The 52,998-nt window shown below is 71.8% G+C and carries 40 protein-coding genes, 9 tRNA genes, 1 pseudogene and 1 riboswitch (1 of these 51 running past the window's edge); of the genes and pseudogenes, 26 read left to right on the forward strand and 24 right to left on the reverse strand.

Annotated elements, in window-relative coordinates:
* From purD to IF28_RS0107495, 4 genes are all read left to right on the forward strand, one after another.
* Positions 1-1,177 carry the 3' portion of a phosphoribosylamine--glycine ligase gene (purD, locus tag IF28_RS0107480; RefSeq protein WP_030215747.1) on the forward strand. The gene continues 110 nt to the left of window position 1, outside the view, so the window shows 1,177 of its 1,287 coding nt (coding positions 111-1,287); its start codon lies beyond the left edge, outside the window; the stop codon is at positions 1,175-1,177.
* Between the two features lie 281 nt (positions 1,178-1,458).
* On the forward strand, positions 1,459-3,252 hold the full coding sequence (locus IF28_RS0107485; RefSeq protein WP_030215750.1) for a membrane protein: 1,794 nt from the start codon (positions 1,459-1,461) through the stop codon (positions 3,250-3,252).
* A 223-nt stretch (positions 3,253-3,475) separates the two neighbouring features.
* Entirely contained in the window at positions 3,476-4,987 is a 1,512-nt protein-coding gene (locus IF28_RS0107490) for a N,N-dimethylformamidase beta subunit family domain-containing protein (protein ID WP_030215753.1), read from the forward strand.
* An 83-nt stretch (positions 4,988-5,070) separates the two neighbouring features.
* Positions 5,071-5,970 (forward strand): phosphoribosylaminoimidazolesuccinocarboxamide synthase, encoded by a 900-nt coding sequence (locus IF28_RS0107495; RefSeq protein ID WP_030215756.1) that lies wholly within the window; start codon positions 5,071-5,073, stop codon positions 5,968-5,970.
* Positions 5,971-6,013: 43 nt separating this feature from the next.
* On the opposite strand, the gene IF28_RS0107500 is transcribed toward IF28_RS0107495, so the two are convergent.
* The 8 genes from IF28_RS0107500 to IF28_RS0107535 all read right to left on the reverse strand — a co-directional run bounded on the left by IF28_RS0107500 (position 6,014) and on the right by IF28_RS0107535 (position 10,571).
* Positions 6,014-6,089, reverse strand: a tRNA-Gly gene (locus tag IF28_RS0107500).
* Between the two features lie 22 nt (positions 6,090-6,111).
* The gene (locus IF28_RS0107505; RefSeq protein ID WP_030215759.1) at positions 6,112-6,726 is read right to left on the reverse strand and encodes a response regulator transcription factor; all 615 of its coding nucleotides are present in this window, start codon (positions 6,724-6,726) and stop codon (positions 6,112-6,114) included.
* Complete coding sequence (locus IF28_RS0107510; protein WP_030215765.1) at positions 6,723-7,946, reverse strand: sensor histidine kinase; 1,224 nt, start codon at positions 7,944-7,946, stop codon at positions 6,723-6,725. Before IF28_RS0107510 ends, IF28_RS0107505 begins: the two co-directional genes overlap by 4 nt.
* 32 nt (positions 7,947-7,978) lie before the next feature.
* Positions 7,979-8,755 (reverse strand): ABC transporter permease, encoded by a 777-nt coding sequence (locus IF28_RS0107515; RefSeq protein ID WP_030215768.1) that lies wholly within the window; start codon positions 8,753-8,755, stop codon positions 7,979-7,981.
* Positions 8,752-9,714 carry an ABC transporter ATP-binding protein gene (locus tag IF28_RS0107520; protein WP_030215771.1) on the reverse strand — a complete coding sequence of 321 codons (963 nt, stop codon included), beginning with the start codon at positions 9,712-9,714 and terminating at the stop codon, positions 8,752-8,754. Before IF28_RS0107520 ends, IF28_RS0107515 begins: the two co-directional genes overlap by 4 nt.
* A 129-nt stretch (positions 9,715-9,843) precedes the next feature.
* Positions 9,844-9,919: transfer RNA gene (locus IF28_RS0107525), tRNA-Gly, on the reverse strand.
* A gap of 97 nt (positions 9,920-10,016) precedes the next feature.
* Positions 10,017-10,088 (reverse strand) — tRNA-Gly (locus IF28_RS0107530).
* Positions 10,089-10,253: 165 nt separating this feature from the next.
* Positions 10,254-10,571 carry a histone-like nucleoid-structuring protein Lsr2 gene (locus IF28_RS0107535; RefSeq protein ID WP_030215774.1) on the reverse strand — a complete coding sequence of 106 codons (318 nt, stop codon included), beginning with the start codon at positions 10,569-10,571 and terminating at the stop codon, positions 10,254-10,256.
* 353 nt (positions 10,572-10,924) lie between these two features.
* Here IF28_RS0107535 and purS point away from each other — a divergent pair, with 353 nt between their 5' ends.
* The 7 genes from purS to purM all read left to right on the forward strand — a co-directional run bounded on the left by purS (position 10,925) and on the right by purM (position 18,521).
* The gene (gene purS / locus IF28_RS0107540) at positions 10,925-11,188 is read left to right on the forward strand and encodes a phosphoribosylformylglycinamidine synthase subunit PurS (RefSeq protein ID WP_030215777.1); all 264 of its coding nucleotides are present in this window, start codon (positions 10,925-10,927) and stop codon (positions 11,186-11,188) included.
* Positions 11,185-11,865 carry a phosphoribosylformylglycinamidine synthase subunit PurQ gene (gene purQ / locus IF28_RS0107545; protein WP_030215780.1) on the forward strand — a complete coding sequence of 227 codons (681 nt, stop codon included), beginning with the start codon at positions 11,185-11,187 and terminating at the stop codon, positions 11,863-11,865. The genes purS and purQ overlap by 4 nt, the downstream gene beginning before the upstream one ends.
* Entirely contained in the window at positions 11,862-14,120 is a 2,259-nt protein-coding gene (purL, locus tag IF28_RS36220; RefSeq protein ID WP_037892741.1) for a phosphoribosylformylglycinamidine synthase subunit PurL, read from the forward strand. The genes purQ and purL overlap by 4 nt, the downstream gene beginning before the upstream one ends.
* An 80-nt stretch (positions 14,121-14,200) precedes the next feature.
* Positions 14,201-14,998: a maleylpyruvate isomerase family mycothiol-dependent enzyme gene (locus IF28_RS0107555; protein ID WP_030215784.1), complete on the forward strand. Its 798-nt coding sequence runs from the start codon at positions 14,201-14,203 to the stop codon at positions 14,996-14,998.
* Between the two features lie 48 nt (positions 14,999-15,046).
* Complete coding sequence (locus IF28_RS0107560; RefSeq protein ID WP_030215787.1) at positions 15,047-15,832, forward strand: META domain-containing protein; 786 nt, start codon at positions 15,047-15,049, stop codon at positions 15,830-15,832.
* A 62-nt stretch (positions 15,833-15,894) separates the two neighbouring features.
* A complete protein-coding gene (purF, locus tag IF28_RS0107565; RefSeq protein ID WP_030215793.1) occupies positions 15,895-17,421 on the forward strand; it encodes an amidophosphoribosyltransferase in 1,527 nt (508 codons plus the stop codon).
* Between the two features lie 32 nt (positions 17,422-17,453).
* Positions 17,454-18,521, forward strand: a complete 1,068-nt coding sequence (purM, locus tag IF28_RS0107570; RefSeq protein WP_030215796.1) for a phosphoribosylformylglycinamidine cyclo-ligase — start codon at positions 17,454-17,456, stop codon at positions 18,519-18,521.
* A gap of 122 nt (positions 18,522-18,643) precedes the next feature.
* Here purM and IF28_RS0107575 read toward each other — a convergent pair whose 3' ends face one another.
* Together IF28_RS0107575 and IF28_RS0107580 are read right to left on the reverse strand one after the other, a co-directional pair.
* On the reverse strand, positions 18,644-18,892 hold the full coding sequence (locus tag IF28_RS0107575; protein WP_030215800.1) for a DUF3073 domain-containing protein: 249 nt from the start codon (positions 18,890-18,892) through the stop codon (positions 18,644-18,646).
* A 318-nt stretch (positions 18,893-19,210) separates the two neighbouring features.
* Positions 19,211-20,299: a Leu/Phe/Val dehydrogenase gene (locus tag IF28_RS0107580; protein ID WP_030215803.1), complete on the reverse strand. Its 1,089-nt coding sequence runs from the start codon at positions 20,297-20,299 to the stop codon at positions 19,211-19,213.
* 220 nt (positions 20,300-20,519) lie between these two features.
* Here IF28_RS0107580 and IF28_RS0107585 point away from each other — a divergent pair, with 220 nt between their 5' ends.
* Positions 20,520-21,362 (forward strand): hypothetical protein, encoded by an 843-nt coding sequence (locus tag IF28_RS0107585; RefSeq protein WP_030215805.1) that lies wholly within the window; start codon positions 20,520-20,522, stop codon positions 21,360-21,362.
* Positions 21,363-21,904: 542 nt separating this feature from the next.
* Complete coding sequence (gene bldC / locus IF28_RS0107590) at positions 21,905-22,111, forward strand: developmental transcriptional regulator BldC (protein ID WP_003949541.1); 207 nt, start codon at positions 21,905-21,907, stop codon at positions 22,109-22,111.
* A 434-nt stretch (positions 22,112-22,545) separates the two neighbouring features.
* On the opposite strand, the gene IF28_RS39400 is transcribed toward bldC, so the two are convergent.
* The 7 genes from IF28_RS39400 to IF28_RS0107625 form a co-directional block, all read right to left on the reverse strand.
* Complete coding sequence (locus IF28_RS39400; RefSeq protein ID WP_199808962.1) at positions 22,546-22,722, reverse strand: DUF6274 family protein; 177 nt, start codon at positions 22,720-22,722, stop codon at positions 22,546-22,548.
* A 270-nt stretch (positions 22,723-22,992) separates the two neighbouring features.
* Positions 22,993-23,067: transfer RNA gene (locus IF28_RS0107600), tRNA-Asp, on the reverse strand.
* Positions 23,068-23,160: 93 nt separating this feature from the next.
* Positions 23,161-27,138: an ATP-dependent RNA helicase HrpA gene (gene hrpA / locus IF28_RS0107605; protein ID WP_030215807.1), complete on the reverse strand. Its 3,978-nt coding sequence runs from the start codon at positions 27,136-27,138 to the stop codon at positions 23,161-23,163.
* Positions 27,139-27,254: 116 nt separating this feature from the next.
* Positions 27,255-27,328: transfer RNA gene (locus IF28_RS0107610), tRNA-Phe, on the reverse strand.
* A 24-nt stretch (positions 27,329-27,352) separates the two neighbouring features.
* Positions 27,353-27,427 (reverse strand) — tRNA-Asp (locus IF28_RS0107615).
* Positions 27,428-27,464: 37 nt separating this feature from the next.
* Positions 27,465-27,537 (reverse strand) — tRNA-Glu (locus IF28_RS0107620).
* 195 nt (positions 27,538-27,732) lie between these two features.
* Complete coding sequence (locus IF28_RS0107625) at positions 27,733-29,304, reverse strand: metallophosphoesterase family protein (protein WP_030215813.1); 1,572 nt, start codon at positions 29,302-29,304, stop codon at positions 27,733-27,735.
* A gap of 84 nt (positions 29,305-29,388) precedes the next feature.
* Here IF28_RS0107625 and IF28_RS0107630 point away from each other — a divergent pair, with 84 nt between their 5' ends.
* The 4 genes and pseudogenes from IF28_RS0107630 (at position 29,389) to IF28_RS0107645 (ending at position 32,702) form a co-directional block, all read left to right on the forward strand.
* The gene (locus tag IF28_RS0107630; RefSeq protein ID WP_199808966.1) at positions 29,389-29,739 is read left to right on the forward strand and encodes a metallopeptidase family protein; all 351 of its coding nucleotides are present in this window, start codon (positions 29,389-29,391) and stop codon (positions 29,737-29,739) included.
* A gap of 72 nt (positions 29,740-29,811) precedes the next feature.
* A complete protein-coding gene (locus IF28_RS0107635) occupies positions 29,812-30,354 on the forward strand; it encodes a hypothetical protein (protein WP_030215819.1) in 543 nt (180 codons plus the stop codon).
* Between the two features lie 236 nt (positions 30,355-30,590).
* Positions 30,591-32,476, forward strand: a pseudogene (locus IF28_RS36225) (DEAD/DEAH box helicase).
* Between the two features lie 153 nt (positions 32,477-32,629).
* A tRNA-Lys gene (locus IF28_RS0107645) sits at positions 32,630-32,702 on the forward strand.
* 77 nt (positions 32,703-32,779) lie between these two features.
* On the opposite strand, the gene IF28_RS0107650 is transcribed toward IF28_RS0107645, so the two are convergent.
* Positions 32,780-33,052: a DUF3040 domain-containing protein gene (locus IF28_RS0107650; RefSeq protein ID WP_030215822.1), complete on the reverse strand. Its 273-nt coding sequence runs from the start codon at positions 33,050-33,052 to the stop codon at positions 32,780-32,782.
* Positions 33,053-33,469: 417 nt separating this feature from the next.
* On the opposite strand from IF28_RS0107650, the gene IF28_RS0107655 reads away from it, so the two are divergent.
* The 5 genes from IF28_RS0107655 (at position 33,470) to IF28_RS0107675 (ending at position 38,002) form a co-directional block, all read left to right on the forward strand.
* The gene (locus IF28_RS0107655) at positions 33,470-34,516 is read left to right on the forward strand and encodes a histidine kinase (RefSeq protein ID WP_030215826.1); all 1,047 of its coding nucleotides are present in this window, start codon (positions 33,470-33,472) and stop codon (positions 34,514-34,516) included.
* 31 nt (positions 34,517-34,547) lie between these two features.
* Complete coding sequence (locus IF28_RS0107660; protein WP_030215828.1) at positions 34,548-35,207, forward strand: response regulator transcription factor; 660 nt, start codon at positions 34,548-34,550, stop codon at positions 35,205-35,207.
* A gap of 47 nt (positions 35,208-35,254) precedes the next feature.
* Positions 35,255-36,388, forward strand: a complete 1,134-nt coding sequence (locus IF28_RS0107665; protein ID WP_030215830.1) for a dihydrofolate reductase family protein — start codon at positions 35,255-35,257, stop codon at positions 36,386-36,388.
* Between the two features lie 63 nt (positions 36,389-36,451).
* Positions 36,452-36,525, forward strand: a tRNA-Met gene (locus IF28_RS0107670).
* Positions 36,526-36,813: 288 nt separating this feature from the next.
* A riboswitch (cyclic di-AMP (ydaO/yuaA leader) is annotated at positions 36,814-36,971 on the forward strand.
* An 11-nt stretch (positions 36,972-36,982) separates the two neighbouring features.
* Positions 36,983-38,002: a M23 family metallopeptidase gene (locus tag IF28_RS0107675; protein WP_030215832.1), complete on the forward strand. Its 1,020-nt coding sequence runs from the start codon at positions 36,983-36,985 to the stop codon at positions 38,000-38,002.
* An 89-nt stretch (positions 38,003-38,091) separates the two neighbouring features.
* Here the strand turns inward: IF28_RS0107675 and IF28_RS0107680 are convergent, their stop codons facing one another.
* The 4 genes from IF28_RS0107680 to IF28_RS0107695 all read right to left on the reverse strand — a co-directional run bounded on the left by IF28_RS0107680 (position 38,092) and on the right by IF28_RS0107695 (position 43,214).
* Entirely contained in the window at positions 38,092-39,465 is a 1,374-nt protein-coding gene (locus tag IF28_RS0107680; protein ID WP_030215833.1) for a PrsW family intramembrane metalloprotease, read from the reverse strand.
* A gap of 35 nt (positions 39,466-39,500) precedes the next feature.
* Positions 39,501-40,355 carry a tRNA (guanosine(46)-N7)-methyltransferase TrmB gene (gene trmB, locus IF28_RS0107685; protein ID WP_030215834.1) on the reverse strand — a complete coding sequence of 285 codons (855 nt, stop codon included), beginning with the start codon at positions 40,353-40,355 and terminating at the stop codon, positions 39,501-39,503.
* A 119-nt stretch (positions 40,356-40,474) separates the two neighbouring features.
* Positions 40,475-41,731 carry an L-2-hydroxyglutarate oxidase gene (gene lhgO, locus IF28_RS0107690; protein ID WP_030215835.1) on the reverse strand — a complete coding sequence of 419 codons (1,257 nt, stop codon included), beginning with the start codon at positions 41,729-41,731 and terminating at the stop codon, positions 40,475-40,477.
* A gap of 58 nt (positions 41,732-41,789) precedes the next feature.
* The gene (locus IF28_RS0107695) at positions 41,790-43,214 is read right to left on the reverse strand and encodes a hypothetical protein (protein ID WP_030215837.1); all 1,425 of its coding nucleotides are present in this window, start codon (positions 43,212-43,214) and stop codon (positions 41,790-41,792) included.
* A 718-nt stretch (positions 43,215-43,932) separates the two neighbouring features.
* Here IF28_RS0107695 and IF28_RS0107700 point away from each other — a divergent pair.
* Positions 43,933-46,062 carry an asparagine synthase-related protein gene (locus IF28_RS0107700; protein ID WP_030215839.1) on the forward strand — a complete coding sequence of 710 codons (2,130 nt, stop codon included), beginning with the start codon at positions 43,933-43,935 and terminating at the stop codon, positions 46,060-46,062.
* Between the two features lie 299 nt (positions 46,063-46,361).
* Here the strand turns inward: IF28_RS0107700 and IF28_RS0107705 are convergent, their stop codons facing one another.
* A complete protein-coding gene (locus IF28_RS0107705) occupies positions 46,362-47,069 on the reverse strand; it encodes a TetR/AcrR family transcriptional regulator (protein ID WP_030215841.1) in 708 nt (235 codons plus the stop codon).
* A gap of 380 nt (positions 47,070-47,449) precedes the next feature.
* Between IF28_RS0107705 and IF28_RS0107710 the strand changes: the two genes are divergently transcribed.
* Together IF28_RS0107710 and IF28_RS0107715 are read left to right on the forward strand one after the other, a co-directional pair.
* Positions 47,450-48,826, forward strand: a complete 1,377-nt coding sequence (locus tag IF28_RS0107710; protein WP_030215843.1) for an NAD(P)/FAD-dependent oxidoreductase — start codon at positions 47,450-47,452, stop codon at positions 48,824-48,826.
* A gap of 173 nt (positions 48,827-48,999) precedes the next feature.
* On the forward strand, positions 49,000-50,646 hold the full coding sequence (locus IF28_RS0107715; protein WP_030215845.1) for an ATP-binding SpoIIE family protein phosphatase: 1,647 nt from the start codon (positions 49,000-49,002) through the stop codon (positions 50,644-50,646).
* 24 nt (positions 50,647-50,670) lie between these two features.
* Here the strand turns inward: IF28_RS0107715 and IF28_RS0107720 are convergent, their stop codons facing one another.
* Positions 50,671-51,945: an MDR family MFS transporter gene (locus tag IF28_RS0107720; RefSeq protein WP_030215848.1), complete on the reverse strand. Its 1,275-nt coding sequence runs from the start codon at positions 51,943-51,945 to the stop codon at positions 50,671-50,673.
* Positions 51,946-52,069: 124 nt separating this feature from the next.
* On the opposite strand from IF28_RS0107720, the gene IF28_RS0107725 reads away from it, so the two are divergent.
* The gene (locus tag IF28_RS0107725) at positions 52,070-52,621 is read left to right on the forward strand and encodes a MarR family winged helix-turn-helix transcriptional regulator (RefSeq protein WP_030215851.1); all 552 of its coding nucleotides are present in this window, start codon (positions 52,070-52,072) and stop codon (positions 52,619-52,621) included.
* The last annotated feature ends 377 nt before the right edge of the window (positions 52,622-52,998 follow it).

Here is a 52,998-nt window from a genome sequence, read left to right on the forward strand (position 1 = left end):
CGCCGAGGTCGCCGAGCTGCACCAGGTCGACGCCCTCGACGGTGCCGCCGTGACCGCGCTGGCCGCGCGGCTCGGCGCGGACCTCGTCGTGGTCGGCCCGGAGGCGCCCCTCGTCGCCGGTGTCGCCGACGCCGTGCGCGACGCGGGCATCCCGGTCTTCGGCCCCTCCAAGGAGGCCGCGCGCCTGGAGGGCTCCAAGGCGTTCGCCAAGGACGTCATGGCGGGTGCCGGCGTGCCCACCGCCCGCAGCTACGTCTGTACGACGCCGGAGGAGGCCGACGCGGCCCTCAGCGCGTTCGGCGCCCCGTACGTCGTCAAGGACGACGGTCTCGCGGCCGGCAAGGGCGTCGTCGTCACCGACGACGTCGAGGCGGCCCGCGCGCACGCCGCCGGCTGCATGGGGGTACCTCCCGGGCCTTCGGGGCAGCGGGGGAGCGTGGTCATCGAGGAGTTCCTCGACGGCCCCGAGGTCTCCCTCTTCGCGATCACCGACGGCGAGACGGTCGTCCCGCTCCAGCCCGCCCAGGACTTCAAGCGCGCGCTGGACGGCGACGCGGGCCCGAACACCGGCGGCATGGGCGCGTACTCCCCGCTGCCCTGGGCCGACCCCAAGCTGGTCGACGAGGTCATGGAGACGGTTCTCCAGCCGACCGTGGACGAGCTGCGGCGCCGGGGCACCCCGTTCTCCGGACTGCTCTACGCCGGTCTGGCGATCACCTCGCGCGGTGTCCGCGTGATCGAGTTCAACGCCCGCTTCGGCGACCCCGAGACCCAGGTGGTCCTGGCCCGGCTGAAGACCCCGCTGGGCGGCGTGCTGATGGCCGCCGCCACCGGCAACCTCGCCCATCTGGAGCCGACGCGCTGGAGCGACGAGGCCGCGGTCACCGTGGTCGTCGCCTCCCACAACTACCCCGGCACGCCGCGCACCGGCGACCCGATCACCGGCCTGGACGAGGTCGCCGCCGAGGACGCCCCGCACGCGTACGTCCTGCACGCGGGGACGAAGCGGGACGGCGACGCGGTCGTCAGCGCGGGCGGGCGCGTGCTGTCCGTCACGGCGACGGGCAAGGACCTCACCGAGGCCCGCGACCGCGCCTACCGGGCGGTCGCCCGCATTCGCCTCGACGGTTCCCAGCACCGTACGGACATCGCCGCGAAGGCGGCGCGCGAGGCGTGAGCCCGGACGCACGGCGTCGATGAACGCCTCGGGCCCCGGATCCGTCTCAGGATCCGGGGCCCGACCCTTGCCGTCCGTCGCCCACCTTTCCCCAAAGCCATTCCATCGGGTGAGCGATGCGCCAACCGGCTGACGGGGACCGGGGCCCCAACTATGGTGCCGCGCAAGTGTTCCGGCACTTGGCCCACCGGCATTTGCGGTGTCAGTGGCGGGTGCCACAGTGGGGGAATGGACAACGCCGGGACAGCGTCGGGTTTCCCGTGAGGGGGTGAGGTCGGGCCATGAGCGGAAGCGGAACGGGAGCGGAGACGGGCGCGCGGTCCGCGCGGGCGCACGCGCTGGCGGTACTGCGGATCCGCAGCCGGGCACTGGCCGTCGCGCTGCTGCCGGCCGCCGGCGCCGTGGTCCTCCTCGTCGGCGGCTCCACCGGCCATCTGCCGGGCGGCGGCTGGGACCTCGCCCGGCGGGTGCTCGCCCCGGTCGCGGTGCTCGTGCTGCTCGCCGCCGCGGGGGTCGCCCTGGTCATCGCGCGGGCCCGGCCCGCCATGAGTCCCACGGTCCCGGTCGCCGAGGACGCGGCCCCGGACCTGTACCGGATGGTGCGCGACCTCGCCGACCGGCTCGGCGTTCCCGCCCCTTCCGCGATAGCGCTCACCCCGGACTGCGACAGCTGGCTGGAGGACCGCACCCACCCGGCGCACGGGCGCCCGCCGCCCGCCGAGGAGCGCGGCGACATAGCCGGTGCGGGCCGCCCCGCCCGGGCCAGGACCGCGGCGCCCGTGCTGGTGATCGGCTCGCCGTTCCTGTGGTGGATGCGGGTGGGCGAGCTGCGCGCGGTCCTCGCCCCGGTCGTGGCCGGTACGGGACCTTCGGCGCATCCGGACATAGCCGCCGCCCGGCGCTTCGTGCGGGGGCTGGACGCGGCGGTGGCCGTGACGTCGGCGCCGGGCCGGCCTGCCGTCGTCCGCGGGATGCTCGCGGGCGCCGGCTGGGTGACCCGGCTGCTGCTGCGGGGCTGCCGGGGGCACGCGGCCGAGATGGAGCGCGGTGTCGCCGCCGCGGCGGCCGAGCGTGCACAGGCTGTGGACTACGGGCAGCGCATCGTCGCCCAGGAGCAGGTGGGCCTCGCCTACGCGGGCTGGGACCGGCTGCTCACCCGGGTCGCGCTGCCCGCCTGGCGGATGGGCCGCTGGCCCTCGCGGCTCAGCGCGGGAGTGGTGGCGGCGCTGACCGAGCTGTCCCGCCGGGACCGGCTGGCGGAGGGCTTCGCCTCCCGTCTCGGTGAGCGTCCCGCGTGCGACCTGCTGGAGGAGCCCGGCACGATGGACGAGGCCACCTCGCTCCTCGCCGCCCGCCTCTTCCACGGCGGGCCCGCGGAGACGGGGCCGGACTGGCTCCCGGTCCACTGGGGCGACTATCCGGAGGAGGTCGTCGACCGCAAGTGGCGCACCGACGCGGCCCGCCTCCACCGCGTCCTGGACGTCCTCCACGTCCCCCCGGCCCCCGGCGACGCTCCGTCCCTTTCCCGGGTCCTGACCCACCTGACCACTCCGGCGCCCTCCCCGGCGGACGCGGGGGAGGAACCGACGGACCCCATCCGGTCCAGCGCCGCGGTCGCCGCCTCGGCGGTCGCCGCCTCGGCGCTCGCGCCGGGAGACGCGGGCGCGGACGACGAGGACCCCACCCCCACCACCCCCCAGAGCGCCGACCTCGCCGCCCGGCTCAGTGCCGAGGTGGGCCGGGAGGAGGCCGCCGCGGCCTCCGGTCCGCGGGGCACCGCCCCGCGGAGGGACGAGCACGCGCTGCCCCTCTTCCCGCTCCAGCCCCCGCGCACCGCCCGTGAGCTGCTCGCCGACCACATCACGGCGATGGTCTGCTGTACGGCGATGGACACCGCGGGTGCCACCCCCGGGCTCGACTGGCTCGACGGCCCCACACTCCTCCTCGGCGGCGGACGGGCCGGCGACCTGTCCTCCCAGGTCCTCACCCTCATCGAGGACGGCGACCCCTCCCCCCTCCGTCAGTGGCTGGCCCGACAGGGCATACGCCCCGAGAAGCCGGTACGCCTCGTCTGAGCCGCTCGGCCTCGGATTCCCAGGCCCCGGGGCCCTGCCCCTCGGAACCCCCGGGTGTCCCAGAACCCCGGGCCCCGCTCCGGAACACCCCCTTCCACTTTCGGTCAATCGAAGACGAACGGTGACGGAGTGCGTGCGTAATGTGATGTGCTGGGACCGTTCGTGCCCACGGGCATGAGCGCGCGACATACGACAAGCACATAGCTCGAGGGAGGGGGCGCCCATGAGCGCGGAGCAGATCCGCCGCTGGGAGTCGGGGGCACTCGCCCACGCCGTGAACGATCCCTTCGGGCAGGGACCCCTCCCCTGGCTGCGCGGCGGTGAGACGTACTTCGGCGACACCGGCCAGGTCGTCCCCTGGTACGTGGAACCGGACCCGGAGCAGCCCGCCCTCCGCCCCCTCCCCAGGCAGGGGACCGGGATCCCCGCCCCCCGCCGCTCCGGTTCCGTCGGACCCCGTGCCGCCGACGACGTACACCGCCAGATCAAGGGATTCAGCTCCGCCGGCGCGGTCGCCCCGGGGGAGTCCATCGACTTCCACATCACCGTCGACCCGCCCCAGCCGTTCGACGTGGACGTCTACCGCATCGGTCACTACGACGGCCAGGGCGCCACGAAGATCACCTCCAGTCCGCGCCTGTCCGGCCTGGTGCAGCCCGCCCCGCTCACCGCCGACCGCACCGTCTCCTGCCACCACTGGTGGCTGTCCTGGCGGTTACCGGTCCCGTCGTACTGGAACGCCGGCGCGTACGTCGCCGTCCTCACCACCGCCGACGGCTACCGCTCGCACATCCCGTTCACCGTCCGCGACACCCGCCCCGCGGACCTCCTCCTCGTGCTGCCCGACATCACCTGGCAGGCGTACAACCTGTACCCGGAGGACGGCCGCACCGGCGCGAGCCTGTACCACGCCTGGGACGAGCAGGGCCGGCTGCTCGGCGAGTCCGACGCCGCCACCACCGTCTCCTTCGACCGCCCGTACGCGGGCGCCGGCCTCCCGCTGCACGTCGGCCACGCCTACGACGTCATCCGTTGGGCCGAGCGCTACGGCTACGACCTCGCCTACGCGAACGCCCGCGACCTGCACGCCGGCCGGATCGATCCCGCCTGCTACCGGGGCGTGATCTTCCCCGGCCACGACGAGTACTGGTCGGCGCCCATGCGCACCGCCGTGGAGCGGGCCCGGGAGCACGGCACGTCCCTCGTCTTCCTCTCCGCCAACACCCTGTACTGGCAGGTCGAGCTCGCCCCCTCCCCGTCCGGCCCCGCCCGCCTGCTGACCTGCCGCAAACGCCGGGGCCCGGGCAGGCCGACCCTGTGGCGCGAACAGGACCGCGCCGAGCAGCAGCTCCTCGGCATCCAGTACGCCGGCCCCGTGCCGCGGCCGTATCCGCTGATCGTCCGCAACGCCGGGCACTGGATGTGGGAGTCGACCGGCGCCCACGAGGGCGACGGCATCGAGGGCCTGGTCGCCGCCGAGGCGGACCGCTACTACCCGCGCACCCCGCTGCCCGCGCACGAGGAGCGGGTGCTGCTCGCGCACTCCCCGTACACCGACCGCCAGGGCGCCCGCCGCCACCAGGAGACCTCCCTCTACCGGGCCCCCTCCGGCGCCTGGGTCTTCGCCTCCGGCACGTTCGCCTGGTCCCCCGCCCTGGACCGCCCCGGCCACACCGACGCCCGCGTCCAGCGCGCCACCGCCAACCTCCTCGACCGCATCTGCAAACGCGACTGACCTGGCCCGCGGCCCCCCATAGGGAGAACCGTCCGCGCATACGGGAGAATCGACGTACCTGTACAGAACCACGCGGAGGAACCGTGTCCGGATTCGTAGAAAAGCCCGAGCCGATCCAGGTTCCGGGCCTGGTGCATCTGCACACCGGCAAGGTGCGCGAGCTGTACCGGAGCGAGGCGGGCGACCTCGTGATGGTCGCGAGCGACAGAGTCTCCGCCTACGACTGGGTGCTGCCGACCGAGATCCCCGACAAGGGCCGGGTCCTCACCCAGCTCTCCCTGTGGTGGTTCGACCAGCTCGCCGACCTGCTCCCCCACCACGTCCTGAGCACCGGCCTCCCGGCCGGCGCCCCCGACGACTGGGCGGGCCGCACCCTGATCTGCAAGTCGCTGAACATGGTCCCGGTGGAGTGCGTGGCCCGCGGCTACCTCACCGGCTCGGGCCTCGCCGAGTACGAGGAGACCCGTACGGTGTGCGGCCTCGCCCTCCCGGAAGGGCTGGTCGACGGCTCCGAACTGCCCGCCCCGATCTTCACCCCGGCCACCAAGGCCGCCGTCGGCGAGCACGACGAGAACGTCTCCTACGAGGAGGTGGCCCGCCAGGTCGGCGCGGAGACCGCCACCCAGCTGCGCCAGGCCACCCTCGCCGCCTACACCCGCGCCCGGGACATCGCCCGCGACCGGGGCATCGTCCTCGCCGACACCAAGTTCGAGTTCGGCTTCGACGGCGACACCCTGGTCCTCGCGGACGAGGTGCTCACCCCCGACTCGTCCCGCTTCTGGCCGGCTGAGGAGTGGGAGCCGGGCCGCGCACAGCCGTCGTACGACAAGCAGTTCGTACGCGACTGGCTGACCTCCGCCGAGTCGGGCTGGGACCGCAGGAGCGAGCAGCCCCCGCCGCCGCTGCCGCAGCAGATCGTGGACGCGACCCGTACCAAGTACGTGGAGGCCTACGAGCGCCTCACCGGCACCACCTGGAGCTGAGCGCACGACGAAGGCCCCGGTCGAACCGACCGGGGCCTTCCTGTGGAGCGAACGACGAGGTTCGAACTCGCGACCTCAACCTTGGCAAGGTTGCGCTCTACCAACTGAGCTACGTTCGCATGCGCCGTGGCGCGGGACCTACTATACCCAACCCCGCTCCCGCGCGAGACGAACCGCTGTATGACGGTTCTCCGCGCCGAGCTTGGAGACGGCGGAGGAGAGGTAGTTCCGCACGGTCCCCTGGGACAGCGCGGCCCGCTCCGCGATCTCCGCCACGGGCGCGCCGTCCGCGGCGAGCTCCAGCACCTCGGCCTCGCGCGCGGTCAGCGGTGAGTCACCGGCGGCGATCGCGTCGGCGGCCAACTCGGGGTCGACGTACCGGTTTCCCGCGTGCAGGGTGCGGATGATCTCGGCGAGCTGCCGGGCGCTGACGGTCTTGGGCACGAAACCGCGCACCCCCGCCGCGAGCGCCCGCTTCAGATGTCCGGGCCGCCCGTGACCGGTGACGATCAGCACCTGGCAGCCGGGCAGCTCCGTCCGCAGGGATGTGGCGACCTTCACACCGTCGGCGCCGGGCATCTGCAGATCCAGTACGGCGACATCGGGGACGTGTGCCCGCGCCATCGCCAGCGCCTCCGGCCCGGAGGCCGCCTCGGCGACCACGAGGAGGTCGTCCTCCAGGGACAGCAGGGCGGCCAGCGCGCCCCGGATCAGATGCTCGTCGTCGGCGAGCAGCACACGGACGACGTCCGTCACGACGCCACCTCCAGCACCGTCTCCGCCGTCAGCGGGACCTCCGCGACCAGCAGGAACTCGCCCTGTCCGGTGAGCGCGGCGTCCAGCGTGCCGCCCACCGCCGACAGCCGCTCCCGCAGCCCCGCGAGTCCCGAACCGCCCTTGCCGGACGGAGCCGCGGCCCCGTCGTTGCGCACCGTCAGCACCACACGCCCCTCAGGCCTCCGCACCGACACGGTGCACTTCTTCGCGTCCCCGTGCCGCAGCACGTTGGTGGTCGCCTCCCGCACGACCCAGCCGAGGACGGACTGCACCTCACCCGGCAGTCCGGCCGTGTCGCCGGTCACCTCGCAGTCGATCCCGGCCGCCCTCAGCACTCCCCGCGCACCGCTGAGTTCGGCCTCCAGGTCGACCTCCCGGTAGCCGCGCACCACATCGCGCACCTCCCGCTGGGAGTCCTGGGCGATGCGCTGCACCTCGATCATCTGCTCCACCGCTTCGGGCCGTTCACGCCGCGCCAGCTGCACGGCGAGTTCGCTCTTGAGCGAGATCACGGCGAGGTTCCGTCCCAGTACGTCGTGCAGGTCCCGCCCGAACCGCAGCCGCTCCTCGGCGACGGCGAGCCGGGCGCGGGTCTCGCGCGCCTCGTCGAGGGCGAAGACGGCGTTGAGCAGCCAGACGGAGAAGACCGCGGTGAAGGCGATGAAACCGGCGCCGGCCAGCACGATCGCGGCCGTCGCCAGCGCGACGGGACCGGACACGCCCAGTGCCCAGGACATGAGGCCCGCTCCGGCCCCGAACCCGCCGACGAGGGCGAGGACGCGCCGCCGGTCGCGCATCCCGAGCGTGATCATGCCCGCTCCGTAGCTGAGCGCGGCCCCGAAGACCGAGCCCGCGGCGCTGTCGACGCCGTCGCCCGAGGGCCCGTGCTCCGCGATGCCGAGGGCGGCGACCGCGAGCGACGCGCTCAGCACGCCGAACGTCCACAGCAGCCGTACGGGCTGCGGGCGCCGGCCGCGGGTCCAGTCCAGGGCCCGGGAGACGACCGCCATGCCCACCGCCGCGTGCACCGCGACCAGCAGCAGCAGGACGACGGCGAGCCGCCCTCCCACCTGGGCGAAGGACGAGAGCCCGATCGCGGCCACCTCGCTGAGGCAGACGAAGTGGAACGACCACCTCGTGTACGTCTCGACCTTCGCCGGTGTGCTCTTGCGCCGCCACCAGCCGCCCGGCCTGCTCATCCGCTCGTGCTCCGTCCCTGCCGTCGCCTACGTCAGCGCCTGGGTTCCCAGCGGAACCACCGCCGTACAGCAAACACCGCCAGCAGGGTCCAGGCCACCGCCGTCGCGAGGGCGCCCAGGGTCTCGGCCGCCGACAGGTCGCCGGTCCAGCCGCCGCGCACCAGGGTGACCACCGGGGTCAGCGGCAGCAGCTCGCAGACGGAGGCCAGCCGGTCGGGGAGGAACTCCAGCGGGACGAACATGCCGGAGCCCATCATCGAGATGATCAGCAGCGGCATGGGTGTGACCTGGGCGCTCTCGGCGGTGCGGGTGAGGCCGGCGGTGGCGGCCGCGAGCCCGGCGCAGATCGCGAGCCCCAGCAGCAGGCCCAGGACGGCCAGATGCGGTGCGGACGGCGCGGACATGTCCAGCAGCACCGCACAGGCCGCGATCAGCACCAGGCACTGCGTCAGCCCGGTGAGGACGGACGGCAGCGCGGACCCGCCGAGGATCTCGGCGTCCCGCAGCTCGCCGGTGCGCAGCCGCTTGAGCACCAGTTCCTCGCGGCGGACGACGTAGACGCCGACGAGGGCGGAGTACACGGCGAACAGCAGGGAGAAGCCGACGGCGGCGGGCAGGACGACGGTGCCGGGGGTCAGTCCCACCTCGGCGAGGTCCATCTCCTGGGCGGCCGACCGCACGCTGAGCGGCAGGACGAGCGGTACGAACAGCGCGGCGACGAGGGTGCCCTTGCTGCGGCCCAGCAGCGTCAGTTCGGCGCGGGCGAGGGCGGTCATCCGGCTCACCGGCGTGGTCATGGCGGTACTCATGCCGCGTACTCCTTCTTCGTCGCCGTGGCCGCCGACGCGTCCTTGGCGATCCCGAGGAACGCCTCCTCCAGGGATGCCGAGCGCACGTCCAGCCTGCGCAGTTCCACTCCGGTCTCCTGCGCCCACAGCAGCAGTCGGGTGGCGGCGCGCTGCAGTTCGCGGGTGCGCAGCCGGACGGTCCGGCCGTCGACGGTGTGGTCGCTCACGCCCAGCGCGGCCAGGGGCGGCAGGTCGCCCACGAAGTAGCCGTCGGGGAGTTCGAAGGTGATCCGGGACGGTTCGGAGGCGGTCACCTCGGCCGGGGTGCCGGTGACGGCGATGCGGCCCTCGTGCATGATCGCGAGCCGGTCGGCGAGGTTCTCGGCCTCCTCCAGGTAGTGCGTGGTGAGCAGGACGGTCGTACCGCGGTCGCGCAGGGCGCTCACCAGGTCCCAGGTGTCGTGGCGGCCTTCGGCGTCGAGTCCGGTGGTGGGTTCGTCGAGGAAGAGCACCTCGGGGTCGCCGAGCAGGGCGAGCGCCAGGTCCAGCCTGCGCCGCTGGCCGCCGGAGAGCTGCTTCACCCGGACACCGGCCTTCGCCTCCAGGCCCACCAGCGCCAGTACCTCCCCCTCGGGGCGGGCCCCGCTGACACAGCCGGCCCACATGCGGGCGGTCTCGGCGACGGTCAACTCGGAGGGGAAGCCCCCTTCCTGGAGCATCACCCCGGTGCGGGGCCGTACGGCGGCACGCTCGGTGTACGGGTCGTGGCCGAGCACCCGGACCTGTCCGCCGGCGGGGGCGGCGAGGCCTTCGAGGAGTTCGACGGTGGAGGTCTTGCCCGCGCCGTTCGTGCCGAGCAGGGCGAAGATCTCGCCGCGCCGTACCGAGAAGTCGATCCCGCGGACCGCTTCGAACCCGCCCCCGTAGACACGTCGCAGGCCGGTGACCTCGATCACGTGTTCGTGTTCGTTCGCTTCCATGCTTCGAGCATTCCGGCGGCGGGGGCGGTCCGGCAGTGCGGGCTGTCATCACAGGACATGACAAATGTCAGACGGGTCCGGAGGGGGTACATACGACAAAGACCCCGGTCGATGACCGGGGTCTTGATCTGGAGCGGACGACGAGGCTCGAACTCGCGACCTCAACCTTGGCAAGGTTGCGCTCTACCAACTGAGCTACGTCCGCAATGCCTCCGACCGGCTCTCACCGATCGGCGCGGGCACCAGCCTACCTGATCCTCCCCCGGAGGGGGGACCCCCAAGAGACCGGTACGGCGATGCAGAGCGGGTGACAGGAATTGCACACTGCGCCTTCCCCCTGGAAGGGGGATGTTCTACTACTGAACTACACCCGCATGCACTTCGGGGCTTCGGCTTTTCAGCCTCGCCCCTCGGCGTGCTCCAGACTCTAGCTGATCAGCGGGGGTGCTGCGCAAGTCGGTTGCCGCGAGGGGCGGGTGACCGGCCGTCGGCACGGTCCACCCGAACGGCGTACCCCGGGTGGCCGGCGCACGGCCGGCTCACCGCGCTGCGGCGAACGCCTCGTAGACCTTCTTGGGGATCCGCCCGCGCGCGGGGACGTCCATCCTGTTGGCCTGGGCCCAGGCGCGGACCGCGGCCGGGTCCGGGGCGACCTCCGTCTGCCGGTACGTCTTGCCGGAGCGCGACCGCTTGCGGCCGGCGTCCACGTAGGGCTCGAGCGCCGTACGCAGTTTCCTGGCATTGGTTTCATTGAGGTCGATCTCGTACGACTTGCCGTCCAGTCCGAAGGCGATCGTTTCCGCCGCTTCCGAGCCGTCGATGTCGTCAAAGAGAGTGACCACGACCTTCTGCGCCACGAATATCGGTCCCTTCGTGCGACACCTCTCGTCCGGACGTCCGTGATGACGTGCCGGGACATCGTCGAGATGTCGGCTGTCCGCCTGTAATCGGGCAAAGTATCTGCTAATGACAATTCATTTGTACAGTGCCCGGCATTGCAATGTGAAGCCCGACTAAATCTGTCCGCGTGTCCGGGGCGCAATAGCGATGTGCGGGTGAACGGAGATCTTTCCCGGATCTTTTCCCGGATGTCTCCCCGCGATGCCGGATCGTGATCGTGCTCACGTAGATTCCTACAACTCTACCCGCGTAGAAATTTTGTGCGGGTAGTCTGAAGGAACCTGCTCAGCACCACACACCGGGAGTGCCAGTGGCACGCGTCGTAGTCGACGTCATGCTCAAGCCGGAGATCCTCGACCCCCAGGGCCAGGCGGTGCAGCGCGCACTGCCGCGTCTGGGTTTCGAAGGGATCTCGGACGTCCGCCAGGGAAAGCGATTCGAACTGGAAGTTGACGGGCCGGTCGACGAGGCCGTGCTCGCCCGTATCCACGATCTTGCTGAATCCTTCCTCGCCAACACCGTGATCGAGGACTTCACCGTACGGGTCGAGGAAGTCGCGGGGGCCGCGAAGTGACCGCTCGTATTGGCGTCGTCACTTTCCCGGGCAGTCTCGACGACCGGGACACGCAGCGCGCGATCCGCGTCGCCGGCGCCGAACCCGTCGCCCTCTGGCACAAGGACAAGGACCTCAAGCAGGTCGACGCCGTGGTGCTCTGCGGCGGTTTCTCGTACGGCGACTATCTGCGCGCGGGCGCCATCGCGCGCTTCTCACCGGTGATGGACACGGTCATCGACCAGGCCAGGGCGGGCCTGCCGGTACTCGGCATCTGCAACGGCTTCCAGATCCTCACCGAGGCGCACCTGCTCCCCGGCGGCATGCTGGGCAACGACCACCTGCACTTCATCTGCCGCGACCAGAAGCTGCGGGTGGAGAACGCGGACACCGCCTGGACCACCGACTACACGGCCGGCCAGGAGATCCACATCCCGCTGAAGAACATGGACGGCCGCTACGTCGCCGATCAGCGGACCCTGGACGAGCTGGAGGGCGAGGGCCGCATCGCCTTCCGCTACCTGGACGTCAACCCCAACGGCTCGCTCAACGACATCGCCGGCATCACCAACGCCGCCGGGAACGTCGTCGGCCTCATGCCGCACCCCGAGCACGCCGTCGAGTCGCTGATCGGTACGGGCCGTACCGACGGCCTGCCGTTCTTCACGTCGATCCTCAAGAAGCTGGTCAACGCATGAGCCGGACGCCTCTGGACACGGTCGAGCACGCGGCCGCGACCCCCGACGTCGAGCTGCCCTGGGCCGAGCTGGGCCTGAAGAAGGACGAGTACGAGCGGGTGGTGGAGATCCTCGGCCGCCGCCCGACCGGCGCCGAGCTCGCCATGTACTCCGTCATGTGGTCCGAGCACTGCTCGTACAAGTCCTCCAAGGTCCACCTCCGCCAGTTCGGCGAGAAGGCCCCCGAGTCCGACGCCATGCTCGTCGGCATCGGCGAGAACGCCGGCGTCGTCGACGTCGGCCAGGGCTACGCGGTCACCTTCAAGGTCGAGTCGCACAACCACCCCTCCTACGTCGAGCCCTACCAGGGCGCGGCCACGGGCGTCGGCGGCATCGTCCGCGACATCATCGCGATGGGCGCCCGCCCGGTCGCGGTCGTGGACCCCCTGCGCTTCGGCGCCGCGGACCACCCCGACACCAAGCGCGTCCTGCCGGGCGTCGTCGCCGGCATCGGCGGCTACGGCAACTGCCTGGGCCTGCCCAACATCGGCGGCGAGGTCGTCTTCGACGCCTGCTACCAGGGCAACCCGCTGGTCAACGCCGGTGCCATCGGCGTCATGCGGCACGAGGACATCCACCTCGCCAAGGCCTCCGGCGCCGGCAACAAGGTCATCCTGTACGGGGCCCGCACCGGCGGCGACGGCATCGGCGGCGCCTCGATCCTGGCCTCCGAGACCTTCGACGACGCCAAGCCGTCCAAGCGCCCCGCCGTCCAGGTCGGCGACCCCTTCCAGGAGAAGCTCCTCATCGAGTGCACCCTGGAGGCCTTCGCCGAGAAGCTGGTCGTCGGCATCCAGGACCTCGGCGCGGCGGGCCTGTCCTGCGCCACGTCGGAGCTGGCGTCGAACGGCTCGGGCGGTATGCGGGTCACCCTGGACGACGTACCGCTGCGCGACTCCACGCTCTCGCCCGAGGAGATCCTCATGAGCGAGTCGCAGGAGCGCATGTGCGCGGTCGTCGAGCCGGAGAAGGTCGACCGCTTCCTCGAGATCTGCGACAAGTGGGACGTCATCGCCACCGTCATCGGTGAGGTCACCGACGGCGACCGGCTGGAGATCTTCTGGCACGGCGGCAAGATCGTCGACGTCGACCCGCGCACCGTCGCCCACGACGGCCCGGTCTACGAGCGCCCGTACGCCCGCCCGTCCTGGCAGGACGAGCTCCAGGCGGACGACGCGAACAAGCTGCCCCGGCCGCGGACGTCCGACGAGCTGAAGGACCAGGTCCTCAAGCTGGTCGGCTCGCCCAACCAGGCCTCCAAGCAGTGGATCACCCAGCAGTACGACCACTTCGTGCAGGGCAACACCGTCCTCGCCCAGCCCGAGGACTCGGGCATGATCCGCGTGGACGAGGAGACCGGCCTCGGCGTCGCCATCGCCACCGACGGCAACGGCCGCTACGCCAAGCTCGACCCGTACACGGGCGCGCAGCTGGCGCTGGCGGAGGCGTACCGCAACGTGGCGACGACCGGTGCGAAGCCGCTCGCCGTCTCCGACTGCCTGAACTTCGGCTCGCCGGAGGACCCGGCGGTCATGTGGCAGTTCGCGGAGGCCGTGCGCGGTCTGGCGGACGGCTGTCAGCAGCTCGGCACCCCGGTCACCGGCGGCAACGTCTCCCTGTACAACCAGACGGGCGAGGCGGCCATCCACCCGACCCCGGTGGTCGCGGTCCTCGGCGTCATCGACGACGTGGCCCGCCGCACGCCGGTCGCCTTCCAGGAGGACGGCCAGCTGCTGTACCTGCTGGGCGACACGCGTGAGGAGTTCGGCGGCTCGGCCTGGTCCCAGGTGATCCACGACCACCTCGGCGGCCTGCCCCCGAAGGTCGACCTGGAGCGTGAGCGGCTGCTCGGCGAGATCCTGATCTCCGCCTCCCGCGACGGCATGATCGACTCCGCGCACGACCTCTCCGACGGCGGTCTGATCCAGGCGGTCGTCGAGTCGGCGCTGCTGGGGCGGAAGGGCGCGCGTCTGATCGTCCCGGACGGCCTGGACGCGTTCACCTTCCTCTTCTCCGAGTCGGCGGGCCGCGCGATCGTCGCCGTACCGCGCTCCGAGGAGGTCCGCTTCAACGACATGTGCGGCGCGCGAGGCCTCCCGGCCACCCGCATCGGCGTGATCGACGGAGACACGGTCGAGGTCCAGGGCGAGTTCGCCCTCCCCCTGGCCGACCTGCGCGAGACCCACGAGGCGACGATCCCGGCCCTGCTGGCCTGACCCTCGGCTCCGTACGCGGCCCCCGCCCGGTCCACCGGGCGGGGGCCGCCTACGTGAGGCGTACGCATAGGCTTCCGCCCATGCCCCCGGCCAAGAAGCGTGCCCGTTCCTACGACCCGGCCAGGACCCGTGCCGCCGTGCTCGCGCAGTTCGGGCATGTCCGGGATGCCGTACACGGCCTCACCCCCGGGCAGCTCGCGCTGCCGACGCGGCTCGGGGACTGGACCGTGCGGGAGCTGGTGGCGCACACCGGGATGGCGTTGGCCGCCGTGGACCGGCTGCTCGGCGAGCCCGAGCCCGCGCGGCAGGACGGGCGGCTGGTCGACTGGCCGTCCGCCATCGGCGCCGACGCGGACTCCATCGCCGTGACCGCCCGACGGCTCGCGGCCGAGCACCCCGACCTCGGCGCCCACCTCGACGAGGTCGAGCGGCGCTTCACCGACCGCCTCGACGCCCACCCCGGCGGCCGGCTGCTCCCCACCAGCGCGGGCGCCCTGCCCCTGGCCGACTACGTCGTCACCCGTACCGTCGAGCTCGTCGTCCACACCGACGACCTGAACGCCGCCGTCCCCGGCCTCGCCATCCCGTACGACCGTCAGGCCCTCGCCGCCTGCACCCGGCTGCTCGCCGACGCGCTCGCCGCGAAGGCGCCCGGCGGCTCGACGGAGGTGCGGATCCCGCCGTACGCGGTCGTGCAGTGCGTGGAGGGGCCGAGACACACCCGGGGCACCCCGCCGAACGTCGTCGAGACCGACCCGCTGACCTGGGCGAGGCTGGCCTCGGGCCGCACGGTGTGGCAGGAGGCGGTGGCCGGCGCGAAGGTGAGCGCGAGCGGGGAGCGGGCGGACCTGGGACCGTATCTGCCGCTGCTGGGCTGAGTCCCGGCGGAAGGGGAACCACCTGCTCCCCGCCCTCGTCGAATCGGCATGTACAGGCAGAAGCACAAGCAGCGCATGACCCTGACGGCCGTCGCCGTGCTCGTCGTCCCGCTCGCGGCTGCCTGCGGCAGCGAGCGGGCGGGAGCCGGCAGCGGCACCGCGCGGGCGGAGGAACCGGTCACCGGTGTCCGCTGGTCCATCGACAGCGTCACCGTCGATGGCACCACCCACCGCGCCCCCGACGGGGCGAACCTCACCCTGGACGACGAGGGCGGCGCCGAGGGCAGCTACGGATGCAACCTGTTCAAGGGCCGGGCCGTCGTCGAAGGCGACCGCGTCCGGCTCGGCGACCGGGAAACCACCCTGCGGGCCTGCGACGGGCCGACCATGGACCTCGAACGCACCCTCGCCGAGACCCTCGGCGACGGCACTCTCAGGACCGACGCGCACGACGGCCGCCTCACCCTCACCACCGCGGCAGGCGACACCGTCCGCCTGACCAGGGCCGAGGACTCCCCGCTGTACGGCACCAAGTGGACCGTCACCACCCCCGCCCTCGACCACCGCGCCCACCTCACCTTCGACAAGAAGGACGGAGCCGTCGCCGGCCGCCTCGGCTGCAACCAGGTCAACGCCGACGCCACCGTGCGCGACGGCCATATCACCCTCGGCGTGCCGTCCCTGACCCGAATGGTGTGCGAAGACTCACTCATGGACGGCGAGAAGGCGCTGACGAAACTTTTCGGCGGCACCGTGAATTACCGGATCGAAGGCCGGACCCTCACGCTGACCAGCGAAAACGGCAAGAGCGTCCGAGCCGTCGCGCAGCGCTGATCCGCGGCCGGGGCCGTATCCCGCATTCGGACCAGCGCCCGGCCTCGCCTACACTCGGAGGCGTGCCACGTGGTGACGGACGACTCAACCACGACCTGCTCCCCGGTGAGAAGGGCCCCCAGGACGCTTGCGGCGTCTTCGGTGTCTGGGCTCCGGGCGAAGAGGTCGCCAAGCTCACGTACTTCGGGCTCTACGCCCTCCAGCATCGGGGCCAGGAATCCGCGGGAATCGCGGTCAGCAACGGCTCCCAGATCCTCGTCTTCAAGGACATGGGCCTTGTGTCCCAGGTCTTCGACGAGACCTCTCTCGGTTCACTCCAGGGTCATATCGCGGTCGGACACGCCCGCTACTCGACCACCGGTGCCTCCGTGTGGGAGAACGCCCAGCCGACGTTCCGTGCCACCGCGCACGGATCCATCGCGCTCGGCCACAACGGCAACCTGGTCAACACGGCGCAGCTCGCCGAGATGGTCTCCGAACTCCCCAAGGAGAACGGCCGCGCCCCGAAGGTGGCGGCCACCAACGACACCGACCTGATCACCGCCCTGCTGGCCGGCCAGCGCGCCGCCGACGGCGAACCGGTGACCGTGGAGCAGGCCGCGCATGTGGTCCTCCCCAAGGTCAGGGGCGCCTTCAGCCTCGTCTTCATGGACGAGAACACCCTCTACGCGGCCCGTGACCCGCAGGGCATCCGCCCGCTGGTGCTCGGCCGCCTGGAGCGTGGCTGGGTCGTCGCCTCCGAGTCCGCCGCCCTCGACATCTGCGGCGCGAGCTATGTGCGCGAGATCGAGCCGGGCGAGTTCGTCGCCATCGACGAGAACGGACTGCGTACCTCCCGATTCGCGGATGCGAAGCCCAAGGGCTGTGTCTTCGAGTACGTGTACCTGGCCCGCCCGGACACCGACATCGCCGGCCGGAACGTGTACCTCTCGCGCGTCGAGATGGGCCGCAAACTGGCCAAGGAGGCCCCGGCCGAAGCCGACCTGGTCATACCGACCCCGGAATCCGGCACCCCGGCCGCCATCGGCTACGCGGAGGCGTCCGGCATCCCCTTCGGCGCCGGCCTGGTCAAGAACGCCTACGTCGGACGTACGTTCATCCAGCCGTCCCAGACCATCCGCCAGCTCGGTATCCGGCTGAAGCTGAACCCGCTCAAGGAAGTCATCAAGGGCAAGCGCCTGGTCGTCGTCGACGACTCGATCGTGCGCGGCAACACCCAGCGCGCCCTGGTCCGGATGCTCCGCGAGGCGGGCGCCGCCGAGGTCCACATCCGGATCTCCTCGCCGCCCGTGAAGTGGCCCTGCTTCTTCGGCATCGACTTCGCCACCCGCGCGGAGCTCATCGCCAACGGCATGACGATCGACGAGATCGGCACCTCGCTGGGCGCCGACTCGCTGGCGTACATCTCCATCGACGGCATGATCGAGGCGACCACCATCGCCAAGCCGAACCTGTGCCGCGCCTGCTTCGACGGCGAGTACCCGATGGAGCTGCCCGACCCCGAGCTCCTCGGCAAGCAGCTCCTGGAGACAGAGCTGGCCGCCGGTACCGCCGCCCCGGCCGCGGTCGACGCGATCCGCCGCCCGTAAGCCCTGACGGACGACAGAAAGCTCTCACAGTCATGTCCCAGAACACTGGTGCCAGCTACGCAGCGGCGGGCGTCGACATCGAGGCGGGCGACCGCGCGGTCGAGCTGATGAAGGAATGGGTGAAGAAGACGCGGCGCCCCGAGGTCCTCGGCGGCCTCGGCGGATTCGCCGGACTCTTCGACGCCTCCGCCCTGAAGAGGTACGAGCGCCCCCTGCTGGCCTCCGCCACCGACGGCGTCGGCACCAAGGTCGACATCGCGCGCCGGATGGGCGTCTACGACACCATCGGCCACGACCTGGTCGCCATGGTGATGGACGACATCGTGGTGTGCGGCGCCGAGCCGCTCTTCATGACCGACTACATCTGTGTCGGCAAGGTCCACCCCGAGCGCGTCGCCGCGATCGTCAAGGGCATCGCCGAAGGCTGTGTGCTGGCCGGATGCGCCCTGATCGGCGGGGAGACGGCCGAACACCCCGGGCTGCTGGGTCCGGACGACTTCGACGTCGCCGGCGCCGGTACGGGGGCCGTGGAGGCCGACCGGCTGCTTGGCCCGGACCGCATCCGTACGGGTGACGCGGTGATCGCCATGGCGTCCTCCGGCCTTCACTCGAACGGCTACTCCCTCGTCCGGCACGTGCTGCTGGACCGGGCCGGCCTCGCCCTGGACGGCCGGATCGACGAGCTGGGCCGCACCCTCGGCGAGGAACTCCTGGAGCCCACCAAGATCTACTCGCTGGACTGTCTGGCGCTGATCCGCACCGCCGAGGTGCACGCCTTCAGCCATGTCACCGGCGGCGGCCTCGCGGCCAACCTCGCGCGGGTGATCCCCGACGGACTGCACGCGACCGTGGACCGCTCCACCTGGGCGCCCGGACCGGTGTTCGACCTGGTGGGCCGGACCGGTTCGGTCGAGCGGCTGGAGCTGGAGAAGACGCTGAACATGGGCGTCGGCATGATCGCGATCGTGCCCCAGGAGTCCGTGGACGTGGCGCTGACGACACTGGCCGACCGGGACGTGGACGCCTGGGTCGCCGGTGAGATCACCGACCGCGGCGAGCACACCACGGGCGCGACCCTCGTCGGTGACTACGCGAAGTGAGCGACGGTGTGCTGCCCGCCCGGACGGCGTGCGGGCAGCACACCGGGCGAACCGGCCCCTTGAGGCAGCACTAAACCCGGTCGGTGACCGAAGTCACCGACCGGGCTGTGATCCACGCAGGGTCAAGCGCCGCGACGCTGTTGGGAGGACGGGCCGTCCTCGTCCTCGTCGTCGTCCTCATAGAGGTCGGCGTACCGTGCGTACAGGTCCTCGTCCTGCTCATCGTCCTCGAAATGCTCACCATTCGGTGGCTGATTCGACGGCGATGCGCCCAGCTCCTCGGCCAGGCGTGAGAGGTCAGTCCCACCGCTGTTGTACTTCAGCTGGCGGGCGACCTTCGTCTGCTTGGCCTTGGCCCGGCCGCGCCCCATGGCTCGACCCCCTCAACGACGGGGCTCGACGGCCCCAGAGTCTTGACACGCGTTCATGGTCCAGAACGGACTCTCCGCGGAGAGTCCGGTCCGTAGGGCTCCCACGGTACCTGAGCCCGCGCCCATACGGTACGTCGCCCGCATGACGTGCCCGCGCCCGGGACCGCCGAGACACCCTGTTCCCGCTGGTCAACCGCGATTTTAAGCACTTCCCCACGGTCGACCCGCCGGGAGAAGTGAGAGTTCTCTCCAACCGCCCCCCGGCGGGTACCGCTCACACGTACGAAGGCGTCCCGGTGCCGGGACGCGCCGCGCGTGTCATCGCACCGGACGTGCCTCCGCCATCCGCTGCTCGGCGATCCGGTCGGCCGCGGCGGCCGGCGGAATACCGTCCTCCTTCGCACGTGCGAATATGGCGAGCGTGGTGTCGAAGATCTCGGACGCCTTCGCCTTGCACCGGTCGAAGTCGAAGCCGTGCAGCTCGTCGGCGACCTGGATGACACCGCCGGCGTTCACCACGTAGTCGGGCGCGTAGAGGATCCCGCGGTCGGCGATGTCCTTCTCCACACCCGGGTGGGCGAGCTGGTTGTTGGCGGCGCCGCAGACGACCCTGGCGGTCAGCACCGGCACGCTGTCGTCGTTCAGCGCCCCGCCGAGCGCGCACGGGGCGTAGATGTCCAGGCCCTCGGTGCGGATCAGCTCCTCGGTGTCGGCGACGGCCGAGACACCCTCGGGGTGCCGGTCGAGAACGCGCCGCACGGCGTCCTCGCGCACATCGGTGATCACGACCTCGGCGCCCTCGGCGCGCAGGTGCTCCACCAGGTGGTGGCCGACCTTGCCGACGCCCGCGACACCGACCTTGCGGTCACGCAGCGACGGGTCGCCCCACAGGTGCTGGGCGGCGGCCCGCATGCCCTGGTAGACGCCGAAGGAGGTGAGCACGGAGGAGTCGCCCGCGCCGCCGTTCTCGGGGGAGCGGCCGGTGGTCCAGCGGCACTCGCGGGCCACGACGTCCATGTCGGCGACGTACGTGCCGACGTCGCACGCGGTGACGTACCGGCCGCCGAGCGAGGCCACGAACCGGCCGTAGGCCAGCAGCAGCTCCTCGCTCTTGATCCGCTCCGGGTCGCCGATGATCACGGCCTTGCCGCCGCCGTGGCCGAGCCCGGCCATGGCGTTCTTGTACGACATTCCGCGCGCGAGGTTCAGCGCGTCGGCGACGGCCTCCTCCTCGGAGGCGTACGGGTAGAAGCGCGTACCGCCGAGGGCGGGGCCCAGCGCGGTGGAGTGGATGGCGATGACGGCCCTGAGGCCGGTGGCACGGTCCTGGCAGAGCACGACTTGCTCATGGCCTCCCTGGTCCGAGTGGAACAGGGTGTGCAGGACGCCGTCAGATACGTCGGTCACTGTGGTGACTCCTGAGTAATAGCGGCGGGTGGGGATCCGCCCCCGTAGAGGTGGCGGGGGCTGTGGCACGAGGGTAGATCCTCACGCGCGCGACGATGGCACCGTGTCGCGGATCACCTCCCACCGGAGTACCGCCGTGTGACGGTTTGCGCGGGTTTCCCACCCGTCCGGGCGGGGGCCGGGCAGGTTTTCCCGGCGATCCGCGGGGGAGGGAGCAGGCGTGCCCAAGGTGTCCTCGGTGATGGTCCCCTACGCGACCTATCTGCGCGTGTACGAACCGCTGGCCGCCTTCCCGGAACCGGAGCGCGGCCACTGGGCCCGTTACGCGCGCCGCCCCGACCGCCCCTCCAGCCAGGACGAGATCCGCCGGGCCCTGGCCGGCCTCGCGGCCACCCCGCCGGCTCCGGTGCCGGCGCACGAGAGCGACGACGCCTTCGTACTGGAGTCCGACGGCGTGGTCTGCGTCTGCCCCTGGCGCACCCGGCTGCGCGGCTGGCAGGCCCTGGGCGAGCTCGCCGAGGACTTCCCGCTGCCGGTCCTGGACGCGTTCCTGCCCCCGGTCGTACGGCACCAGGCCACCCAGGACTACGAGCGCTGGCTGGCCGACCATCCGGACGCCCGGCCGTGGATCCGCACGGCCACCTGGCAGGTGCCGATCAACTGGTTCGTGCTGTTCGCCGACGACGAGCGGGAGTACGTCGGGCGTTCCGCCGGCGAGGCGCCCGTGCTGCGCTACCGGACCCCCATGGTCCAGGCCCGGCGGCGGGTGGCCCGGGGGCTGCGGGCGCTGCGGGACGCCATGGACGACCACCTGCTGATCGACGGACTCGTGGACGTCGGACGCTGGCTGGAGGAGTTCCATCCGCGCGCGCTGGTCGAGCTGGACTACGGCGGACTGGTGCACGCACTGCCGGACGGCACGCTGGAGGGGGACCACTCGGCGGCGGACGTGGCCGAGGGGATCGCCGCGCTGCGCCGGGGCGACGAGGAGGGTGCCGGGGCCGCGTACGGGCGTCTCGTGGAGCGCTGGCGGTCGGTTCGGGACCTGCGTTCGGCGAACTGACGTTTGACCAATCGCCGTTCATGGGGTTTCGTCTTCGCCCTGAGGTGTTCTGAGGTTCCGTCAGTACGGCGCCGGCTTGCGGACGTAGTCCGCCGATCCGGGCGTATGTCCCAAGCGCGTCAAGCGTGACGGACCGCACGTACGCGGCCCTTGCGCCCCTTGCCCCTCCTCATGCCAAAATAGGACAAGGAGTCCGGGGAGGACTCCTCCGTCCTGCTGTGCTCCACTATGGGCGGAATCTCAGCATTGCGCGCTTTGGGGGGTCTGACGACTCCTGAACGCTGCTGTGACTGATCGTCACAGTGGCGTGACTGTCCGCTATGGCATGGTCCATCGGCTTCCGCGGCTGATGAACACCTGGGAGGGCAATTCCATCGGTTTGGCCGACGTGGCTGGACAGATGGTGTAGTTGTAGTGCCGAGGACAAGCCGTTCGTCCTATAACCGACTCGACTCGCGTCCGCCATTTCGGGCAACGCGGGTCAAGGTGCAGAATTTAGAGGAAAGAACCGAGAAGGTTCGGTTCTCCCGAGGAGGCCGCTCATGACCGCTCGCACCCCTGATGCCGAGCCGCTGCTGACCCCGGCTGAGGTTGCCACCATGTTCCGCGTCGACCCGAAGACGGTCACGCGCTGGGCGAAGGCAGGCAAGCTCACGTCGATCCGCACGCTCGGCGGGCACCGCCGCTACCGCGAGGCGGAGGTCCGCGCACTGCTCGCGGGCATTCCGCAGCAGCGCAGCGAGGCCTGAACCACCGCATGAACCGGGCATAACCGGCTGGTCCCCCACCAGTCGGGACGTCCGGGAAGTTGGCTCCAAGCGACGCGGGGACTGCCCCAACAGGCCCCTCGCCCAAGCCGATCAGGCTTCACAGGCAACTGAACAAGGGTGCGTCGTCGATCGCACTGGACTCCGCCGGGTCCAGTGCGATCTTTTTTGTGCGCCGTTGGGGGGTCGGCCCGACCCCGGCCGGCCCGAGTGCGGGCTCTGTGAGCGGGCTTGTCGGACTCTGGGGAGGGGTGGGGGATCACCTGTGTTCCGGCTTGTGCGGACCTCTCCGGACAGTGCAATTGCACATATTAAATTGACCTGTTGTAGGTGGGGTGTAAGTACAGCACTTCCCAAAACTCATACGGTGACACCCGTCACATACCAGTCGGCTTGTTGGGCGGACGGCATATGCGCTAGAGGGAACGGGCGTCGGCGCCGGGTTGTTCCCCGGCCGGGCGGGGGGCCTCCGTCGCCATCCGCAGGAGGTGACGGCAGATCGGACAGTGCCGGGTGAGATGCCGGTAGGACGAGGCGGCCGACAGATGGGCCCTGAGCAACGCCCGCGTCTCGTGCCTGGCCGATGCCGCCATACGCCACCTCCGGGGGGTCACACGCAGCGGTGCCCTGCCTCTTGAAGTACCGAGCCCGCAGAGCCACGTCAAGACGGCGCGAGGCCGCACGCGCGGGTGCGTGGCGGGGCGAGGGCCCTTCGGGGCGGAACGGGGGCGCCTCGCCCGGCTGTACGGCAGAGCGCCGGCGGTGCCCGGAGGCAGGCGCCCGGACGACACCGTGCGCAAGGGGGCGGTCGGCGCATGCAGAAGGCCCGCGTCCCATGAGGGGCGCGGGCCTTCGATCAACTGCGGTCCTGACGGGATTTGAACCCGCGGCCTCCACCTTGACAGGGTGGCGAGCACTCCAAACTGCTCCACAGGACCAGGTTTCGCAGTGCGATTCTTGCGTTGCGCTGCGAGAAGGACTGTACAGGAGGTCGAGCCCACTGGTCGAACTCACTCTGTGTGCGGGCGGCGTTACGGTACCGCCGCGTCGATCGCCTTCACGATCCGTTTGTCCGACACCGGGTACGCCGTACCGAGCGCGTGGGCGAAATAGCTGACCCGCAGCTCCTCGATCATCCAGCGGATGTCCCGCACCTGCTGGGGCACCGGCCGCCCCTGCGGCAGCTGCTCCAGCAGCCACGCGTACTCGTCCCGCATCTCGTGGACCTTCGCCATGCGTGTGGTGTCGCGCTGCACGTTCGTCGGCATCTGCTGCAGGCGCCGGTCCGCGGCCACCAGATAGCGCATCAGGTCCGGCAGCCGCCGCAGCCCCGCCTGTGTCACGAACCCGGGCCGTACGAGCGCGTCCAGCTGCCCCCGTACGTCCTGGAGGTTCGGGAGCAGCGCGGGGCTCCGTACGCCCTTCAGCCGGCGCTCACAGGCCTGCCACGCCGCCAGCACCTGCTGGACCTGGCCCACCGCGCGGACCGTCGTGTCGACGATCTCCGCGCGGACCTTGTCGTACAGCTTCCGGTAGGACTCCTCGTCCCACACCGGACCGCCGAAGTCGGCGATCAGCCGGTCCGCCGCCGCCATCGCGCAGTCGTCGAACAGCGCCTGCATCGAACCGTGCGGATTCGCGGACAGCGCCAGCTTCTGCGGGTTCGTCAGCTTCTCGGATGCGAACTTCGCGGGGTTCACCGGGATCGACAGCAGGATCAGCCGGCGGGTGCCCTTCCACATCGCCTCCGCCTGCTCGGCCTCGGTGTCGAACAGCCGCACGGACACCGTGTCGCCGTCGTCGACCAGCGCCGGGTACGCCTTCACCGGCTGTCCGGCCCGGCGTGTCTCGAAGACCCTGGTCAGTGAGCCGATCGTCCAGTCCGTCAGCCCCTTGCGCTCCAGGGACTCGCCGCCCTGGCGCTGTGCCGTGGCGGCGGCCGCCTGGGACAGCGCCTGGCGGGCCTTCGGGCGCAGCCGGAGCTTGAGCGCCTCCAGATCCTTGTCCTCGGCGACCTTGCGGCGCCGCTCGTCCACGATCCGGAACGTCACCCGCAAGTGGTCCGGAATCCGGGACCAGTCGAAGTCCTCCGCCTCGAACGGCACCCCGACCATCCGCTTCAGCTCACGGGCCATCGTCACGGTCAGCGGCTCCTGGAGGGGCACCGCCCGCTCCAGGAACGCCCTCGCGAAGTTCGGCGCCGGCACGTAGTTGCGCCGGATCGGCTTGGGCAGCGAACGGATCAGCTCGGTGACGACCTCCTCGCGCAGACCGGGGATCTGCCAGTCGAAGCCCTCGTCCGTCACCTGGTTCAGCACCTGGAGCGGAACGTGGACCGTCACACCGTCCGCGTCCGCGCCCGGCTCGAACTGGTACGTCACCCGGAACTTCAGCTGCCCCTGCGGCCACGAGTCCGGGTAGTCGGCCTTGGTGACCGCCTCCGCCGACTCACGGATCAGCATCTCCCGCTCGAAGTCGAGGAAGTCCGGCTGCTCGTGCCGCTTGTGCTTCCACCACGAGTCGAAGTGCGCCCCCGACACCACGTGTTCGGGGATCCGCTGGTCGTAGAAGTCGTACAGCGTCTCGTCGTCGACCATGATGTCCCGGCGCCGGGCGCGATGCTCCAGCTCCTCGACCTCGGTCAGCAGCCTGCGGTTGTCGGCGTAGAACTTGTGGTGCGTGCGCCAGTCGCCCTCGACCAGCGCGTTGCGGATGAACAGCTCGCGGGAGATCTCCGGGTCGATCCGGCCGTAGTTCACCTTGCGCTGCGCCACGATCGGCACGCCGTACAGCGTGACCTTCTCGTACGCCATCACGGCCGCCTGGTCCTTCTCCCAGTGCGGCTCGCTGTAGGTGCGCTTGAGGAGGTGTTCCGCGAGCGGTTCCACCCACTCCGGTTCGATCTTCGCGTTGACCCGCGCCCACAGCCGGGACGTCTCCACCAGCTCGGCCGACATCACGAACCGCGGCGGCTTCTTGAACAGCGCCGACCCCGGGAAGACGGCGAACTTGGCGTTCCTCGCGCCCAGATACTCGTTGCGCCCGCCGTCCTTGCGGCCGGTCGCGCCCGAGTCCTTGGACTCCTTCACGTCCTTCATGCCGATGTGCGACAGCAGACCGGCCAGCAGGGAGAGGTGGACCCGGTCGTCCGGGGCGTCCTCCTCGTTGAGGTGGATGCCCATCTGCTTGGCGACCGTGCGCAGCTGTGTGTAGATGTCCTGCCACTCGCGGATCCGCAGGAAGTTCAGATACTCCTGCTTGCACATCCGGCGGAAGGACGACGAACCGCGCTCCTTCTGCTGTTCGCGCACGTACCGCCACAGGTTGAGGTAGGCGAGGAAGTCGCTGGACTCGTCCCGGAACCGGGCGTGCTGCTGATCGGCCTGCGTCTGCTTGTCGGCCGGCCGCTCCCGCGGATCCTGGATCGACAGGGCGGCGGCGATGACCATGACCTCGCGGACACAGCCGTTCCTGTCCGCCTCCAGCACCATGCGGGCCAGCCGCGGGTCCACCGGCAGCTGCGCCAGCTTCCGCCCGGTCTCGGTGAGCCGCTTGCGCGGGTCCTTCTGCGCCACGTCGAGCGCGTTCAGCTCCTGGAGCAATTGCACACCGTCGCGGATGTTGCGGTGGTCCGGCGGGTCGATGAAGGGGAACTTCTCGATCTCGCCCAGGCCGGCCGCCGTCATCTGCAGGATGACCGAGGCGAGGTTGGTGCGCAGGATCTCCGCGTCCGTGAACTCCGGACGGGCCAGGAAGTCGTCCTCGCTGTACAGCCGGATACAGATGCCGTCCGACGTACGCCCGCAGCGGCCCTTGCGCTGGTTGGCGCTCGCCTGCGACACCGCCTCGATCGGCAGCCGCTGCACCTTGGTGCGATGGCTGTAGCGGGAGATACGGGCGAAGCCGGGGTCGATGACGTACTTGATGCCCGGCACGGTCAGCGAGGTCTCGGCGACGTTGGTCGCCAGCACGATCCGGCGGCCGCCGTGCTGCTGGAACACCCGGTGCTGCTCGGCGTGCGACAGCCGGGCGTACAGCGGCAGCACCTCGGTCGACCGGTACCGCTTCTTCGTCAGCGCGTCCGCCGTGTCCCTGATCTCCCGCTCACCGGAGAGGAACACCAGGATGTCGCCGGGCCCCTCCGCCATCAGCTCCTCGACGGCGTCCGTGATCGCGGTGATCTGGTCCCGGTCGGCGTCGGACGAGTCCTCCTCGAGCAGCGGCCGGTACCGCACCTCCACCGGATACGTACGCCCGCTGACCTCGATGATCGGCGCGTCCCCGAAGTGCCGGGAGAACCGCTCCGGGTCGATGGTCGCGGACGTGATGACGACCTTGAGGTCCGGCCGCTTCGGCAGCAGCTGGGCGAGATAGCCGAGCAGGAAGTCGATGTTGAGGGACCGCTCATGGGCCTCGTCGATGATGATCGTGTCGTAGGCGCGCAGCTCACGGTCGGTCTGGATCTCCGCGAGCAGGATGCCGTCCGTCATCAGCTTGACGAAGGTGGCGTCCGGGTTCACCTGGTCGGTGAAGCGGACCTTCCAGCCGACGGCCTCGCCCAGCGGGGTGTTCAGCTCCTCCGCCACCCGCTCCGCGACCGTACGCGCGGCGATCCGGCGGGGCTGGGTGTGCCCGATCATGCCCCGGACACCCCGGCCCAGCTCCATGCAGATCTTCGGGATCTGCGTGGTCTTGCCGGACCCGGTCTCACCCGCGACGATCACCACCTGGTGATCACGGATCGCCTCGGCGATCACGTCCTTCTTCTGGCTGACCGGAAGCTGCTCGGGATAGGTGACCGCGGGCACCCGGGCGCGGCGGCGAACCATCCGCTCCTCGGACCCGGCGACCTCCGCCTCGATCTCGGCGAGCACGGCGGCGCGGGCCTCGGGCTTACGGATCCTGCGTGCGCCTTCCAGCCTGCGCCCGAGCCGGTGCGCGTCGCGCAGCGACAGCTCGGTCAGGCGGGAGGCGAGAAGGCCGAAGGCGGGGGCAGAGTGCGTAGACATACGGACTCCAGGATCTCATCCCGCGAAAATTCGCGGCCAATGATTTTGCCGGGGGTGCGGGGGCACGTACGGAGAGCACACAACAAGGCCCCGATCGATGATCGGGGCCTTTGCTGTGGCTGGGGCCGGGGTCGAACCGGCGACCTATCGCTTTTCAGGCGATCGCTCGTACCAACTGAGCTACCCAGCCGTGATGTTTCACGTGAAACATCAGCGGTCCTGACGGGATTTGAACCCGCGGCCTCCACCTTGACAGGGTGGCGAGCACTCCAAACTGCTCCACAGGACCAAGCGTGTCGTACGACAGTGTCGCACAGGGTGGTGCGTGCCCCCAACGGGATTCGAACCCGTGCTACCGCCTTGAAAGGGCGGCGTCCTGGGCCACTAGACGATGAGGGCCGACCCAGCGCGTTGCTTCGCCAAGCGTCCCCGCGCTGGGAGACGTGAGAAGCATGTGACTCCGCTTCCCCTGAAAGGTTCCGCTTCTCCCTGGCCCCGTAAGGGGTTCGGGACGGTCAAGCCCTGACCGCTGCCCTTGGGCACGACCAGACTGTACTACGGCTTCCGGGGCGCGACCAAACTGAAAATCGCGGGTCATCGAGGGGGCGGGGCGCTGCTCGAGGGTGTGGAAGTCCCGCCCGTCGGCGACGGGGTGGCGCCCGGCTGGTTCTCCTCCGGGAGGTGCCGGCTCACCTCCGCCGTGGTCAGTCCGAGGCCGCCCAGCTCGATGGCGTCCCAGGCCTGGAGGCGCCGGGTGTCGCGGTCGAAGTAGAGGATCGACGTCTCGATCGGGTCCGGGTACGTGCCCTCGATGGCGCGCAGCCCGCTGCCGCCGGTGGAGCCCTCGACGCGCAGCCGGGTGCCGTACTCCATGACCTCCGTCTCCTCGTGGTGGATATGGCCGGCCAGGACGAGCGGCACGGTGCCGTCGACCTCGCGCGCGGCGGACGGTTCGTGGGCGATCGCCACGTCCACCGGGGTGCCGGCGGTCCGCTGGTCGCGCAGGGCGGAGGCGAGCCGGGCACCGGCCAGCTCCTGGGACTGCTCGGCCCCGTTCGTCTTCGAGCGGTCGGGGGTGAACTGCGGGTCCCCGATACCGGCGAAGCGCAGGCCGGCCACCGTCCTCGCCCTGCCGTCGTCGAGGACGTGGACGTTCTTCAGGCCTTCGAGATAGCGCTGGGTGACGAGCGAGTCGTGGTTGCCGCGGACCCAGACATAGGGCGCGCCCAGGTGCTCGATGGGGTCCAGGAAGCCGTTCTCGGCGGCGCTCCCGTGGTCCATCGTGTCGCCGGAGTCCACGATCACATCCACCTGGTACTGCTTCACCAGCGAGGCGATGATCTTCCAGCTGGCCGGGTTGAGGTGGATGTCGGAGACGTGCAGCACGCGGATGGTCGTCGGGTCGGGCTGGTAGGTCGGGAGGGTGGAGGTGGCGTCGTAGAGCTTGGTCACATTGGTGACCAGGCGCGCCAACTCCTGCTGGTAGACGTCGAACTCGGTGACGATGCTGCGCGCGTCCCCGACCAGGGAGGGGGCGGAGGAGAGCAGCCCGGAGAACTTGGGCTCCAGTACGGAGTCGGGGTTCCAGGTGGCGTACGCCGTGCCGCCGGAGGCTGCCAGCAGACCGAGGGCGAGGCCGCCGGCGGCGAGGGCGCGGCGGGGCCGGCGGTAGACGAGAAGGCCGAGGGCGGTGGCGCCGGTGACGACGGCGACGCAGGAGCGCACGGCGAGGTCGGCGGTGCCGCGGGCGATGTCGTCGGCGACCTCGTCCTGGAGGCCGGAGAGGCGTTCGGGGTGGTCGACGAGGGCCTGGGAGCGCTCGGGGTCGAGCTGGTCGACGTTGACGTCGAGGCGGACGGGCGCGGTGTGGCTGTCGAGCTGGAGCGCGCCCAGCGGGGACACGTTGATCTTCGTGCCGCCGGTGAGGGAGGGGCGCAGGGTCATGGTGGTGTTCATGGGGCCCACGGGGACGCGCACGTTGCCGACGACGAGCAGACCGAGCCAGGCGCCGAGCACGACCACGGCGACCAGGCCGGCCGCACGCACCCAGGGGCGCGACGAGGAGGCCGGGGCTACCCCCGTGCGGGCGGTCCGGCGGGGGACGAGGGCCCGCGGGACCCGTGCGAGGCGGTGGAGGGCGTTCGGGACGGAGGGGACGCGGGCCATTGATCCCGTATGCCCAAGTCGGCGCCCGGATATGCGGGCGCCGCGCGCAACTCGTACGGACGGTTCGTGCCCGACAATGGCTGTGTGCTGGAGATGACGCGCGAGATGTTCGAGGAGCTGGTCGCCGAGGCGCTGGACCGGATCCCGCCGGAGCTGACGCGGCTGATGGACAACGTCGCGGTGTTCGTGGAGGACGAGCCGCCGGCGGACGATCCGGAGCTGCTCGGGCTGTACGAGGGGACACCGTTGACGGAACGCGGTGAGTGGTACGCGGGTGTGCTGCCGGACCGCATCACGATCTACCGGGGGCCGACGCTGCGGATGTGCGAGTCCCGGGAGGACGTCGTCGCGGAGACGGAGATCACGGTGGTGCACGAGATCGCCCACCACTTCGGTATCGACGACGCCCGCCTGCACTCGCTCGGCTACGGGTGAGCCGTACGCGTGTCTTCTTGCGGGTGGCGGGAGTTGGGGTGGTTGACCCTGTACTCCAAACGGAGGTGGCCCGTGCGCCGCTTGTACGTACCCGTCCGCCTGGCCGCCACGGCCGTGGCCGTCGCGGCCGCCGCCGGCTGCATGAGTGTGGGTGACGACGGAGCGGGCGGACCCGCGGGGCCGTCGCACTCCGCGGGGAGTCCCGGCGGTGAGGCGGGGGACGGCGGCGAGGCGGTGTCGGGCGGCGGGCCCGGTTACGGCGCCCCGGAGGCCGACGGTGCACGCGGGGCCCGCGAGGGCGAGGGACACGAGGACAGGGTGAAGAAGGGCAGGGCGGGGAAGGCCGGTTCCGCGGGGGCGTCGCCGTCACCGGGGGCGAGCGGGACCGCGCCGGACGACGGGGGACCCGGCGGTCCCGCCGGACCGACCCCCGGCGACCGGCCCGTCCCCCCGGAGCCCACGCGGGCACCCGACCCGGATCCCACCCCCACTCCGCCCGAGCCGTCGGCCCCGCCCGAGCCGACACAGCCCGAACCGTCCTCGTCGGCCCACCAGCCGCCCGACCCCCAGCTGGAACAGCGGGAGCCGGCACCGGAAGCGGGGGCACCCGCCTGAGCGTTCCCCGCCCCTCGGACCCCCCGCTCACCAGCCGGTTTGCTTTCAAGGGTCCCGGGTGCGTATGGTGGCAGATCGTTTGATCCTATTTGCCCGGCGCCACTGCAGAGCGCGCCGTGTGGCGCGTACTCTCCCCTTACCGTGGTGGACCGCATCGAGGCGGTCGTTATTGCGAATCGCGATTCACGGAGTTGACGGGCGCGTGCCGAAGAGACTCCGGAAGGTTTCGCATTCGTATGCCCATCGCCAGTACTGATCACGTCGTCGTGCCCGAGAACACCGAGAACCCGGCGGACACCGACCTCGACGTCACCACCGAGGTGGCGGCCCCCGAAACGACCTTCGCCGACCTCGGCCTCCCCGAGGGCCTGGTGCGCAAGCTCGCACAGAACGGCGTGACCAGCCCCTTCCCGATCCAGGCCGCGACCATCCCGGACGCCCTGGCCGGCAAGGACATCCTCGGCCGCGGCCGCACCGGCTCCGGCAAGACCCTCTCCTTCGGTCTGCCGACCCTGGCCACGCTGGCCGGCGGGCGCACCGAGAAGCACAAGCCGCGCGCCGTCATCCTGACGCCCACGCGTGAGCTCGCCATGCAGGTCGCCGACGCGCTCCAGCCGTATGGCGACGTCGTCGGCCTGAAGATGAAGGTCGTCTGCGGCGGCACCTCGATGGGCAACCAGATCTACGCCCTCGAGCGCGGCGTCGACATCCTCGTCGCCACCCCCGGCCGGCTGCGCGACATCATCAACCGCGGCGCCTGCTCCCTGGAGAACGTGCAGATCGCGGTCCTCGACGAGGCCGACCAGATGTCCGACCTGGGCTTCCTGCCCGAGGTCACCGAACTGCTCGACCAGGTCCCGGCCGGCGGCCAGCGGATGCTGTTCTCCGCCACCATGGAGAACGAGATCAAGACCCTCGTCGACCGGTACCTGAAGAACCCGGTCAGCCACGAGGTCGACGCGGCGCAGGGCGCGGTCACGACCATGTCGCACCACATCCTCGTCGTGAAGCCCAAGGACAAGGCGCCGGTCACCGCGGCCATCGCCTCCCGCAAGGGCCGCACCATCATCTTCGTCCGCACCCAGCTGGGCGCCGACCGTGTCGCCGAGCAGCTGCGCGACGCGGGCGTGAAGGCGGACGCGCTGCACGGCGGCATGACCCAGGGCGCGCGCACCCGCACCCTGGCCGACTTCAAGGACGGCTACGTCAACGTCCTGGTCGCCACCGACGTCGCCGCGCGCGGTATCCACGTCGACGGCATCGACCTGGTCCTCAACGTGGACCCGGCCGGCGACCACAAGGACTACCTGCACCGCGCCGGCCGTACGGCCCGCGCGGGCCGCACCGGCACGGTCGTCTCCCTGTCGCTGCCGCACCAGCGCCGCCAGATCTTCCGCCTCATGGAGGACGCGGGCGTCGACGCCGGCCGGCACATCATCCAGGGCGGCGCCGCCTTCGACCCGGAGGTCGCCGAGATCACCGGCGCCCGGTCCATGACCGAGGTCCAGGCCGAGTCCGCGGGCAACGCGGCCCAGCAGGCCGAGCGCGAGGTCGCCCAGCTCACCAAGGAGCTGGAGCGCGCCCAGCGCCGTGCCTCCGAGCTGCGCGGCGAGTCCGACCGTCTGCTGGCCCGCGTCGCGCGCGAGCGCGGCGAGGACGTCGAGACGGTGATCGCCGAGGCGGCCGAGACCGAGACCCGGACCGAGACCGAGGTCACGCTGCCGGAGCAGCCGACCGCGCGCGAGGTCGAGCGGACCGAGCGCGTGGAGCGTACGGAGACGTCGGCACCGTACGAGCGGCGCGAGCGTCGTGACGACCGCGGCGGTTTCAACCGTGACCGTGGTGAGCGTCGTGACGACCGTGGCGGCTTCCGCCGTGACGAGCGCCGTGACGACGCGAGCGCGGCGAGCGCGGTGACCGTGGCGGCTTCCGCCGTGACGACCGCGGCGGCCACCGTGGCAGCGACCGCCCGTTCAACCGTGACCGCCAGGGCGACCGTCCGGGCTTCCGCTCCGGCGCCGCCTCCCACGACCGCCCGTACGGCCGTCGTGACGAGCACCGCACCGGTGGCGGCTCCTTCGGCCGCCGCGACGACAAGCCGCGCTGGAAGCGCAACGGCTGACACGGCCTCAACCGGCTGAACGGAAGGGCCCGCACGACACCTGTCGTGCGGGCCCTTCCGCGCTCCGCGCGGGACACGTCCCGACCCGCCTCCCCGATACCCGATCGGACTCACGGCCACGTCCGGCTATGCTCGGGGAGGCAACATCGCCTGGGGCCCTTAGCTCAATTGGCAGAGCAGTGGACTTTTAATCCATTGGTTGTGGGTTCGAGTCCCACAGGGCCTACCCCTCGCAGGACCGGCATCCCGCCGCCGACCTGCCGCGCGGCGCCCGGAACGGCTGAGGCCGGCCCGGGCGCCGCGTCATTTCGCGGGCCGTTCGTCGCGGTTCGGGTCGAGGAGCTGGACGGCGATCCCGGAGAGCACCAGGCCCGCCGCGATCAGCAGGCCGTCGGGGACGATGATCCCCGCCGCGAGCATGGTCACGCCGATCACCAGCGCGCACCAGGCGCTCGTACGGCGGTACTCGCGCGGGAGGGCCGGACGGCCTTCGGAGAGTGAGCGGACGAAACGGGGGTCCTCGTGTTCGAGACGAGTGGCGAGGTCGACCAGGCGCTCGTCGTCGGACTGGGGCACGGCTCCTCCTTCCCAGGGGGCGGCCGCCCGGTGACACCGCCCACGGTCGTCGCTCCTCGGACCACGGGACGTAGGGTGAATTGTCGGCTTGCCGCGAACTCGGCTCGGTACAAGGGAGTTTGCCCCTGCGCCGACGTTGTCACCCACCCGGCACGGCACGTCCAGCGTCGCCCGCCGTCACCGTCCGCGGCCATCCGTCGCGGGCCCCATCTTCGCTGAGGGTCACCGCTCACACGGGCCGTGGGCGGCCAGGACCCCCGGGGAGAAAATGGGGGCTGTCACCGATGGCGCGCGGTCCCCCGGGCGCACAGGCTAGAGGTGACGGCCCGCGCCGCGCCCCCGGTCCGCGGGCCGTCGGTTCCCCTCCCGGGGGAGCCGGCCCGTGGCGAGCGGCCGATGACGAGGAGGCGGTACGGGGTGCCTCTGTTCTGGCGGATCTTCCTGCTGAACGCGGTCGTGCTCATCGTGGCCACGGCCCTGCTGCTGGGGCCCGTCACGGTGTCCACACCGGTCCTGCTCACCGAGGCCGCCGTCCTCACGGTTGGGCTGGCCGCCATGCTCGTCGCCAACGCCCTGCTGCTGCGTGTGGGCCTCGCCCCGCTGCAGCGCTTGACCCGCGCCATGAACACCACCGACCTGCTCCGCCCGGGACACCGCCCGGCGGTCGGCGGGCGCGGCGAGATCGCCGAGCTGATCACCACGTACAACACCATGCTCGACCGGCTCGAGGACGAGCGCGCCACCAGCAGCGCCCGCGCCCTGTCCGCGCAGGAGTCCGAGCGCCGGCGCGTCGCGCGGGAGCTGCACGACGAGGTGGGCCAGTCCCTCACCGCCGTACTGCTCCAGCTCAAGCGTGCCGCCGACCACGCTCCGCCCGCCCTCGCCGGGGAACTGCGGCAGACGCAGGAGACCACCCGCGCGAGCCTCGAGGAGATCCGGCGCATCGCCCGCCGGCTGCGCCCCGGTGTGCTGGACGAGCTGGGCCTCGCCAGCGCGCTCAAGGCGCTGGCCACCGAGTACGGCGGGCCCGGCCTGAGCGTCCAGCACAGCCTCGACGCGGACCTGCCCGAGCTGGACCGGGAGTCGGAGCTGGTGATCTACCGGGTGGCCCAGGAGGGCCTCACCAACACCGCCCGCCACGCCCGGGCCCGCCGCGCCGAGCTCGCCCTGCGCCGGACACCCGGCGGTGTCGAACTCCGGGTCCGGGACGACGGCCGCGGTACCGGCGTCACCCCGGAGGGCGCCGGCATCCGCGGGATGCGGGAGCGCGCGCTGCTCGTCGGCGCCCGGCTGACCGTGGACCGCGCCGACGTCGGCGGCACCGAGGTGCGTCTGGCCGTCCCCGTCCCCGCCCGCTTCCCCGCCCACGCCCTCGTCCCCCTGCGGGAGGCCGCGCCCGTAAGGGACTCCGCGCCCGCACCCGTACGGGACTTTGCCCCCGCGCACGCCCCACCGCCCCCGTGAGACCGACGCCCCCGACCGGAAACGCCCACACATGACCGACCCGGCCCCCACCCGCATCCTGCTCGCCGACGACCACGCGCTGGTCCGCCGGGGGGTTCGCCTCATCCTGGACGGCGAACCGGATCTGACCGTCGTCGCCGAGGCCGCCGACGGCTCCGAAGCCCTCGACCAGGCCCGTGAGCACCGCCCCGATCTGGCCATCCTCGACATCGCGATGCCACGCCGCACCGGTCTCCAGGCGGCCCGTGAACTCTCCAGGGACCTGCCGGAGACCCGCATCCTCATCCTGACGATGTACGACAACGAGCAGTTCTTCTTCGAGGCCCTCGCCGCCGGCGCCTCCGGCTACGTCCTCAAGTCCGTCGCCGACCGCGATCTCGTCGAGGCCTGCCACGCCACCATGCGCGGTGAGCCGTTCCTCTACCCCGGCGCCGTCAACGCCCTCATCCACAAGTACCTCGACCTCGCGCGCGAGGGCCGCACCCTGCCGGCCAAGGCGATCACCGACCGCGAGGAGGAGATCCTCAAGCTGGTCGCAGAGGGACACACCTCGCAGCAGATCGCCGGCCTCCTCGTCATCAGCCCCAAGACCGTGGAGCGGCACCGCGCCAACATCCTGGCCAAACTCGGCCTCAAGGACCGCCTGGAACTGACCCGGTACGCCATCCGCGTGGGGCTGATCGAGCCCTGACCGGCAGACTGGACCCCCGCCCCCTCTGCCCCACCCGGAGTACGCCGATGCCCCACCCGTACGTCCTGCTGTCCGCCGCCGTCTCCCTCGACGGCTACCTCGACGACACCGGCCCCGACCGGCTGCTGCTGTCCTCCCCGGCCGACTTCGACCGGGTCGACGAGGTACGGGCCGGTGTGGACGCCATCCTGATCGGCGCCGGCACGATCCGCGCCGACAACCCCCGGCTGCTGGTCAACTCGCCCGAGCGGCGCGCCGCCCGCCTGGCCGAGGGGCGGGCCGAGTACCCGCTCAAGGTCACCGTCAGCGGCTCCGGCGAGCTGGACCCGGCGGCCCGGTTCTGGCACACCGGCGGCGAGAAGGTCCTCTACACCACCGACAAGGGCGCCGAGCGGGCCCACGCCCTGGGGATCGCCGCCGACGTCGTCCCGCTCGGCAGCGGGCTCGACTGGCGGCGGCTCCTGGAGCATCTGCACGCCGAGCGCGGGGTGCGGCGGCTCATGGTCGAGGGCGGCGGCACCATCCACACCCAGCTCCTCACCCAGGGGCTCGCCGACGAGCTCCAGCTGGTCCTCGCCCCGCTGTTCGTCGGCGACGCGAAGGCCCCGCGCCTCTTCGGCCCCGGCTCCTACCAGGGCGGCCGGCTGCGGCTGGTGGAGACCCGCCCGATCGGCGACGTCGTCCTGACACGCTACGAGCCCACCGCCCCCGGCACCGGCCCGCTGCCCACCGCCGCCGACCACCACTGGCTGGCCCTCGCCTGCGAACTGGCCGCCGAGTGCCCGCCCTCGCGGACGGCGTTCAGCGTGGGCGCGGTCGTGGTCGCCGCCGACGGTACGGAGCTGGCGCGCGGCCACTCCCGGGAGGGCGCCGACCCGCTGGCGCACGCGGAGGAGGCCGCGCTCGCCAAGGCCGACCCCACGGACCCCCGGCTCGCCGGCGCCACCGTGTACTCCAGCCTGGAGCCCTGCGCCCGCCGCGCGTCCCGGCCGGCGCCCTGCGCGCGGCTGATCCTGGACGCGGGGGTGCGGCGGGTGGTCACCGCCTGGCGCGAGCCGGACACCTTCGTGGCGGGCGCCGACGGCGCCGGCGTACTGGAGGCCGGGGGTGCCACCGTCGTCGTCCTGTCGGAGCACGAGGCCCGCGCCAAGGCGCCGAACGGTCATCTGCTCGACGGCTGAGACCGAGCCGCCGATCATGGGTGTGCGCCAGGTCCCGCTGATGGCGTACACTGGTCCTACCGACGCGGGGTGGAGCAGCTCGGTAGCTCGCTGGGCTCATAACCCAGAGGTCGCAGGTTCAAATCCTGTCCCCGCTACTGAAGGCCGAAGGCCGGAATCCTTGAGGATTCCGGCCTTCGGTGTTTTCCGTACTCCCCTTCACCCACCGTGAGCGGCCCGTCCCGCAGCGCATAACGACTGACGAACCATCAGAAATCAGTCGGCATCTGAAGCGCGGTCAACTCGCCCGTTTTTGCCCGTCAGTGGCGCTTAAGTCCGGCCGGAATTCGTTAATGATCAAGAGGAACGGCTTGGAATAGAGCCCTCACGTCTATTAACGTTCGATAACGCAGCGCGGTCGTCCCAGCCGTCACAGAAGTCGGCTCCGTGCGCACGCGCCGAATCCCGCGAGGGAACCGGGGAACCACCACCATGGGGTGAATCGCGTCCATACCGTCGTGGCAGCACGACGCGTATACGCGCGTAGGAGACCTTCCCGCTCCGAACCCGTCAGCTAACCCGGTAGGCGGAGACGGAAGGAAGGAGCGCGCCCACGTGGCGTCCAACCCGCCTGCCCCCGAGGCCCCGTTCAAACCCAGCGACACCTTCGCCTACGGCGCGGGCCGCACCGACGAGGGCCCCTTCGAGGAGTGGAACCCCACCGCGGACTCCCTCCGTCCCGTACGTGGCCGGCATCGCGTCTCCAAGCAGCGCGGCGGAGGACTCGCCCGCAGCTCCACCGTCCTCGGCGTCGGTGTCATAGCGGCGGTCGGCGCCGGCGGTATGGCCAGCGCCCAGACCGGCAAGCCGCCGGTCTCGATCTCCGTGCCCGACCTTCCCAACGTGGGTTCCCTCCTCTCCGACGAGGAAACCCCCCAGGGATCGTCCACCCCCCTCAGCAGCATCGGCATGACCACCGCCGACACCGAGCAGGGCGCCGCCGACGCCGGTGAGGCACTGCGCGCCCGGATCATGGCGCAGGTCGAGCAGCAGCAGGACCAGGCCGAGACCAAGGCCGCCGCCGAGGCCGTCGCCGCCGCCGAGAAGCAGGCCGCCGACGCCGCCGCCAAGGCGGAGAAGGAGGCCAGGGCCAAGGCCGACGCCGCCAAGAAGAAGGCGGAGGAGGAGGCCGCGAAGAAGGCCGAGGCCGAGCGCCTCGCCGAGTTGGCCAAGCAGTACGCGCTGCCGACCTCCTCGTACACCCTCTCCTCGACCTTCGGTCAGGCGGGCGCCTACTGGTCCTCCGGCTACCACACGGGCCTGGACTTCGCCGCCCCCACGGGCACGCTGCTCAAGGCCGTCCACACCGGCACGATCACCTCCGCCGGCTATGACGGCTCCTACGGCTACAAGACCGTGCTGACCCTCGACGACGGCACCGAGGTCTGGTACGCCCACCAGTCCTCCATCAGCGTCAGCGTCGGCCAGAAGGTCAACACCGGCGATGTGATCGGCCGCGTCGGCGCCACCGGCAACGTCACCGGCGCCCACCTCCACCTCGAGGTCCACCCCGGCGGTTCCACCTCCGGCATCGACCCGCTGGCCTGGCTGCAGGGCAAGGGCCTCAGCGTCTGACCGGCCCGGCTTCCGCCGACACCCCGAACACCGGCAGTCCCGACGACGTCAGGGCCGCCGGTGAGGTGTTTCCGGGGGCGGACCGGAGGTCAGGAGCGGTAGGGGTTCGGGTCGTGGGCGGGGTACGGGTGACCGTACGGCTGGTGGCTGTACGGCGCCTGCGGGTGCCCGTAGCCGCTGTGAGCGCCGTGGCCGCCGTAGCCGCCGTGCACCGGCCACGGCGGCGCGGCGACCGGCACCCGGGGCGCGCTGACGCGGGCCGCGTGCTCCAGGGCGGGGCGGGCCGCCGACCGGCGGTGCCACAGTTCCAGCAGCAGCTGCCGTTCCCGGGTGACGAAGTCCGTGTCGGCCCGCCCGAGCCGCCCCCGGTGCCGCAGGAACGCCAGCGACGTCGCGTACGCCTCGTACTCGGCCACCGACCGTGCCGCAGCCCGGCCGCCGTACCGGCGCGCGTAGCGGCGGGCCAGGCGCCGCGCCCGCATCGAGCCCAGTGCGAACGGCTCCGCCGGATTCAGCCACCCGGCGACCACGTACGCGGGCAGTTCCGCCCGTACGGTCCGCAGCTCGCGCTGGCGCGTCCACACCACCAGCCAGGTCAGCAGCCCGAACGCCGGCACCATGAACGCGGCGTACACCGCGATGAAGCCGTACTGGCCGAGCGTCGTGGAGCCGTTCCACAGGGCGTGCATGCCCATCGCGAGCAGCAGTCCGCCGAGCGGCAGGAGGACGCGCCGGATCCGCTGACGGTCCGAGGAGAGCGCGGCGACGCCGAAGCCGATGCCGGTGAGCACGGTGAACAGGGGGTGCGCGAACGGCGACATCACGATGCGCACGAAGAAGGTCGCGGCGGTGATCGAGGCGATGCCGCTGTCGCCGGTGAGCTGGTCGGTGCCGAAGGCGGTGCCGAGGTAGAGGATGTTCTCGGTGAACGCGAAGCCGGTGGCGGTGACCCCGGCTATCACCACGCCGTCGAGGATGCCGGTGAAGTCGCGTCTGCGGAACAGGAACACCAGCAGGACGGCCGCGGCCTTCGCGGACTCCTCCACGACCGGCGCTATGACGGTCGCGCCCAGGGTGTCCGCGCCGGTCGGGTCGGCGGTGGCCGTCGCTATCCACCGGGTGGCGAAGCTGTTCGCGACGATCGCTATCAGCGCCGCCGCGCAGGCACCCCAGGCGAACGAGAACAGCAGGTTCCGCCAGGGGCCGGGCTCGACCCGGTCCAGCCAGCGGAAGGCGGCGACGAGCAGTGGCACCGGAAGCACGGCGAGACCGAGCCCGACCAGGAACCCCTGCGTCCCGGTCTGCTCCCTGACGAGCGCCAGGATGACGAGCCCGGACAGGGTGAGCAGGGTGATCAGCGCTCCGTACCGCACCCAGGGGCGCCGCCACCAGTGCGCACGCCGCGGCGCTCCGCCCGGAGCGGCACCGGGAGGCGGCGGATACGGAGGAGGGCTGGCGGTCACGGGATCGACCCCTAACGAGGCGGGGGCGGGCTGGATCAGGTTCGGTCTGCTGCCCGCTCGTCCGGCGATACGCGGCGGAACAGCAGGTCGTTCACGACATGACCCTTCTCCAGTCCCTGCCCCTCGAAACGGGTGAGCGGCCGGAACCCGGGACGCGGCGCGAAACCGCCGTCCGCCTGCGTGTTCTCGAATCCGGGGTGCGCCGTGAGCACCTCCAGCATCTGCTCCGCGTACGGTTCCCAGTCGGTGGCGCAGTGCAGCACCGCACCCGGTGCGAGCCGGGTCGCGGCGAGGTCGAGGAACTCCGGCTGGATCAGCCGCCGCTTGTGGTGCCGCTTCTTCGGCCACGGGTCGGGGAAGTAGACGCGCAGCCCGCCGAGGGAGCCGGGGGCGAGCATCTCGCGCAGCAGGATGATCGCGTCCCCGTTGCCGACCCGTACGTTGGTCAGCCCGTGCTGGTCGGCGAGGTTGAGGAGATTGCCCTGGCCGGGGGTGTGGACGTCCACGGCGAGGATGTTGGTGTCCGGGTCGGCTCCGGCCATCGCCGCGGTGGCCTCGCCCATGCCGAAGCCGATCTCCAGGACGACGGGGTTGCCGTTGCCGAAGAACTCGGTGAGACCGAGGACCCGGCTGCCGTCGATGTCGAAGCCCCAGTCGGGCCAGAGCCGCTGCAGCGCGTCCGCCTGCCCGGCGGTCACCCGGCTGCGGCGCGGCTGAAAACTCCGGATCCGGCGCTCGAAGTGCGACCCGGCGGGATCGGCCTTCGGGCCGTCCGGAAACCTGGGCTCGCCCTTGGCCCGGGTATGCCGGACGGACACCCCGGGCGCGTGCGGCGCGTCCTGGCCGGGGGCGGACTGAAGAACTTCGGAGGTATCAACGGTGTCAGACACAGTGCCTCCGATTTTACGGGCAGCGGACGGCTGCCTCCCCGGAGCGGATTCCGGGTGCGCCCCCCGGGGGCCGGCGGCCATGGGCGCGGTGCCGTCCGGCGGGGACCGGCCGCGGCGGGTCAGCGGCGGGCGGCCTCCAGCGTGGTCAGGGCGCGGCGGGCGACCTCGCGGCCGATCGGCAGGGATGCCGTCGCCGCCGGGGAGGGGGCGTTCAGGACATGGACCGCGCGGGGGGTCTCCTGGATCAGGAAGTCGTCCACCAGGGCGCCGTCCCGGAGGACGGCCTGGGCGCGGACTCCGGCCGGGGCGGGGATCAGGTCGTCCTCCCGGACGGCGGGGAGCAGCCGGCGTACCGCGCGGGTGAAGGCCTGCTTGGACAGGGAGCGGTGCAGTTCCCCGGTGCCGTACCGCCAGTGGCGGCGGGCCAGTTGCCAGGAGCCCGGCCAGGCCAGGGTCGCCCCCAGCTCGCGCGGGCGCACCGTGCGCCAGTCGTAGCCCTCGCGGGCCAGCGCCGGGACCGCGTTGGGGCCGACGTGGACGCCCCCGTCGATGCCCCGGGTGAGGTGGACGCCGAGGAACGGGAACGCCGGGTCGGGCACCGGGTAGACCAGGCCGCGTACGAGTTCCGGCCGGGCCAGCTCGTAGTACTCGCCGCGGAACGGCACGATCCGCGCGCCGGGCTCGTCGCCGGTGTCGCGGGCGATCTCGTCGCAGTGCAGCCCCGCGCAGTTCACCAGCGTCCGCCCGCGCACGACATCGCCCGTGGCCGTCAGGACGGCGACTCCCCGGTCGGATCGGCGGTCGACCCGGGTCACGCGCGCCCCGTAGCGGATCTCCGCGCCCGCCGCCCGGGCGGCCTCCGCGAGGCGCCCGGCGACCGCCGTGTAGTCGCAGACGCCGGTGGTGCCGACGTGGATGGCCGCCAGGCCCTCGACCTCCGGCTCGTACTCAGCGATCTGCGCCGCGCACAGTTCACGGACCGCTATGCCGTTCTCCCGGCCGCGCTGGACCAGGGCGTGCAGCCGGGGCAGCTCCTCGCGGGTGGTGGCGACGATCAGCTTGCCCGTCACCGCGTGCGGGATGTCGTACTCCGCGCAGAACTTGACCATCTCCGCCGCGCCCGACACCGCGAACCGCGCCTTCAGCGAGCCGGGGCGGTAGTAGACGCCGCTGTGGATGACGCCGCTGTTGCGCCCCGTCTGGTGGCGGGCCGGTCCGGGCTCCTTCTCCAGCACCGTGACCCGCGTGCCCGGCGCGGCACGCGTGAGCGCGTACGCCGTCGACAGGCCGACGATCCCGCCGCCGATCACCAGCACGTCGCAGTCGTACGACCGCCCGGTCACCACCCGCACCACCTCCCGCGTCCGATAGTGCACTGCGCCACTTACAACGCCTTCAAACCCGGGAGGCGGTTCCTTTCGCCGGCGGCCCGGCTCAGGCCGTCGTCATCAGCAGCGGGCGGGCGCGCTCGCGCAGCTCCACCACGCGGGGCTCGTCGCCGTAGGGCTCCAGACGGTGCAGGAGGTCCTTCACGTACTCCGTGGTGCGGGCGGACGAGATACGGCCCGCGACCTCCACCGCGCGGACGCCCTGCTCGCAGGCGGCGTCCAGGTTGCCCGACTCCAGCTCGGCGACGGCCGAGACGACCAGCCGCAGCCCGTGCGAGCGCACGAACTCCTCGGTCGGCTTCGACAGCGCCTGCTCGGTGAAGCGGCGGACCTGGCGGGGCGCCTTCAGATCGCGGTAGCACTCGGCGGCGTCGGCGGCGAAACGGTCGTAGGAGTAGAAGCCGAGCCAGGACGGATCGCTGTCACCGGGACGGGAACGCTCCAGCCAGCTCTCCGCCGACTTCAGGGCCGCGCCGGCCGCCTGGGCGTCCCCCGCGCGTGCGTGCGCCCGGGCCTCGACGAGGCGGAAGAAGCTCAGCGTGCGGGCGGTGGCCAGGCCCCGGTTGCGCTCCAGCGCGGCCTGCGCGAGGTCCACGCCCTCGTCGCCGAAGCCCCGGTAGGTCGCCTGGAGGGACATCGAGGCCAGCACATAGCCGCCCAGGGGGACGTCGGCCGCCGCGCGGGCCAGGCGCAGGGCCTGGATGTAGTAGCGCTGCGCGGCCTCCTGCTGGCCGGTGTCGAAGGCCATCCAGCCCGCCAGCCGGGTGAGTTCGGCCGCCGCGCCGAAGAGGGAGCGGCCCACGTCGTCGGCGTACGAGCCGAGCAGCAGTGGGGCCGCCTCGACCCGGAGGCATTCGGGGACCATCGACGAACGCCAGTCTCCGCCGCCGTACTTGGAGTCCCAGCGCCGGGCGTCCTCGGCGGCCTCCCGCAGTTTGCGCACATCGCTGTGGCCGACTTTGAGCGGTGCGCCGGAGCCGTCGACGGGATTCGCCTCACGCGCCACCGAGCTGTCGGCCGGGGTTATCAGCCAGCGCGAGGCGGGTGTGGCGTACGCGCTGACCGCGAACGAGCCCGCGAGCGACTGCCAGATGCCGCCGGAGCCGGCTCTGCGCCCCGCCAGATCCAGCCGGTACAGCTCCGTGGCGGAGCGCACCGCCTGTCCGACGTCGCGCGGGAAGGCGAGGCCCACCTCGGGCGCGGGGTCCGCGTCCGCCAGCCCGATCTCGTGGAGCGGCACCGGACGGCCCAGCTTCTGGCCGATGGCGGCCGCGATCAGGTGCGGGGCCGCGCCTTGCGGCACCATGCCCTTCGACACCCAGCGCGCCACCGACGTCTTGTCGTAGCGAAGTGTCAGTCCTCGCTGTGCGCCAAGGTCGTTGACGCGCCGCGCGAGGCCTGCGTTGGAGATTCCCGCGAGGGCGAGAACGGTGCCGAGCTTTTCGTTCGGCCCGCGTTGCTCCCTGGACATGCGCCACCCCTCGACACAGACGGCTGCCGCGCTGGCATAACCATGCGGCATTCGTAAACCCAGCGTAGTTCGCCGCATCCCAAGCGTTAAGGGGCATTCTTCCGGATGGCGGGATTGTGTTCCGTACTGAAGTGCGGGTCCGATACGCGCAGTTGCGGCGCGCTCCCGGTGTGTGGCCGTGCGCCCGTGTGTGCGCTCTTCTCCGGCCATCCCGGGAGCGGTTCCATGGTCGGTGCGTGGGTCGGCCCGCTGTACTGGATCCAGTGGGCTGGGGGACACCGCCGCCTACATCCCCGCGGGCGGCGGAACGGTCCGGGAGGCGTGCTCCGTCTCCCGGACCGCACGACCGCCGAACGGTGCGCAAAGCCTGTACGGAGCGTGTTCGAGTAAGGTCTCACCGCTTCGATTTGGCTGAAAATCGACCCGGACCCTTCCCGGGTAATTCCCGCTTCTACCCTGGTGATTGACGGCGCGTTGGGGGTTATGGGGGCGCGCGCCGGGGGCGCATTCGCGTCGCGCGGGTATGGCCGGATGTACGGCGCCGCTACGGTGACTGCCGTCCGGCGGGAGCCTGTTCATCGCGGGGCGGGTGGCTCCGCCGGGGCGCATCCGACGGAGCGCATACGGCTCCGGCACCCCTCCTGAGCGCTTCCTTCATGGCAGCATGGGGAACCGGTTCGTACGGTGCACTGGTTGTCCACAGCTTGTGGAGGCGGCGATGCGGTGGTTGGTGGGATGGAGCAGCACCGCCGCCGGAGCGATGGGGTTCGGCCCCAGCGGCTCCGCCGGCGCCACCGGGATGGACGGCGAGACCGTGCACCCCGTGGGATCCCAGCTGCTGTGGGGCGACCCCGACCCGCTGTGGGCGGTCGGTGACTGGCGCCCCGACGAGGTACGCGTCGTCACGGCGGACGAGCAGACCCGCATCGCCGTCCTCGGCACCTGCGGCGCCTCCGACGAACAACTGCGCGTCGCGCTGTTCGCCGCGCGGGGCGGCGCACTGCGGCATCTGACCGCCTGGCCGGGGAGCTACACGGCGGTCGTGCAGGTGGGCCGCCGCGTCACCGTCTGCGGCGATCTCGCAGGTGCCCGCCCGGTGTTCCACACCCCATGGGCGGGCGGTACGGCGTACGCGACCGCCGCGCTGCCGCTCGCCGACCTCATCGAGGCCAACCTCGACTTCGGACACCTCGCCGCGCTGCTCGCCGCCCCCGACGTACCGGCCGCGCTGTACGACTCCACGCCGTACGACGGCGTGAAGCGCGTTCCGCCGGGGCATGCGCTGATCCTGCGCGCGGGGGCGCGTGAGATCGCCGGGTACGAGCCCGTCGCCTCGCTCGCCGTCGCCGCGCCCCCCGCCGACCCCGACCATGCCGTGGACGCCGTGCGGGACGCGCTGGTCGAGGCCGTACGCACCCGGCTGGCCGCGCCCCGGCACGTGCCCGGCACCGGGATCGACCCCGGTCCCGTACCGGGGATGGGGCCCGCCGAGCGGCGGGCCGCCCGCGGCACGCCCGTGCCGGGGATCGGGGCGGATCTGTCCGGCGGGCCGGCGTCCGGGGCGCTGGCGCTGCTCGCGGCCGGGCTTCCCGGCCGGCCGGGGACCGTCCTCGGGCACGGGACCGGGGCGGGGGAGCGGCTGCTCGCCGTCACCTTCAACGACCTCGTGGGCGGGTCCGGCGGCGGCCGGGACGACGACGAACTGGCGCGGGCGGGGGCGCTGGCCGCGAACCCGCGGCTGCACCATGTGGTGGTCGCCGGTGAGGAGCCGACGCTTCCGTACGTCGACCTCGACGGGCCGCTGACGGACGAACCCGGGCCCTCCCTGATCTCCGCCGCGCGCCACCGGGCGCGGCTGGCGGCGGGCAGCGCGGACCACTTCACCGGGTACGGGGCGAAGCAGGTGCTGGACGCGCATCCGGCGCGGCTGGCCGACCTGCTGATGGACCGCAAGCGGCGGCATCTGGTGCGGCCCGTCGCGGCGCTGGCGAAGGCCGACGGGTCCGTGATGGTCCCCGCGCGCGTGTACGGGGCCGCTCGGCGGCTGGCGCGTACGCCGTACCGGGCCGGCCTCGAGTCCCTCGCCGAGCGGCTGTTGCAGCGGCGGCTGGACGACGACGGGCCCGGGGGCGCGGCGGACGCCTCGCTGGCCGCGCTGACCTGGGGCAGACCCGGGCCGGCGGCGCGCTGGCTGACGGGGGAGGCACTGGCTGAAGTATCGGTTCGCCTGCAGGCGTCGACGCGGCGTTCCGAGGTGGGGCCGGGGCAGCGGCCCGGCGACTTCCGGGCCCGCGCGGCGCTGGCCCGGTACGCGGCGGATCTGCGGGTGCTGGAGCAGGCGGCCGAGATCCGGTCACAGCGGCTGCACACGCCGTTCCTCGACAACCAGGTCGTACGGGCGTGCCGTGCGCTGCCGGAGGCACTGCGGGTGCAGCCGGGGGCGCGGGCGTCGATCCTGCGGTCGGTGCTGGAGGGGGCGGGGGTGCGGGAGCTGCCCCCGGGGTGGGGGGCGCAGGGTGCCTCCGGCGGTGGGTCGGCGGGGGCGGCTCGGACGGGGCTGCGGGTGGCGGCGGACTCGCTGGTGGCGCTGTTCGACACGCCGCTGCTGGCCGAGGCGGGGCTGGTCGAGGCGCGTGTGGTGCGCAAGGCGCTGCGGGGCGCGGCACAGGGCGAGCCGCTGCCGCTGGACGGTCTGGCGGACCTGGTCGCCCTGGAGCTGTGGCTCCGCCGCCTACTGGCCCGCCGAGGCACCTGCTGGACCGGCACCCCGGCCCGCACCCGGGCGGTCCCGGGCGGCATCGCCCCCCAACGCGGCGCCCTGGGCGCCGGCGCAGCCGGCCCCCGCTGACCCCTGGCCCCTCCGGTGGGGCCAGTCGCGCCCGCACCCTGCGCTCCCGCGGGCAGTCGCGCCCGCACCCTGCGCTCCCGCGGGCAGTCGTGCCGCTGGGGCGGCACGGGTGGGCGCGACGGCACCCCGCAAGCGCCGGGCCGCGCGAACACCCCCCGCCCCACCCCAACGCCGCGCACACCGCAAACGCCAGGCTGCGAAGCCACCCGCACCGACGCCGAGCACACCGCAAACGCCAAGCCGTCAGAGCGACCTCACCCGCGGCAGCCCGGGCCCGTGGGGCCGAGCCCCGCCCACACCTACACCGGCCGCGAGCGAAGCCCCTCCAGCAGGATGTCCAGCAACCGCGAAGACGCCGCAGCCTGCTGCGCGGCATCCGGCAACGACGGCGCCGGAGTAGCGATCACGAGCAGCACATCGGACACCGACACGTCCGCCCGCAACGCCCCCGCCCCCCGCGCCCGGTCCACCAACTGCCCCACGACGGACAGCAGCTCGGAGGCCCCCGCGTCATCCGCCACCAGCCGCAGCTCCTCCGACGCCTGCGTCCGCTGCTGCGGCAACCGCGGGTGTTCCTCGGCCACCCCCACCCGCAGCACCTGCGGCGGCAGCAGCCGCCCCGCGCCGGAGGCGACCGACGTCCGCAGGAACCGGGACAGCGCCGACCACGGCTCGTCCTCCTGCCCCAGCGCCGCCCGCGCCTGCTCGGTCAGCCGGGAGGTCTCCTCCTCGGCTATCCGCCGCACCAGTACGTCCTTGCTCGGGAACCGCCGGTACACCGTGCCCACACCGACCCGCGCCCGCCGCGCCACGTCCTCCATCGGCGCGCCGTAGCCCAGCTCGCCGAACACCTCCCGCGCGGCACGCAGCACATGCTCGAGGTTGCGCTGGGCGTCCACCCGCAGAGGTGTCGTACGCGCCCCGTCCGGGCGTCCGCCGCCCGCCGGCGCGCTCATCGTCGCGCCGTTCGCCAGAGCGGAAGACCAATGAGAGTCCTGAACATGCATATGTATTCCCCCGGTAATGACGTCTCCCCCCGGAGACTTTCCCCGCCATTGATGCCGGGGCGTGTGGAACAGGCCCTGCGTGTTCGGTCCCGCCCGTCGCGAGCCCGATGAGCGCATTCCTCTCCACCCCGTCGACAGACGAACATAGTTGAGCGGGAGTCAATTCAGAAGGGGCAGGTTCCGCACGGAGCGCCCCTCGATCGGAGTACGGGTCGCAAACGTCCTGAATGTACCCCGGACCGGAGGTCGGCATACCGCCGCTGACCTGTGGAAATCGATGCGGGGTCGGTGAATCGGCCAACCCGCGACGCGCCGGCCCTCCGGTCACACAATTCGTCGGGGCTGTGGACAAACGCAAGCGGCGGGTGCGTCATGGGACAGTGAAGGAACGTGCGCGCATTCTCGTTGTCGGCGGCGGCTACGTCGGGTTGTACACGGCCCTGCGCCTGCAGCGGAGGCTGAAACGGGAACTCGGTCGGGGGGAGGCCGAGATCACGGTCGTCTCCCCGGATCCGTACATGACGTACCAGCCCTTCCTCCCCGAAGCGGCCGCCGGTGCCATTTCCCCTCGGCATGTCGTCGTACCGCTGCGTCGTGTCCTCGACCGGTGCCATGTCGTCATCGGCGAGGCCACCGGCATCGACCACGCCAAACGCACCGCCACCATCAGCACGCTCGCCACCGGCGAGGAGGGCACGGGCGGACGTCAGATCCCGTACGACGAACTGGTGCTCGCGCCCGGCTCCGTCTCGCGCACCCTGCCCATCCCGGGTCTCGCCGACCACGCCATCGGCTTCAAGACCGTGGAGGAGGCCATCGGCCTGCGCAACCACGTCCTCGAACAGATGGACATCGCCTCCTCCACCCGTGATCCCGCCATCCGTGACGCCGCCCTCACCTTCGTCTTCGTCGGCGGCGGCTACGCGGGCGTGGAAGCGCTCGGCGAACTGGAGGACATGGCCCGCTACGCCGCGCGGTACTACCACAACATCCGGCCCGAGGACATGAAATGGATCCTCGTCGAGGCATCCGCGCGGATCCTGCCCGAGGTCGGCGAGGAGATGGGCCGGTACACCGTCACCGAACTGCGCCGCCGCAACATCGACGTACGCCTGGAGACGCGGCTGGAGTCCTGCGCCGACCGGGTCGCCGTGCTCAGCGACGGATCGCGCTTCCCCACGCGTACGGTCGTCTGGACCGCCGGCGTCAAACCGCACCCCGTGCTCGCCGCCACCGACCTGCCGCTGAACGAGCGGGGGCGGCTCAAGTGCACCGCCGAGCTGACCGTGGACGGCGCACCGCACGCGTGGGCCGCGGGCGACGCCGCCTCCGTCCCCGACGTCTCGGCCGAGGGGCCCGCGCGGGAGTGCGCCCCCAACGCGCAGCACGCGCTCCGCCAGGCGAGGGTCCTCGGTGACAACGTCGTCCGCTCCCTGCGCGGCGAACCCCTGGAGACGTACGCCCACAAGTACGCCGGCTCCGTCGCCTCCCTGGGGCTGCACAAGGGGGTCGCGCAGGTCTACGGGCGCAAACTCAAGGGCTACCCCGCCTGGTTCATGCACCGGACCTACCACCTCAGCCGCGTGCCCACCTTCAACCGCAAGGCACGCGTGGCCGCCGAGTGGACGCTCGCCGGACTCTTCAAACGGGAGATCGTCTCCCTGGGCTCACTCGAACACCCTCGCGCGGAGTTCGAACTGGCGGCCGGGGGAAAGGCTTCTCAAGACCCGCCGGACAACCCGAAGGGGTCGTCCTGACCGGACTCAGGAACTCCTGCGACCGGACCGGCGTCTGACGGATGTCGGCCCGGTCGGCACCCTGCCAGACTGGTCCACCACCGCGGGCAGGCCCTCGCCCACCCCGGTGCGGCCCCCGGGGCCCCGGCCGGTCCCGGTTTCCGGCCGCCGACAACTACACGAGGCAAGGATTCGTGAACTTCACGCGCTGGAGCGCCCGGCTCCCCGGAACGCAGCGCCGCGCCGCAGCGCGGAACGAACAGGCGGTCTCCCCGGACCGGCGGGGAGAGGGCTCCGTGCCCGCGGCCCGCGTCGAACAGCTCACCGACGACGTCCGGCCCGTACCCGGAGTCGACGAGCTCGGAGCGCGCGAGGTGCTGGACCACGTCCCCTCCCTCGTCGCCCTGCTCCACGGCCCCGACCACCGCGTCGCCTACGTCAACGACGCCTACGCGGCGGCGTTCGGCGCCCGCCCGGTCGGCGTCCCCGCGCGGGGCGCACTTCCCGAGCTGGAGGCGATCGGCCTGCTCCCCCTCCTCGACCAGGTTCTGCGCAGCGGCAAACCCCGCACCGTGAAGTCGCGCAAGGCCCCCGACGGCCGCTCCTACACCTTCACCTGCACCCCGGTCACCGAGGGCGAGGGCCGGGGAGTCCTCGTCTTCGCCACCGACGTCACCGACCACGCGGAGGCCGCCGAACGCCTCCGCGCGAGCGAACGCCGTCAGCGCGAGACCGCCGTCACCCTCCAGCGCTCCCTCCTCCCCCAGGAACTCGAGGAGCCCGACGACCTGCGCGTCGCCGCCACCTACCACCCCGGCGGCACCGAGGCCGCGGTCGGCGGCGACTGGTACGACGTGATCACCCTCGGCGGCGGCCGCACCGCCCTCGTCATCGGCGACGTCATGGGACGGGGCGTCCGCGCGGCGGCCGTCATGGGCCAGCTCCGTACGGCCGTACGGGCCTACGCGCGGCTCGACCTCCCGCCGCACGAGATCCTCCAGCTGCTCGACGTCCTCGCCATGGAGATCGACGCCAACCAGATCGCCACCTGCGTCTACGCCATCCACGACCCCAACGAGGGCCGCCTGGTGTACGCCTCCGCCGGCCACCTGCCCATCCTCGTCCGCGACGAGAACGGCACCGTCCGGCGCGCCGACGAACCGACCGGCCCCCCGCTCGGCACCGGCGGCTGGATGCACGCGTCCGGCTCCGTCCCCCTCGCTCCCGGCTCCACCGCCGTCCTCTACACGGACGGCCTGGTCGAGCGGAGGAACGAGGACCTGGACGAGGGCATCGCCGCCCTGGAACGGGCGCTGGCCGGAGCCACCGGCAGCCCCCAGGTCGTCTGCGACCGCCTGGTCCGCTCCGCCGGCGTCACCCCGGAGCACGACGACGACGTCGCCGTACTGGTCCTCCAGCACCCCGCCCGCAAGGGCGCGGAGAGCGAACTGTTCCGCAACGCCGCGCTGGAACTGCTCGGCGGCATCGAGGCGGCCCCCCGCGCGCGTGCCTTCGCCTCCGGCGTCCTGACCAGCTGGCGCTTCCCCACCGAGCTGCACGACCTGGGCGTCCTGGCCGCCAGCGAACTCGTCGCCAACTCCCTCCAGCACGGCACACCGCCCATGCGGCTGCGCCTGCGCCGCACCGACCGCCGCCTGATCATCGAGGTCACCGACGGCGACGACCACCTGCCGAGGCGCCGCCGCGCGGAACCCGGCGACGAGTCCGGCCGCGGCATCGCGATCGTCGCGACGATCGCCTCCCACTGGGGCAGCAGGCGCACCCCGGGCGGCGGCAAGGCCGTCTGGTGCGAGTTCCTCCTGCCGAAGCCCGGCTCATGAGAAGAGGGCTGGTACGAGGACGGCTCAGGCGTGCGCCGGAGCCTGCCCGGCTGCCGCGTTCCCTTGCACCACCACACGGCTGCGTGCCAGCGACGGCTGGTTCTGCACCTCCGTGAGCTGCCGCCCGAGCCGAACCGCCAGCACCGTGATGCCGAGCGAGAACAGCAGGAAGATCACGACGTACGGCCCGTGCAGCGAGGCGCCGAGCGGTCCGCCGACCGCCGGCCCCACGGCCAGCGCGAGCTGCTTCACCAGGGCGAACGCCGAGTTGTACTGCCCCGCCATCCCGGCCGGCGCGAGATCGGCGACCAGCGGCGCGAGCGTCGGCGACAGCAGCGACTCGCCGAGCCCGAACAGCGCGTAGGTGGAGATGAAGGCGGCGGTCGCCATCGTCTGGCTCCCGTCCCCCAGCCCCGCGTACCCGGCCACGGCCCACGCCACGGCCCAGATCAGCCCCACGGACGCGATCACGCGCGAGCGCTTGCGCCGCTCCACGAACCGCAGCACCGCGAACTGCGCGACCACGATCATCAGCGTGTTCGCCGCGAGCGCCGTCCCCAGCGCCGACGTGGAGATCCCGGCGGCCTCGACGCCGTACGCGCTCAGTCCCGACTCGAACTGTCCGTAGCAGGCGAAGAACAGCACGAAGCCCAGCACGCAGAGCTGGACCATGGCCCGGTTGCCCAGCAGCTGCTTCCAGCTGCCCTTCGTCGACGCGGCCGGAGCACCCTCGACACGCGGCGCGCGCGGCATCCGCACGGTCGCCATCACCACGACCAGCAGCAGGAACATCGCCGCCTCGATCGCGAAGAGGAGGACGAAGGAGCCCGCTTTCGTCGGGTCGACGAGGTGACCGCCGATGAGACCGCCGACGCCGAGCCCGAGGTTCTGCAGGAAGAACTGCATGGCGAACGCGCGTGAGCGGTTCTCCATGGTCGAGCAGTCCACGATCATCGTCGCGAGCGCCGGCTGCATCACCGCCTGTCCCGCGCCCAGCGCCGAGGCGGAGACCAGCACGGTCGACGCACTGTTCGACAGACCGAGGCTCAGTGCCCCGATCGCGGCCGTGACCAGGGCGACGAGGAGCACCGGAAGCGGGCCGCGCCGCACGATCGCCCGTCCGGCGAACGGCAGCACGATCAGCGCGGCCACGGCGAAGACGGCGAGTACCAGTCCCGCCGTCATGGCCCCCAGCCCTCGCACCTGCGCCACGTAGACGTACAGATACGGAACCGTGAAGCCCAGCCCGAAAGCGCTGAGTGCGTTGCCCACGTGGATCCGGCGCATCGCCGCGCCCATCTCCCTGGTCACGTTCACCTCTCTTCAAGTAGTTAGGAGTGAAGACTTAGAACCTAAAGTTCGAAGCTAAAGAGTACACAGCGAAGGACTTCGAGGCAAAGGAAGGGCGTGCCATACTGCGGCCATGGGCGACACCTCGGACGGCCTCGGCGAGCCGACACTCGAAGAGCAGATCGCCGCGTACCAGCGCGAGTTCCAGGACCTCGACCCCCAGGTCGAGAAGATCGTCAACGCGCTGTCCCGGCTGAACCGCCGCATGAACGTCGCTTACGGCCGCCAGACCGCCGAGCTCGGCATCACCAACGCCGACTGGGAGGTCCTCAAGGCCCTCGTCCTCTCCGGTGCTCCCTATCGCATGGGTCCGAGCGACCTCGCGAAGCGCCTGGGGCTGACGCCGGCCGCCATGACCCACCGGATCGACCGCATGGTCGCCGAAGGGCTGGTCGACCGGGAGCGGGACGAGACCAACCGGGTCCGCGTGATCGTGGAGCTGACGGACACCGGCCGGGAGAAGTGGCTGGAGGCGATGCGCCTCGCCACGGTCTTCGAGGGGGACCTCCTCCAGGACCTCGACCAGGACGAGCGGACGGCACTGGGTGAGGTCCTCACCCGCCTGCTGCGCCGGGTGGAGCACGCCCAGCCGGACGCCGGCGGGCGACTCAGCGACCTGGACTGAAAGATCTTGGGCTGAGACGGTTGACAGCCACCTGCCCGATCCGTAGGGTTCTTCGAGTTGCCACGGAGCCGTTACGGTTCACCGGCAGCACCTTCCGCCGCATCAGCGGCACTCAAAACCTCAGTACGACCTCCCAGCGGGAACGATTTCGGCATGTCCGAATTCGAATTCCGCCCCCCGATTTGGGAAACACGGAGAGAGTCCGCTAAGGTTTGAGACGTCGGAAGGGCCCAACAGCCCGGAAGACAAACCCCGCTGACTGGGGGTCAGGTCGAGAAAAAGATCTGATAGAGTCGGAAACGCAAGACCGAAGGGAAGCGCCCGGAGGAAAGCCCGAGAGGGTGAGTACAAAGGAAGCGTCCGTTCCTTGAGAACTC

Source organism: Streptomyces sp. NRRL WC-3626, from assembly GCF_000718785.1.
In the GTDB taxonomy this organism is placed as follows: domain Bacteria; phylum Actinomycetota; class Actinomycetes; order Streptomycetales; family Streptomycetaceae; genus Streptomyces; species Streptomyces edwardsiae.

Bases quoted from the DNA above. Each gene is read 5' to 3' on its own strand.
- IF28_RS0107485 (WP_030215750.1), top strand. From the start codon at position 1,459: ATGAGCGGAAGCGGAACGGGAGCGGAGACGGGCGCGCGGTCCGCGCGG.
- IF28_RS0107490 (WP_030215753.1), top strand. From the start codon at position 3,476: ATGAGCGCGGAGCAGATCCGCCGCTGGGAGTCGGGGGCACTCGCCCAC.
- IF28_RS0107510 (WP_030215765.1), bottom strand. From the start codon at position 7,946: ATGAGCAGGCCGGGCGGCTGGTGGCGGCGCAAGAGCACACCGGCGAAG.
- IF28_RS0107515 (WP_030215768.1), bottom strand. From the start codon at position 8,755: ATGAGTACCGCCATGACCACGCCGGTGAGCCGGATGACCGCCCTCGCC.
- IF28_RS0107520 (WP_030215771.1), bottom strand. From the start codon at position 9,714: ATGGAAGCGAACGAACACGAACACGTGATCGAGGTCACCGGCCTGCGA.
- purL (WP_037892741.1), top strand. From the start codon at position 11,862: ATGAGCCGGACGCCTCTGGACACGGTCGAGCACGCGGCCGCGACCCCC.
- IF28_RS0107555 (WP_030215784.1), top strand. From the start codon at position 14,201: ATGCCCCCGGCCAAGAAGCGTGCCCGTTCCTACGACCCGGCCAGGACC.
- IF28_RS0107560 (WP_030215787.1), top strand. From the start codon at position 15,047: ATGTACAGGCAGAAGCACAAGCAGCGCATGACCCTGACGGCCGTCGCC.
- purM (WP_030215796.1), top strand. From the start codon at position 17,454: ATGTCCCAGAACACTGGTGCCAGCTACGCAGCGGCGGGCGTCGACATC.
- IF28_RS0107575 (WP_030215800.1), bottom strand. From the start codon at position 18,892: ATGGGGCGCGGCCGGGCCAAGGCCAAGCAGACGAAGGTCGCCCGCCAG.
- bldC (WP_003949541.1), top strand. From the start codon at position 21,905: ATGACCGCTCGCACCCCTGATGCCGAGCCGCTGCTGACCCCGGCTGAG.
- IF28_RS39400 (WP_199808962.1), bottom strand. From the start codon at position 22,722: ATGGCGGCATCGGCCAGGCACGAGACGCGGGCGTTGCTCAGGGCCCAT.
- hrpA (WP_030215807.1), bottom strand. From the start codon at position 27,138: ATGTCTACGCACTCTGCCCCCGCCTTCGGCCTTCTCGCCTCCCGCCTG.
- IF28_RS0107625 (WP_030215813.1), bottom strand. From the start codon at position 29,304: ATGGCCCGCGTCCCCTCCGTCCCGAACGCCCTCCACCGCCTCGCACGG.
- IF28_RS0107660 (WP_030215828.1), top strand. From the start codon at position 34,548: ATGACCGACCCGGCCCCCACCCGCATCCTGCTCGCCGACGACCACGCG.
- IF28_RS0107665 (WP_030215830.1), top strand. From the start codon at position 35,255: ATGCCCCACCCGTACGTCCTGCTGTCCGCCGCCGTCTCCCTCGACGGC.
- IF28_RS0107695 (WP_030215837.1), bottom strand. From the start codon at position 43,214: ATGTCCAGGGAGCAACGCGGGCCGAACGAAAAGCTCGGCACCGTTCTC.
- IF28_RS0107700 (WP_030215839.1), top strand. From the start codon at position 43,933: ATGCGGTGGTTGGTGGGATGGAGCAGCACCGCCGCCGGAGCGATGGGG.
- IF28_RS0107705 (WP_030215841.1), bottom strand. From the start codon at position 47,069: ATGCATGTTCAGGACTCTCATTGGTCTTCCGCTCTGGCGAACGGCGCG.
- IF28_RS0107720 (WP_030215848.1), bottom strand. From the start codon at position 51,945: ATGGGCGCGGCGATGCGCCGGATCCACGTGGGCAACGCACTCAGCGCT.
- IF28_RS0107725 (WP_030215851.1), top strand. From the start codon at position 52,070: ATGGGCGACACCTCGGACGGCCTCGGCGAGCCGACACTCGAAGAGCAG.